General features: G+C 61.2%; 62 protein-coding genes and 1 pseudogene (1 of these 63 cut by a window edge). 25 read left to right on the top strand and 38 right to left on the bottom strand.

From position 1 onward, the window contains the following. From OKW26_RS02105 to OKW26_RS02140, 8 genes are all read right to left on the bottom strand, one after another. Positions 1 to 564: the beginning of an acyl-CoA dehydrogenase family protein gene (locus OKW26_RS02105; RefSeq protein ID WP_429352524.1), read on the bottom strand. 636 nt of this gene lie to the left of the window's left edge; 564 of the gene's 1,200 nt are visible here — the first part of the coding sequence; its start codon is at positions 562 to 564; the stop codon falls past the left edge of the window. 43 nt (positions 565 to 607) lie between these two features. Continuing rightward, complete coding sequence (locus OKW26_RS02110; RefSeq protein WP_429352525.1) at positions 608 to 1,750, bottom strand: CaiB/BaiF CoA transferase family protein; 1,143 nt, start codon at positions 1,748 to 1,750, stop codon at positions 608 to 610. A gap of 3 nt (positions 1,751 to 1,753) precedes the next feature. Further along, positions 1,754 to 2,608, bottom strand: a complete 855-nt coding sequence (locus tag OKW26_RS02115; RefSeq protein WP_184061961.1) for an SDR family oxidoreductase — start codon at positions 2,606 to 2,608, stop codon at positions 1,754 to 1,756. A 44-nt stretch (positions 2,609 to 2,652) separates the two neighbouring features. Beyond that, complete coding sequence (locus tag OKW26_RS02120) at positions 2,653 to 3,468, bottom strand: enoyl-CoA hydratase/isomerase family protein (protein WP_429352526.1); 816 nt, start codon at positions 3,466 to 3,468, stop codon at positions 2,653 to 2,655. A gap of 17 nt (positions 3,469 to 3,485) precedes the next feature. Then, entirely contained in the window at positions 3,486 to 4,292 is an 807-nt protein-coding gene (locus OKW26_RS02125; RefSeq protein ID WP_429352527.1) for an enoyl-CoA hydratase/isomerase family protein, read from the bottom strand. An 11-nt stretch (positions 4,293 to 4,303) separates the two neighbouring features. Further along, positions 4,304 to 5,104, bottom strand: coding sequence for an enoyl-CoA hydratase/isomerase family protein (locus OKW26_RS02130; protein ID WP_429352528.1), 801 nt, complete (start codon positions 5,102 to 5,104; stop codon positions 4,304 to 4,306). Positions 5,105 to 5,209: 105 nt separating this feature from the next. Then, on the bottom strand, positions 5,210 to 6,361 hold the full coding sequence (locus OKW26_RS02135; RefSeq protein WP_429352529.1) for a thiolase: 1,152 nt from the start codon (positions 6,359 to 6,361) through the stop codon (positions 5,210 to 5,212). A 59-nt stretch (positions 6,362 to 6,420) separates the two neighbouring features. After that, a complete protein-coding gene (locus OKW26_RS02140) occupies positions 6,421 to 6,786 on the bottom strand; it encodes a Zn-ribbon domain-containing OB-fold protein (RefSeq protein WP_184061966.1) in 366 nt (121 codons plus the stop codon). A gap of 387 nt (positions 6,787 to 7,173) precedes the next feature. On the opposite strand from OKW26_RS02140, the gene OKW26_RS02145 reads away from it, so the two are divergent. The 5 genes from OKW26_RS02145 to OKW26_RS02165 are packed head-to-tail and all read left to right on the top strand — an operon-like array spanning position 7,174 to position 11,742. Beyond that, the gene (locus OKW26_RS02145; RefSeq protein WP_429352530.1) at positions 7,174 to 8,337 is read left to right on the top strand and encodes an acyl-CoA dehydrogenase family protein; all 1,164 of its coding nucleotides are present in this window, start codon (positions 7,174 to 7,176) and stop codon (positions 8,335 to 8,337) included. A 49-nt stretch (positions 8,338 to 8,386) separates the two neighbouring features. Beyond that, on the top strand, positions 8,387 to 8,863 hold the full coding sequence (locus OKW26_RS02150) for a MaoC family dehydratase (RefSeq protein WP_090808761.1): 477 nt from the start codon (positions 8,387 to 8,389) through the stop codon (positions 8,861 to 8,863). Positions 8,864 to 8,865: 2 nt separating this feature from the next. Then, a complete protein-coding gene (locus tag OKW26_RS02155) occupies positions 8,866 to 10,119 on the top strand; it encodes a CaiB/BaiF CoA transferase family protein (RefSeq protein WP_429352531.1) in 1,254 nt (417 codons plus the stop codon). A gap of 38 nt (positions 10,120 to 10,157) precedes the next feature. Next, complete coding sequence (locus OKW26_RS02160) at positions 10,158 to 10,922, top strand: glucose 1-dehydrogenase (RefSeq protein ID WP_184061969.1); 765 nt, start codon at positions 10,158 to 10,160, stop codon at positions 10,920 to 10,922. A 43-nt stretch (positions 10,923 to 10,965) separates the two neighbouring features. Continuing rightward, positions 10,966 to 11,742 carry an enoyl-CoA hydratase-related protein gene (locus OKW26_RS02165; RefSeq protein WP_429352532.1) on the top strand — a complete coding sequence of 259 codons (777 nt, stop codon included), beginning with the start codon at positions 10,966 to 10,968 and terminating at the stop codon, positions 11,740 to 11,742. A gap of 68 nt (positions 11,743 to 11,810) precedes the next feature. On the opposite strand, the gene OKW26_RS02170 is transcribed toward OKW26_RS02165, so the two are convergent. Then, complete coding sequence (locus OKW26_RS02170) at positions 11,811 to 12,920, bottom strand: hypothetical protein (RefSeq protein ID WP_429352533.1); 1,110 nt, start codon at positions 12,918 to 12,920, stop codon at positions 11,811 to 11,813. A gap of 224 nt (positions 12,921 to 13,144) precedes the next feature. Here OKW26_RS02170 and OKW26_RS02175 point away from each other — a divergent pair, with 224 nt between their 5' ends. Further along, positions 13,145 to 14,080: a FadR/GntR family transcriptional regulator gene (locus OKW26_RS02175; protein WP_429352534.1), complete on the top strand. Its 936-nt coding sequence runs from the start codon at positions 13,145 to 13,147 to the stop codon at positions 14,078 to 14,080. Positions 14,081 to 14,147: 67 nt separating this feature from the next. On the opposite strand, the gene OKW26_RS02180 is transcribed toward OKW26_RS02175, so the two are convergent. The 7 genes from OKW26_RS02180 to OKW26_RS02210 form a co-directional block, all read right to left on the bottom strand. Continuing rightward, positions 14,148 to 14,615, bottom strand: a complete 468-nt coding sequence (locus tag OKW26_RS02180) for a hypothetical protein (protein ID WP_429352535.1) — start codon at positions 14,613 to 14,615, stop codon at positions 14,148 to 14,150. A gap of 21 nt (positions 14,616 to 14,636) precedes the next feature. Continuing rightward, entirely contained in the window at positions 14,637 to 15,416 is a 780-nt protein-coding gene (locus OKW26_RS02185; protein ID WP_429352536.1) for an SDR family NAD(P)-dependent oxidoreductase, read from the bottom strand. 55 nt (positions 15,417 to 15,471) lie between these two features. Beyond that, the gene (locus OKW26_RS02190; RefSeq protein WP_429352537.1) at positions 15,472 to 16,230 is read right to left on the bottom strand and encodes an enoyl-CoA hydratase/isomerase family protein; all 759 of its coding nucleotides are present in this window, start codon (positions 16,228 to 16,230) and stop codon (positions 15,472 to 15,474) included. Between the two features lie 114 nt (positions 16,231 to 16,344). Continuing rightward, positions 16,345 to 17,082 (bottom strand): enoyl-CoA hydratase, encoded by a 738-nt coding sequence (locus OKW26_RS02195; protein WP_429352538.1) that lies wholly within the window; start codon positions 17,080 to 17,082, stop codon positions 16,345 to 16,347. 19 nt (positions 17,083 to 17,101) lie between these two features. Then, positions 17,102 to 18,262 (bottom strand): acyl-CoA dehydrogenase family protein, encoded by a 1,161-nt coding sequence (locus tag OKW26_RS02200; protein ID WP_429352539.1) that lies wholly within the window; start codon positions 18,260 to 18,262, stop codon positions 17,102 to 17,104. 78 nt (positions 18,263 to 18,340) lie between these two features. Next, positions 18,341 to 19,552, bottom strand: a complete 1,212-nt coding sequence (locus OKW26_RS02205; RefSeq protein WP_429352540.1) for an acyl-CoA dehydrogenase family protein — start codon at positions 19,550 to 19,552, stop codon at positions 18,341 to 18,343. Positions 19,553 to 19,571: 19 nt separating this feature from the next. Continuing rightward, positions 19,572 to 21,503, bottom strand: a complete 1,932-nt coding sequence (locus OKW26_RS02210) for an AMP-binding protein (RefSeq protein WP_429352541.1) — start codon at positions 21,501 to 21,503, stop codon at positions 19,572 to 19,574. Positions 21,504 to 21,857: 354 nt separating this feature from the next. Here OKW26_RS02210 and bktB point away from each other — a divergent pair, with 354 nt between their 5' ends. After that, complete coding sequence (gene bktB / locus OKW26_RS02215) at positions 21,858 to 23,039, top strand: beta-ketothiolase BktB (RefSeq protein WP_429352542.1); 1,182 nt, start codon at positions 21,858 to 21,860, stop codon at positions 23,037 to 23,039. A 40-nt stretch (positions 23,040 to 23,079) separates the two neighbouring features. Then, positions 23,080 to 24,735: an MBL fold metallo-hydrolase gene (locus OKW26_RS02220; RefSeq protein ID WP_429352543.1), complete on the top strand. Its 1,656-nt coding sequence runs from the start codon at positions 23,080 to 23,082 to the stop codon at positions 24,733 to 24,735. Between the two features lie 87 nt (positions 24,736 to 24,822). On the opposite strand, the gene OKW26_RS02225 is transcribed toward OKW26_RS02220, so the two are convergent. Beyond that, on the bottom strand, positions 24,823 to 25,800 hold the full coding sequence (locus OKW26_RS02225) for an NAD(P)H-dependent flavin oxidoreductase (RefSeq protein ID WP_429352544.1): 978 nt from the start codon (positions 25,798 to 25,800) through the stop codon (positions 24,823 to 24,825). 193 nt (positions 25,801 to 25,993) lie between these two features. Between OKW26_RS02225 and folE the strand changes: the two genes are divergently transcribed. Continuing rightward, the gene (gene folE, locus OKW26_RS02230; protein WP_429352545.1) at positions 25,994 to 26,629 is read left to right on the top strand and encodes a GTP cyclohydrolase I FolE; all 636 of its coding nucleotides are present in this window, start codon (positions 25,994 to 25,996) and stop codon (positions 26,627 to 26,629) included. Between the two features lie 102 nt (positions 26,630 to 26,731). Here the strand turns inward: folE and OKW26_RS02235 are convergent, their stop codons facing one another. The 5 genes from OKW26_RS02235 to OKW26_RS02255 all read right to left on the bottom strand — a co-directional run bounded on the left by OKW26_RS02235 (position 26,732) and on the right by OKW26_RS02255 (position 30,028). Continuing rightward, positions 26,732 to 27,274, bottom strand: a complete 543-nt coding sequence (locus tag OKW26_RS02235; RefSeq protein ID WP_184032187.1) for a nuclear transport factor 2 family protein — start codon at positions 27,272 to 27,274, stop codon at positions 26,732 to 26,734. A gap of 11 nt (positions 27,275 to 27,285) precedes the next feature. Beyond that, the gene (locus tag OKW26_RS02240; RefSeq protein ID WP_187611727.1) at positions 27,286 to 27,600 is read right to left on the bottom strand and encodes a hypothetical protein; all 315 of its coding nucleotides are present in this window, start codon (positions 27,598 to 27,600) and stop codon (positions 27,286 to 27,288) included. Continuing rightward, complete coding sequence (locus tag OKW26_RS02245; protein WP_429352546.1) at positions 27,597 to 27,794, bottom strand: hypothetical protein; 198 nt, start codon at positions 27,792 to 27,794, stop codon at positions 27,597 to 27,599. Before OKW26_RS02245 ends, OKW26_RS02240 begins: the two co-directional genes overlap by 4 nt. 283 nt (positions 27,795 to 28,077) lie before the next feature. Continuing rightward, positions 28,078 to 28,863 (bottom strand): SDR family NAD(P)-dependent oxidoreductase, encoded by a 786-nt coding sequence (locus OKW26_RS02250; protein WP_018425546.1) that lies wholly within the window; start codon positions 28,861 to 28,863, stop codon positions 28,078 to 28,080. A gap of 151 nt (positions 28,864 to 29,014) precedes the next feature. Continuing rightward, the gene (locus OKW26_RS02255; RefSeq protein WP_429352547.1) at positions 29,015 to 30,028 is read right to left on the bottom strand and encodes a LysR family transcriptional regulator; all 1,014 of its coding nucleotides are present in this window, start codon (positions 30,026 to 30,028) and stop codon (positions 29,015 to 29,017) included. Between the two features lie 115 nt (positions 30,029 to 30,143). Here OKW26_RS02255 and OKW26_RS02260 point away from each other — a divergent pair, with 115 nt between their 5' ends. The 5 genes from OKW26_RS02260 to OKW26_RS02280 all read left to right on the top strand — a co-directional run bounded on the left by OKW26_RS02260 (position 30,144) and on the right by OKW26_RS02280 (position 35,251). Beyond that, positions 30,144 to 30,572 (top strand): carboxymuconolactone decarboxylase family protein, encoded by a 429-nt coding sequence (locus OKW26_RS02260; protein ID WP_429352548.1) that lies wholly within the window; start codon positions 30,144 to 30,146, stop codon positions 30,570 to 30,572. Then, positions 30,523 to 31,596 carry a phytanoyl-CoA dioxygenase family protein gene (locus OKW26_RS02265; protein ID WP_429352549.1) on the top strand — a complete coding sequence of 358 codons (1,074 nt, stop codon included), beginning with the start codon at positions 30,523 to 30,525 and terminating at the stop codon, positions 31,594 to 31,596. The genes OKW26_RS02260 and OKW26_RS02265 overlap by 50 nt, the downstream gene beginning before the upstream one ends. Before the next feature lie 263 nt (positions 31,597 to 31,859). Beyond that, complete coding sequence (locus OKW26_RS02270) at positions 31,860 to 32,777, top strand: NmrA/HSCARG family protein (protein ID WP_429352550.1); 918 nt, start codon at positions 31,860 to 31,862, stop codon at positions 32,775 to 32,777. 48 nt (positions 32,778 to 32,825) lie between these two features. After that, a complete protein-coding gene (locus tag OKW26_RS02275; protein WP_184032183.1) occupies positions 32,826 to 33,674 on the top strand; it encodes an alpha/beta fold hydrolase in 849 nt (282 codons plus the stop codon). Beyond that, positions 33,671 to 35,251, top strand: coding sequence for an AMP-binding protein (locus tag OKW26_RS02280; protein ID WP_429352551.1), 1,581 nt, complete (start codon positions 33,671 to 33,673; stop codon positions 35,249 to 35,251). Before OKW26_RS02275 ends, OKW26_RS02280 begins: the two co-directional genes overlap by 4 nt. An 18-nt stretch (positions 35,252 to 35,269) precedes the next feature. Here the strand turns inward: OKW26_RS02280 and OKW26_RS02285 are convergent, their stop codons facing one another. The 3 genes from OKW26_RS02285 to OKW26_RS02295 all read right to left on the bottom strand — a co-directional run bounded on the left by OKW26_RS02285 (position 35,270) and on the right by OKW26_RS02295 (position 37,899). Continuing rightward, the gene (locus OKW26_RS02285; RefSeq protein ID WP_429352552.1) at positions 35,270 to 36,145 is read right to left on the bottom strand and encodes an enoyl-CoA hydratase-related protein; all 876 of its coding nucleotides are present in this window, start codon (positions 36,143 to 36,145) and stop codon (positions 35,270 to 35,272) included. 43 nt (positions 36,146 to 36,188) lie between these two features. Further along, a complete protein-coding gene (locus OKW26_RS02290; RefSeq protein WP_260321270.1) occupies positions 36,189 to 36,422 on the bottom strand; it encodes a hypothetical protein in 234 nt (77 codons plus the stop codon). Positions 36,423 to 36,651: 229 nt separating this feature from the next. Then, on the bottom strand, positions 36,652 to 37,899 hold the full coding sequence (locus OKW26_RS02295; protein WP_429352553.1) for a phosphotransferase: 1,248 nt from the start codon (positions 37,897 to 37,899) through the stop codon (positions 36,652 to 36,654). Positions 37,900 to 38,136: 237 nt separating this feature from the next. Here OKW26_RS02295 and OKW26_RS02300 point away from each other — a divergent pair. The 3 genes and pseudogenes from OKW26_RS02300 to OKW26_RS02310 form a co-directional block, all read left to right on the top strand. Beyond that, positions 38,137 to 38,337: pseudogene (locus tag OKW26_RS02300) on the top strand (SDR family NAD(P)-dependent oxidoreductase); the annotation flags it as partial. Positions 38,338 to 38,456: 119 nt separating this feature from the next. Continuing rightward, entirely contained in the window at positions 38,457 to 39,260 is an 804-nt protein-coding gene (locus OKW26_RS02305) for an SDR family NAD(P)-dependent oxidoreductase (protein WP_429352554.1), read from the top strand. A 1,108-nt stretch (positions 39,261 to 40,368) separates the two neighbouring features. Continuing rightward, positions 40,369 to 41,553 (top strand): hypothetical protein, encoded by a 1,185-nt coding sequence (locus tag OKW26_RS02310; protein WP_429352555.1) that lies wholly within the window; start codon positions 40,369 to 40,371, stop codon positions 41,551 to 41,553. Positions 41,554 to 42,174: 621 nt separating this feature from the next. Here the strand turns inward: OKW26_RS02310 and OKW26_RS02315 are convergent. From OKW26_RS02315 to OKW26_RS02330, 4 genes are read right to left on the bottom strand one after another with little or no spacing between them, the layout of a single operon-like run. After that, complete coding sequence (locus tag OKW26_RS02315; protein ID WP_429352556.1) at positions 42,175 to 42,708, bottom strand: lysis system i-spanin subunit Rz; 534 nt, start codon at positions 42,706 to 42,708, stop codon at positions 42,175 to 42,177. After that, positions 42,705 to 43,010 carry a holin gene (locus OKW26_RS02320; RefSeq protein ID WP_429352557.1) on the bottom strand — a complete coding sequence of 102 codons (306 nt, stop codon included), beginning with the start codon at positions 43,008 to 43,010 and terminating at the stop codon, positions 42,705 to 42,707. The genes OKW26_RS02315 and OKW26_RS02320 overlap by 4 nt, the downstream gene beginning before the upstream one ends. Then, positions 43,010 to 43,762 carry a hypothetical protein gene (locus OKW26_RS02325; RefSeq protein ID WP_429352558.1) on the bottom strand — a complete coding sequence of 251 codons (753 nt, stop codon included), beginning with the start codon at positions 43,760 to 43,762 and terminating at the stop codon, positions 43,010 to 43,012. The genes OKW26_RS02320 and OKW26_RS02325 overlap by 1 nt, the downstream gene beginning before the upstream one ends. Continuing rightward, positions 43,753 to 44,508 carry a hypothetical protein gene (locus tag OKW26_RS02330; protein ID WP_429352559.1) on the bottom strand — a complete coding sequence of 252 codons (756 nt, stop codon included), beginning with the start codon at positions 44,506 to 44,508 and terminating at the stop codon, positions 43,753 to 43,755. The genes OKW26_RS02325 and OKW26_RS02330 overlap by 10 nt, the downstream gene beginning before the upstream one ends. 44 nt (positions 44,509 to 44,552) lie before the next feature. Here OKW26_RS02330 and OKW26_RS02335 point away from each other — a divergent pair, with 44 nt between their 5' ends. Further along, positions 44,553 to 44,870, top strand: coding sequence for a type II toxin-antitoxin system RelE/ParE family toxin (locus tag OKW26_RS02335; RefSeq protein WP_429352560.1), 318 nt, complete (start codon positions 44,553 to 44,555; stop codon positions 44,868 to 44,870). A 3-nt stretch (positions 44,871 to 44,873) separates the two neighbouring features. Beyond that, a complete protein-coding gene (locus OKW26_RS02340; protein ID WP_429352561.1) occupies positions 44,874 to 45,173 on the top strand; it encodes an addiction module antidote protein in 300 nt (99 codons plus the stop codon). Positions 45,174 to 45,346: 173 nt separating this feature from the next. Here OKW26_RS02340 and OKW26_RS02345 read toward each other — a convergent pair whose 3' ends face one another. The 7 genes from OKW26_RS02345 to OKW26_RS02375 all read right to left on the bottom strand — a co-directional run bounded on the left by OKW26_RS02345 (position 45,347) and on the right by OKW26_RS02375 (position 49,452). Then, entirely contained in the window at positions 45,347 to 46,720 is a 1,374-nt protein-coding gene (locus OKW26_RS02345; RefSeq protein WP_429352562.1) for a DNA cytosine methyltransferase, read from the bottom strand. Further along, entirely contained in the window at positions 46,717 to 47,484 is a 768-nt protein-coding gene (locus OKW26_RS02350) for a hypothetical protein (protein ID WP_429352563.1), read from the bottom strand. Before OKW26_RS02350 ends, OKW26_RS02345 begins: the two co-directional genes overlap by 4 nt. Then, positions 47,481 to 48,302, bottom strand: coding sequence for a ParB/RepB/Spo0J family partition protein (locus tag OKW26_RS02355; protein WP_429352564.1), 822 nt, complete (start codon positions 48,300 to 48,302; stop codon positions 47,481 to 47,483). Before OKW26_RS02355 ends, OKW26_RS02350 begins: the two co-directional genes overlap by 4 nt. Before the next feature lie 236 nt (positions 48,303 to 48,538). Beyond that, a complete protein-coding gene (locus OKW26_RS02360; RefSeq protein ID WP_429352565.1) occupies positions 48,539 to 48,769 on the bottom strand; it encodes a hypothetical protein in 231 nt (76 codons plus the stop codon). Continuing rightward, positions 48,769 to 49,008 (bottom strand): hypothetical protein, encoded by a 240-nt coding sequence (locus OKW26_RS02365; RefSeq protein WP_429352566.1) that lies wholly within the window; start codon positions 49,006 to 49,008, stop codon positions 48,769 to 48,771. Before OKW26_RS02365 ends, OKW26_RS02360 begins: the two co-directional genes overlap by 1 nt. Further along, the gene (locus OKW26_RS02370; RefSeq protein ID WP_429352567.1) at positions 49,001 to 49,231 is read right to left on the bottom strand and encodes a hypothetical protein; all 231 of its coding nucleotides are present in this window, start codon (positions 49,229 to 49,231) and stop codon (positions 49,001 to 49,003) included. The genes OKW26_RS02365 and OKW26_RS02370 overlap by 8 nt, the downstream gene beginning before the upstream one ends. Further along, a complete protein-coding gene (locus tag OKW26_RS02375) occupies positions 49,228 to 49,452 on the bottom strand; it encodes a hypothetical protein (protein WP_429352568.1) in 225 nt (74 codons plus the stop codon). The genes OKW26_RS02370 and OKW26_RS02375 overlap by 4 nt, the downstream gene beginning before the upstream one ends. A gap of 225 nt (positions 49,453 to 49,677) precedes the next feature. Here OKW26_RS02375 and OKW26_RS02380 point away from each other — a divergent pair, with 225 nt between their 5' ends. After that, positions 49,678 to 49,920 carry a hypothetical protein gene (locus OKW26_RS02380; RefSeq protein WP_090808588.1) on the top strand — a complete coding sequence of 81 codons (243 nt, stop codon included), beginning with the start codon at positions 49,678 to 49,680 and terminating at the stop codon, positions 49,918 to 49,920. A gap of 54 nt (positions 49,921 to 49,974) precedes the next feature. Here OKW26_RS02380 and OKW26_RS02385 read toward each other — a convergent pair whose 3' ends face one another. Beyond that, positions 49,975 to 50,361: a transcriptional regulator gene (locus tag OKW26_RS02385; protein WP_429352569.1), complete on the bottom strand. Its 387-nt coding sequence runs from the start codon at positions 50,359 to 50,361 to the stop codon at positions 49,975 to 49,977. A gap of 28 nt (positions 50,362 to 50,389) precedes the next feature. On the opposite strand from OKW26_RS02385, the gene OKW26_RS02390 reads away from it, so the two are divergent. Beyond that, a complete protein-coding gene (locus OKW26_RS02390; protein ID WP_429352570.1) occupies positions 50,390 to 50,833 on the top strand; it encodes a helix-turn-helix domain-containing protein in 444 nt (147 codons plus the stop codon). Between the two features lie 250 nt (positions 50,834 to 51,083). Beyond that, on the top strand, positions 51,084 to 51,410 hold the full coding sequence (locus OKW26_RS02395; RefSeq protein WP_429354163.1) for a DUF6693 family protein: 327 nt from the start codon (positions 51,084 to 51,086) through the stop codon (positions 51,408 to 51,410). A 25-nt stretch (positions 51,411 to 51,435) separates the two neighbouring features. On the opposite strand, the gene OKW26_RS02400 is transcribed toward OKW26_RS02395, so the two are convergent. After that, positions 51,436 to 52,404, bottom strand: a complete 969-nt coding sequence (locus OKW26_RS02400) for a LysR family transcriptional regulator (RefSeq protein ID WP_429352571.1) — start codon at positions 52,402 to 52,404, stop codon at positions 51,436 to 51,438. A gap of 767 nt (positions 52,405 to 53,171) precedes the next feature. Between OKW26_RS02400 and OKW26_RS02405 the strand changes: the two genes are divergently transcribed. From OKW26_RS02405 to OKW26_RS02415, 3 genes are all read left to right on the top strand, one after another. Then, a complete protein-coding gene (locus OKW26_RS02405) occupies positions 53,172 to 53,498 on the top strand; it encodes a hypothetical protein (RefSeq protein WP_429352572.1) in 327 nt (108 codons plus the stop codon). After that, positions 53,498 to 53,770: a hypothetical protein gene (locus OKW26_RS02410; RefSeq protein WP_429352573.1), complete on the top strand. Its 273-nt coding sequence runs from the start codon at positions 53,498 to 53,500 to the stop codon at positions 53,768 to 53,770. The genes OKW26_RS02405 and OKW26_RS02410 overlap by 1 nt, the downstream gene beginning before the upstream one ends. Positions 53,771 to 53,916: 146 nt before the next feature. Continuing rightward, positions 53,917 to 54,213, top strand: coding sequence for a hypothetical protein (locus OKW26_RS02415; RefSeq protein WP_429352574.1), 297 nt, complete (start codon positions 53,917 to 53,919; stop codon positions 54,211 to 54,213). The last annotated feature ends 61 nt before the right edge of the window (positions 54,214 to 54,274 follow it).

Consider the following 54,274-nt stretch of genomic DNA (forward strand, 5'->3'; position numbering starts at 1 on the left):
AAGGTACGTGATGCCCTGCTGCTTCTTGCCGCTCGAATCCGTGCGTACGAGACAGAACATCCAGTCCGCGTGATGCGCCGTCGAAGTCCAGAGCTTCTGGCCGTTGATGACATAGTGGTCCCCGTCGCGCACCGCCTGGGTTCGCAGCGCGGCCAGGTCCGAACCGGCTCCGGGCTCGGAGAATCCCTGGCAGAACCAGTATTCGAGGCTCGCGATGCGAGGCAGGAAATGGCGCTTTTGCTCCTCGCTGCCGAACGCGATCAAAACCGGACCGATCATGTTCACGTTGAATGACAGCGTCTCGGGCGCCGGGGCCATGTGCAGCTCTTCCTTGAAGATGTATTGCTGCACCGCGCTCCAGCCCGTCCCGCCCCACGCCTTGTCCCACGCCGGCGTCGCCCAGCCGCGCTCGTAGAGCATGCGTTGCCAGCGGCGCAGGTCGGCCGCCGAATAGCGCTGCCCCAAGGTAGCTTTGCGTCGGATGTCGGCCGGCAGCGCTTCCTTGAAGAAGGCTCTGACCTCATTGCGGAACGCCAGCTCTTCGTCGGTATATCGCAGATCCATGAGTGTCTCGTTTCGTCTTTATGGGTCGCCTGTCGGGTGCGGCTCAGGCCAGCGTTCCCGCTTCTTTCAACTCGCCAATGCGGCCCGGTTCGAGCCATGCCGCCAGCGCGGCGTCGATCGTGGTCGCGTCGGGCGCCTCGGGCGCCGTCGGCTTCGCGGGCACCGTGGCGGAGAAGCGCGGCGCCGGCGCGGGCTGCACGATGCCGTCCACTTCGATGAACGTGCCGCGCGCCTTCAGATGCGCATGCTCGGGTGCCTCGGTCCACGACAGAACCGGTGCGAAGCACGCGTCCGTGTGTTCGAGCAAGGTGGTCCATTGCTCGCGTGTGCGTCGCTTGAATTTCAGCGCGAACAGTGCGCGCGCGGCGGGCCAGTTGCTTGCGTCGAGCTGCGTACCCAGCGTTTGCGGATCGATGTCGAGCAGGCGGAGGAGTTCGAGATAGAACTTGTCCTCGATGGGGCCGACCGTAATCCACTTGCCGTCCGCGCATTCATAAACGTCGTAGAAGTGCGATCCCGAATCCGTGATATTCGTCCCGCGCCCGTCGCGCCAGATGCCGGCAGCCTGCATGCCGAAGAACGTGGTAGCAAGGTTGGCCGTGCCGTCGACGATCGCGGCATCCACGATCTGTCCCGCGCCGCCGTTGCGCGCATGCAGGATCGCCGCCAGGAGCCCCATTGCAAGGTACAGCGAACCGCCCGCATAGTCGCCGATCAGATTCAGCGGTATCGACGGTGGCTGATCGCGGCGGCCAATTGCGTTGAGGACGCCGGTGATCGCGATGTAGTTCAGGTCATGCCCGGCGTACTGCGCGAGCGGACCTTCCTGGCCCCAACCCGTGATGCGTCCGTAAGCGAGCTTCGGATTGCGTTCGAGGCAGGCCTGCGGGCCCAGCCCGAGTCGCTCGGTTACGCCGGGTCGGAAACCTTCTATCAGGGCATCGGCGCGCTCCACCAGCGTGAGCACGAGTTCGACGGCCTTCGGGTCTTTCAGGTCGAGCGCAATCGTCTTCCGGTTGCGCAGCAACAGGTTGTAGCGCAGCGGACGCTCGATACCGAGCTTGACCGGCTGGCGACGTTCGATGCGCAACACCGTCGCACCCAGATCGGCGAGCAGCATCGCCGCCATGGGCCCCGGGCCGATGCCGGCCAGCTCGATGATGCGAACTCCTGCAAGCGGACCCATGGTTCAACCCTTGCGAGCGTGGGCGCGCATGGCGTCCCATTGCTCGTCGGTCCAGTCCTGCATCGCACGGAAGGTCGGGCCGCCAACCCCCTGCATCCAGCGGCCGCCGTCGATCACGATCATGTCGCCGGTGATGTAGCCGGAGCCATTGGACGCCAGATAAGCGTAGAGATTGGCAAGTTCCGCGTGATCGCCGAAGCGCCGCAGCGGCACCGAGCGCTCCTGCGGTTCGACCTGCGAGCCCGGCGGGTACAACTGCTCCCATGCGCCCGGCGTCGGGAACAGTCCGGGCGCCACCGCGTTCAGGCGAATGCCCTTCGGGCCCCACTCGACCGCAAGGCTGCGGGTCATGGCGAGAATACCCGCCTTCGCGGCCGCGGACGGCACGGTAAAGGCCGAGCCGGTCATCGTGGGCGTCGATACGGTACTGATCACGTTGCCCGGGTGACCCGCGTCGATCCAGCGCTTGCCCGCCGCGATCGTGCAATAGAAGCTGCCGTGCAGCACGATGTCGAGCACCGCATCCACCGCGCGCGCCGACAGGCTTTCCGTGCGCGCGATGAAGTTGGCCGCCGCGTTGTTCAGCAATACGTCGAGCGGACCATCCCGCCAGATCGTCTCCATCATCGACTCGACGGACTCGGCGCTGCGCACGTCCGCCTGCACCGTCGTGACACGCGCGCCAGGCACGACGCCGCGAAACTCGTCGGCCGTCGCGTCCAGCACTTCCTTGCGGCGACCGCAGATGACGAGATCGGCGCCCAGTTCGAGGTAGCGCAGGCCGATACTCTTACCAAGGCCGGTGCCTCCCCCGGTGATGAGGATTCGTTTGTTCTTCAGCAGGTCAGGCGTAAACATATGCGTTGAACTTCCAGTAGGGACAGCAACGGAGAATGGCAGCGTCAGGCACCCGTGAAAACCGGCTTGCGTTTTTCCATGAAGGCCGTCACCGCCTCCGCGTGGTCGCTCGTTTGACGGGTCAGCGGATTGAGGTCAGTTTCGAGGCGGCATGCGTCTTCGATCGAATTGCCCGCATTGACGAGGCTCGCCTTCAGGAGCGCCAGCGTCACTGGCGGATAGTTCGCGAAGCGCGCCGCGGCCTCGATCGCCGCATCGAGCGCGCCGCCGCTCGCGACCACCTCGCTGACCAGGCCGATGCGGCGCGCCGTGGCCGCGTCGATGACATCGCCTTTCAGCATCAACTCACGCGCCTTGCTGCCGCCGACCTTTTGCGGCAGCGTCCATAGAATTCCCGTGTCGGGAAGCAGTCCGACCTTGCCGAACGCACATGAGTACTTCGCGGTATCGGCACCGACCACGACATCGCATGCAGCCGCCAGCGACAGCCCCGCTCCATAGCACGTGCCCTCCACCGCCGCGACGACCGGCTTCGTGCCCGTATAAATCAGCTTGAACAGACGCACGCCCACCGCGATGCGCTCACGAAGCGCCAGCAACCGTAGAGTGGTCGCGTGCATTTCGGACAGGTCGCCGCCCGCGCAAAAATGGCCGCCCGCGCCTGTCAGCACAATGGCGCGCGTTTGCGGATCGTCGTGCATCAGCCGGTGCAAGACCTCGGTCAGCGCAACGCGCATCCTCATGGAGAACGCGTTGCGGCGCTCGGGGTAGTTCATCGTGACAATGCTCACGTCGCCTTGACGGCGCACCTGCACGATCTCGTCGGCGCCCGCGGCTTTTTCCTTCTGCTCGATACTCATCGCATTGCTCCCCGCGCTCACTCACCCGTGAAGACCGGTTTGGTCTTTTCCATAAACGCCTTACAGGCAGCCTGATGGTCTTTCGACCGACGCAGGATGGGCTGATAGTCGATCTCGGCTCGCAGCGCGCCTTCCATGGTCGTCGCCGCGTTGGTCAGCGCGTCCTTCAGCAGCGCCACGCCGAGCGGCGGCAAGTCGGCAAGACCGCGCGCAACTTCAATTGCCTTTGCGCGCGCAGTACCCGGCCCGACGACTTCGTTGGCAAGGTGAATCGTTCCGGCCTTGTCGCCGTCGATTTCAGTGGCGAGCGAGAGCATCTCCCTCGCGCGAGCCATGCCGATGCGCTTCGGAAGCGTCCACAGAATGCCGGTGTCCGGAATCAGGCCGACGCGCAGAAACGCCGCGCAAAAGCGTGCATTCGACGCAGCCACGACATAGTCGGTCGCGACCGCGAGCGACAGCCCGGCGCCGAAGGCTACGCCTTCCACGGCCGCCACGACCGGCTTGGGTCCCGCCTGCATTTCACGCACTACCACGCACGACTCCGCCAGAATCTCGCGGCTTTGCAGGATCGTGCGCTGCGTCATCTCGGAGATGTCGGCGCCGGCGCAAAAGTGCTCGCCCGCGCCCGTCAGGACGATTGCCCGCGAGTCCGGATCGCCCACCATCAGCCGATGCATCGTGTCGCGCAACAACTGACGCATCCGACGTCCCATCGCGTTGCGGCGTCGGGGATTGTTTAGCGTCACGATCGCGACCGGTCCCTCGCGGGTCACCTCGATCAGCGACGTCGTATCGTTTTCTGCCGTTTCTTTTTCGCTCATGTTGGCTTCCTTCAGTCGGCCACGAACACCGGCTTGCGCTTTTCCATGAAGGCGCTCACGGCCTCCTGGTGTTCGCGGCTGCGGCGCAGGATGGGCTGCAGGTTGACTTCCGCTTCGATGGCGTCGTCGAGCGTACGGATGCCCGTCGCGAGCGCGGCCTTCAGGTGCGCGGTGGCCACCGAGGGCAGTTCCGCGTACTGTTGCGCCACCTTCGAGGCCGCGTTCAGCGCCTCGCCGGGCTCGACGACCTGATTGGCAAAACCGGTCTCGCCCGCTTCGACGCCGTTGAACTCACGAGCACTCAACATGAGCTCGCGTGCAAGGCCACCGCCCACGCGCTGCGACAACGACCAATAGAGCCCCGTATCGGGCAGCAGCCCGACCTTGACGAACGCGCTCGCATAGCGCGCGGCCGATGACGTGACGACATGATCGCAAGCGGCGGCGAGCGACAGACCAGCGCCAAACGCAAACCCTTCGACGGCGGCGACGATCGCTTTCGGGCCTTCCACCATCAGTCTGAAGATATCGAGCGGCAGTTCATTGCGCTGCCGATATTCGAGCACCTTGCGCGTCTGCATCTCCGAGATGTCCCCACCCGCGCAAAACGTATTGCCCGCGCCGGTCAGTACGATCGCACGGCAGGCTTCCTCATGATGCATCAGGCGATAAAGCCGCGCGTACAACGTCTCGCGCATCTTTAGCGAAAACGCGTTTCGCCGTTGGGGATAGTTCAATGTGACGATCGCGATTGCACCGTCTTGCCGGACCTGTACGATCTCTGCTGCATCGTTGCTGGTCTCTTCGCTCATCTGTCCGTCTCCTGTCGATCGGGGTTAGCGCTTTAGCGCTTACTCCGATCCCATGCAAAGCTGTTGACAGTGACCCTGGCGGGCGGCGTGTCTTACAGCGTGTCTTTACAGGGTTTCCTGCGTCCCGAGAATCACCGTGGCCTGGCTCGAAAGCACACCACCGTTACCGTGCGCGATCGCCAGTTTCGCACCGGGTATCTGGCGCTCACCAGCGCGGCCCGTCAATTGCCGCATCGATTCTTCCATCAGGAACAGCCCATACATGCCGGGGTGAACGCACGACAAACCCCCGCCGTTCGTATTGACCGCGAGCCGGCCGCCCGGCGCGATGCCGCCGTCTGAAACAAAGCGGCCGCCTTCGCCTTTAGGGCAAAAGCCGAGGTCTTCGAGAAACAGAATGGTGTTGATCGTGAAGGCGTCGTACAGCATCGCGACATCGATATCGTTCGCCTTCACGCCCGCCATTTGATACGCACGCCTGCCCGATTCCGCTGCGGCAGTCACCGTGAGATCCGGCATGCTCGCGATTTCGCGGTGCGAAGTGGCCGAGGCCGCGCCGAGCAGATACACCGGCTTGTCGGTGAGATCACGCGCTCGACCGGCGCGCACCATGACGATCGCTGCCGCGCCATCCGTCACGAGGCAGCAATCGCGCACGGAAAGCGGATCCGACACGAGGCGCGCGCCCATCACGTCGTCGATCGACATTGGCGTGCGCATATACGCATCCGGATTCAGTTGCGCCCACTTGCGGGCGGCGACGGCCACCTCGGCCAGATGCTCACGCTTCGTGCCGTACTGATGCATATGACGCGCCGCCGCAAGCGCATACGACGACACCGGATTCATCGGCTTATACGGGCTCTCCCACGGCGAAGGACGCGACGACTGCACGAGCTTGCCCGCCGCGCTGCGCTGATTGCTCCCATATGCAATCAAGGCAACATCGATCTGTCCCGTACACAACGCCATGGCCGCCGTGTGCGCGTAGATTTCGAACGCCGATCCGCCGCTTCGGTTGTTGTCGGTGAACTTCGGGTTAATACCGAGGTATTCGGCAAACGTGAGACCCGACAGCATGTCGTCCGGTGTGCACACGAAAAGGCCGTCTACATCGCCAGGCGTAAGTCCCACCTGGGCGAGCGCGTCAACGGACGCACGCGCAGCAAGGTCCAGCGACGACAAGCCAGGTGCTTCCCCCATCCCATAGGTGGCGCCCGCCACCAGTGCGGTACGCCCGCGCAAGTTGAATTCCATTCGATCTACCTTTCATCGGTGTGACCGGCTGTTCACGGCCGGCTGCGGGTTAGCGGGCGTCAGGCTGGTTCGAACACAAGCAATGCCGCTTCCCCTCGGTACACGATCTTCGCCTGCACCGGCATGCCGATGCGCACGGCTTCCGGCTCGATGCCCTCCACACAACTCAGCATGCGCACACCTTCTTCCAGATCGATCACTGCGACGTTGTAGCTGGGCGTGGGCGATTTCTGGCGCACCACGGTAGTGGAATAAACCGTCCCCTTCCCGCAGGCTTCGACCCACTCCAGATCGCGCATCCCGGTAACCGGCTCAGCCACCCGCGGGTAGAAGACATAGCGGCCGCTGCCGCGGCTGCGCTGGATCATCAAGCGGCCCTCGGCCAGGAATTTCTGATAATCGACTTCAGGACAAAGAGAGTCCATTCCCCTCTCCTCCAAATTGTTTTGCCATGGGCTCGCGCCGAATCGAGCCGTTCTGTCGGGCCAAAATTGAACAAATAACCGAACACTGTTCCAAATCTTAAACGCACTGGGAGCGCGCTGTCAACGGCGGGAAAGCCCTGCCGTGCCCCGCCGCGCAAGGCTGAAACTACATCCCGACCAAATTCCCGACGCACCTCGGACAAACCCGCGGGAGCCGGTTTCAGCGCTTGACGATCACCCGGCCCTTCGTTTAATTTATCGAACATCGTTCATAAACGTGAAGACTTCGAATGTGATCAGGAAGTGGTCGGCGGGGGCGACGTATCCCCACTCCGGAGACGAATCCGCGGGGCCGGCCCGAAAAAACCGTTAGCAAGAGAGCTCGAAGTGACATACGAACTAACAGACGACCAGCTTCAGATCCGCGACCTCATCCGTCGCGTCGCACGGGAGCGCGTGGCGCCGCGGGCCGACGAGATCGACCGTACGGCCGGGTATCCGCACGACATGTACGCACTGCTCAAGGAACTCGGCCTCTTCACGTTGCCGTTTCCTGAAGCGTATGGCGGCGCCGGCAGCGTGATGTCGGCCTGCATCGCCGTCGAGGAGTTCGGGCGGGTTTGCTACAACACGGGCTATCTGCTGGTCGTGCAATGGACACCGTTCGGAGCCATTCTTGAAGGCGGCACGGAAGAGCAGAAGGCCCGCCTGCTGCCGGGTCTCGCCTCCGGTGACTTACGCGGTGCTCTCTCCATTACCGAAGCACAAAGCGGCTCCGACGTTTCGGGCATTCGCACGACAGCGCGCCGCAAGAACGGCGGCTATGTGCTCAACGGCTCAAAGATCTGGTGCACGAATTCGCATATCGCCGACTTCATTCTCGTCGCCGCCAGGACGCTCGACGAGGAAGGACAGGCGCTCGGGATCAATCTTTTCATCGTCGATCGCAACACGCCGGGCCTGACGATCGGCAACGAAGAAGACAAGATGGGCGCGCGCGGCGTGGCGTCGTGCCCCCTTTACTTCGACGATGCCTCCATCCGCGCGGAAGACCGTCTCGGGCCGGAAGGCGGCCAGGGGTTCAAGGTGGCCATGGAGGCGCTCAACACGAGCCGTCCCATCGTGGCCGCGCGCGCGGTTGGCATCGCGCAGGGCGCGATCGATCACACCGTCAAATTCATTCAGGACCGCGTTGCATTCGGCCAGAGCATCAGCAACTTTCAGGGTGTGCGCTGGATGATCGCTGACATGGTCACCCAGACCGAGGCCGCGCGCCAACTCGTCTATCGCACGGCGTCGCTCGTCGATGCGGGCGTTAGCGGCCGTGAACTCGCCCCAATGGCGGCGATGGCGAAGATGTTCGCGTCGGATGTCGCCATGAAGGTCGCGACCGATGCCGTGCAGCTATTCGGCGCCGCAGGCATCTCCAACGAGTACCCGATCAACCGTTATTTCCGCGACGCGAAGGTGGTGCAGATCATCGAAGGCACCAACCAGATCCAACGCAACATCGTCGCGGACAGCGTGCTAGGCCGCATCAAGAAGAACTGACAACGACAGCTCAGCTAACAGCCGAGCCGACAACGACAGAGGACAGGCAATGGAAGAAATCGAAACGGTTGGTCTGGGAATTCACTGGGAGGACCTGCCCGTTGGACGCAAGTTCAAGACCGTGGGCCGCACGGTGACCGAAACGGATGTCGTGAACTTTGTTTCGGTGACAGGCATGCTGGAAGTTCTGTTCACCAACACCGAGTTTCTTCGCGAGCAGTCGGCCATCAAGGGGCGCGTCGCGCCGGGCGCGCTGGTCTTCACGCTGATGGAAGGGCTGCTCACGCAGGCCACCATGCAGGGCGTCGGCTTCGCGTTCCTCAACATGGAACTCGACATCAAAGGCCCGACCTATGTGGGCGACACGATTCACGTGGAGTGCGAGGTGATCGAATGCAGGCCTAGCAAGGGGCGCCCCGGACTTGGGCTGGTGCGCACCCGCAACCGCGTGATCAGGCAGGACGGCACGGAAGTGATGGTGTACACGCCGCTCAGACTCGTTAAAGGCAAGGAATACAAGGCCTGAGCATGGAAAATCCCCAACAACCCCTCGAACCGGCGACCGGCCCGTTAGCCGGTGTCCGCGTGATCGACCTGACCATCAACGTGCTCGGTCCGGTCGCCACGCAGCTACTCGGCGACATGGGCGCGGACGTCATCAAGATCGAACCGCCCGAAGGCGACCAGAACCGCAAGAACGGCCCTGGCCGCAATCCCGACATGGCAGTGTTCTATACGATCATGAACCGCAACAAGCGCAGCGTGATCCTGAACCTGAAGCAGGCCGAATGCCGCGAAGCGCTGCTCAAGCTCGTCGAGACCGCCGACGTCATCGTGCACAGCATGCGCCCGAGTGCCGCCGAGCGCCTCGGCATCGACTATGAAACCGTGCGGGCGCGCAACCCACGCATCGTGTACGCGTCGGGTGCCGGCTATCGAATCGACGGACCCTACAAGGACCGCCCCGCTTTCGACGACGTGATTCAGGGTGAAACCGGCATTGCCGCGATGAACCGCGACGCGGACGGCTCGCCGCGATACTTCCCCACCGTGATCGTCGACAAGTTCTGCGGCTACGTGCTGGCGTCGTCGATCGGCATGGCGCTCTATCACCGCGAGCGGACCGGTGTCGGCCAACTCGTCCACGTGCCGATGTTCGAAACGATGCTGCAATTCAATCTTTTCGAGCATCTCTGGGAAGGTGCGCTGGGCTCCAATGACGGAACCGGCCTGGGCTATCCGCGCATGTTCTCGCCGCACCGCCGGCCCTATGCGACAAAAGACGGGCATATCTGCCTGCTCGCCGTGAATAACGAGCAATGGCGCCGCGTGCTGTGCGCAATCGATGCAGCGCATCTGCTCGACGACCCGCGCTTCCACCACATGGCCGAGCGTATGCGCAACATCAGCGAGCTGTATCGCATCGTCGGCGACGCCATCCGCAACAAAACGACTGCGGAATGGAATGCGATCTTCGCCTCGGCGGACGTGCCGCACGGTCCCGTGCGCGACCTGAAAGACCTGATGCACGACGCGTACATCAAGGAGACCGGGTTCTTCCAGCGCTTCGAGCACCCGACCGAAGGCGACATGGTCATGACCTCGATACCGGTGCACTTCTCCGAGTCGCCCGGCAACGTTCGCTATCTGCCGCCGAATCTCGGCGAGCACAGCGTCCAGGTTCTGGTCGAAGCGGGATATAGCGCGGACGAAGCGAGCGCGCTCCTCGCCCTGGCCACAGGAAGGGGCGAAGCCGTATCGGAAGCGCTGAGCAAGGATTAACTGGCGCGACAGCGCCTCGCACATCACGGAGGGAATCAATGAAGGGGCTCAAGGAGAAGGTCGTCGTCGTCACTGGCGCGGCAGGTGGGATCGGTTCCGCCATCAGCAGACGATTCGGCGACGAAGGTTCGACCGTCGCGCTATTCGACCTGAACGAAGAAGGCGCCGTGCGTGTCGCGGCGGAAATCGAGGCGGCGGGCGGCAAGGCGCGAGCCTACCGCGTCGACATCACGGATCACGAAGGTGTGCATGCTGCGGTGGCGAGAGTCGAGGAAGAACTGGGACCGATCGAGGTTCTCGTGAACAACGCCGGCTGGGACATGGGTGCGTTCTTCCTGCAAACCGAGAAACCGTTCTGGGACAAAGTGGTGGCGATCAATCTGTACGGACCGCTGAACATGCACCATGCCGTGCTGCGACGGATGGCCGAACGTGGCCGTGGCCGCGTCGTCAACATCTCGTCGGATGCGGGACGCGTGGGCTCCTCGATGGAAGCGGTGTACTCGTTCTGCAAAGGCGGCCTCATCGCCTTCACGAAGACGATGGCACGCGAAATGGCCCGCCAGATGATTCCCGTCAACGTCGTTTGCCCCGGCCCGACCGCGACCCCGCTTCTCGACAACCTCGCGCAGGGCGAGAAAGGCGAGCGCATCAAGGCCGCCCTGGTGAAGGCCGTGCCGTTCGGCCGCATGGGCGAACCTGGCGACATCCCGGGCGTGGTGGCCTTTCTCGCGAGTGACGACGCCGCGTTCATCAGCGGTCAGGTCATCAGCGTGTCGGGCGGTCTGACGATGGCTGGATAAACGGCAGCGCGAACGCAATCAATCAACAACATTGGAATACGACATGGAATTCAAGGACATCGGCTATCAGGAGGCGGACGGGGTCGCGACGATCGCCATCAATCGCCCGAAGGTGTACAACGCATTCAGCGCCAACACCGTCGAGGAGCTCATCAAGGCCTTCGGCCTCGCGGGATGGAACAAGGATATCGGCGTCGTGGTGCTCACGGGCGCCGGCGACAAGGCGTTCTGCACGGGCGGCGACCAGTCCGGCGACGGCTACAACGGGCGCGGCACCGTCGGTCTGCCGATCGAGGAACTGCAAAGCATCATCCGCGACATTCCGAAGCCCGTGATCGCACGCGTGAACGGCTATGCAATCGGCGGCGGCAACGTGCTGGTGACGCTCTGCGATCTCGCCATCGCTGCCGAGACCGCGGTCTTCGGTCAGGTCGGCCCGAAGGTCGGGTCGGTCGATCCGGGCTTCGGCACCGCCTACCTCGCGCGCATCGTCGGCGAGAAGCGCGCGCGCGAAATCTGGTACCTGTGCCGCAAATACAGCGCGAAACAGGCGCTCGACTGGGGTCTCATCAACGCCGTCGTGCCCGCGGAACAACTCGACGCCGAAACGAAGAAGTGGTGCGACGAGATTCTGCAGATGAGCCCTACCGCTATTGCGCTCGCCAAGCGCTCGTTCAATATCGATACCGAGAACATCCGCGGCATCGGCGCGTTCGCGATGCAGGCGCTTGCGATGTACTACGACACCGACGAATCGAAGGAAGGCGGCAATGCGTTCCGCGAAAAGCGCAAGCCGGAGTTTCGCAAGTACGTGAAGTGACCGGCGCAAATGCCGGCAGGGCGACGCTCGGCTTCGGCGTCGCCCTTTGCGCATACGCGCGCCGAAGTTCAGTATTTGCGGAAGTTCACGCCGACACGCGTGCCAAGCCCCGGGAGCCGGTTGATGGGGCGGCTGCCATGCTCCGGGGCGGCTTCGCCCCATGCGAACCACACGTCAGGCTCGCGCGCATCGCCCACGCGCCGCCAGCGGCCGTCCACCTGCGGATTCTTGAGCGTCCCGAGACCGACCAGACGCCCGCGCGGATCGGGCATGAATTCCCACTCTTCGCCGAACGCTGAGTAACGGATGCCTTCCTGCCAATACCCATTCGCGCCGAAATCGATGGTGCCCGTCACGTCATAGGTAAAGCGCACCTCGCCTTTCTCGTTGCCGAGAATCGCGAAGCCGAACATGTCGTTACCGAGCGTGAAGTGCCCGAAGTCGATGCTGCCATCCTTATAACGCGTCGCCCACGTGTACCAGACGAGTTCCAGCTTCTCCTGCACCAGCGCATCTTTCGTCTTGTAGATCTCGCCGCCCTCGTACATATGGATCGGATCGAAGCCGATCATGCCGCGCACCTTCTTTCCGAGTATCGTCCCTTCCATCTCGAAGATGTTCGCGACGTAGTACATGCCCGCGTCGCGGCCCGGCAGATACCAGTGCATGCCGGGCCTGACGAGCTTGCCCTCGATATCCATGCCGTTCTCTTCGTACCAGCTGCAATCCTCGGGCGTCCAGGTGACGTGAAAGCGATTGCCGGGCGCCTGCGGGTGGCTTCGCCAGTGGATGCGCTCCTCTTCGAGCGTTCTTGCGAATCCATCGTTCGGCACCGATTCCTTGCCTACCGGATGCATATGCATGCCGTCGTCGTGGCCGAGCGTCGTGCACAGGTAGAAACGCCGCCGCGTGTCCTTCGCGTCCGTCCGCAGGCCAGCGGGAATCCGCCGCATCGGGCAATAGATCTCGCCATCCTCGTCGCGCAGCGTTCCCCACAGGTAGAGCGCTTCGGGCGGCATGCCGAAGTAGGCGCGGTTGGACAGCATGTCCTCGATGGTGGGCTCGAAGGCGCTGACAAGAGGCTGCCAGCCAAAGTCGCCGCGGCGCGGCATGGATAGTTTGGTGTCGCTCATGGTCGTTACACCCGTCACGATGGTGAAGTGGTTGGAGCGGCTCACTATAGGTATCCTCGCGCGCGGCTGAAAACCGGTCGATCCGCTCGTCTGGCCACGAGCACGCCCGGCGCGCGATCAGCACAGGGGCACAGGAGCTAACGTATTGATTTACCGGCTTTCTCTGCGGTCCGGAAACGCGCGCTGCCTGCGCGCACGAAAGCTTCGTTACATGTAACGATCATGTGCGATATATTGAACGACGTTCGCATTTAATACTGATCTCGGACATGCCAAAGTCGTCTGCCGAACGCGTCGCCGCTTATCGCACCCGCAAGAAGGCCGAAGGCATGGTGAGCCTGACACTGGTCGTCCCGGCAGCCGACGTCGCCCTCTTCAGCCAGTTCGCCGCGCAACGCCGCGAAAAGCTGCGCGACAACATGCATCCTGGCCAAGCCCCGCGCCAGCAGTGGCTCTCGATGCTGGCCGCGATGACGCCTGCGCTGCCCCAAACTGCCGAGTCGCGCCGCAAGCGCAATGCGATCGGCGCACCGATCACGCGCGCGCAGACGCTCTTCATGGCGCTGCTGAAACACATCATCGATCTGGGATGGCCGGCAGGACTACCGCTCGGCTCCGAGCAGGAATTGATGAAGGTCCATGGAGTAAGTCGCGCTGCGTTGCGCGGAGCGATCCGCTTGCTCGAGCACCACTGCATCGTGAGGGTGCAGCGCGGCACCGCAGGCGCCGTGATCGTCGCCCAGCCGGACCTGAGCGCGACGATGCAGGCAGTCAGCGTCTATCTGGAGTATGCGGGCATCGCGCCGCGCGATATCCTCGCGACGCGCCGCACGCTCGAACTGGCCGTCCTGGATCTCGTCATCGAACGGCTCGACCATGAAGGTGAGCGACGCGTGCTCGACCAGGTTCAGGCCGAGGCGCCACTCGACGGCCGTGCCGGCGCCGATGAGTTGCTGCGATTTCATTTCCTGCTCGCTGAACTTTGCGGCGATCCCGCACTGCGTCTCTTCGACGGCATCGTCCTGCAACTTGCCGATGCGCATTCCACGTTTCATCGGCGCAGCCGAACGGACCGCGACCGCGTCGTGGCGAGGATCAAGGAATACCATCGCGAGATCGCGCGCGCGATCATTGCCCGCGATAAAGAGCAGGCTCGCCGGCAAATGGCCGACTACATCGCGGGGATCAGGACGTGGCTGGAGTAGCGGCCGCGCTGCACTTGCCTGTCCGCCTCAACGATCACCGATCCCGATCCGTCGCCGTGCTAGCCATCTACGGCGTCAGCGTGCTCAGCCGGTTCGACGCCGCCACCGCGTCGTCGATCATCTCGTCGAAAATTGCCTCGACCTTCCTGACCGCGTCGGCAAACACCGCGGCATGCCCATAGTCGATCATGCCCTTGCGCGTGTCGCCGGTCACGTAAGCCTGGTGCGCGAGTGCGCCCATCACGTGAGGGCGGAACCGCTCGAACTCGCTCACCTGCGCGCGATCCAGTTCCATGACCGCCTCGGCGCTCTCGTTGCGCAGCACGCGATGATGATCGCGAATCGCAGACTTGACCACGACGCTTTCGCTGCCGTCGCCCGCCACCACCTTCGCCTTGAAGCCCATGCCGCCTGCGTTGACGACGGCCGCGACATACCGTGCGTCGGACACGCGCGGCCCAAGACCACCGCAAAGTATCGGGTGACGAATGCCGAGCAGATCGGTGATTCGCGTCCTGAACATCTGGGGGCGCACGATGTCCTTCCCTCCTGCAGGTCAGCGAAACGAGATCGTGTGGCCGCCATCCACCGCGATCGTCTGGCCGTTGATATAGCCGCCCGAACGCGATGCGAGCATCACGGCTAGCCCGGCGATCTCGTCGACCTCGCCGAAGCGCTGTGATGGATTGCGACCCCGGTACCATTCGACCATCGCCTCGTCCTCCCATTGCGATCGCGCCATCTCGGTCTTGAAGGTGCCAGGCGCGATGCAATTGGCAGTGACGCCCTTTGCGGCGAATTCCATCGCGAGGTTTCTCACGAGCTGCATGTCGGCGGCTTTGGTGAGCCCGTAGGTTCCCGTCACGGCATCGCCGAACAGGCCAACCACGGATGCCACCGAAATAAAGCGCCCATAGCCACGCTCGATCATGCCGGGCACAGTCATCTGCGCGAGCCAGATATTGCTCTGGACGTTGACCTGCATGAACTTGTTGAACGTTTCGTCTTGCAGATCGAGTGCCGAGCCTATCCACGGGTGAATCGCGGCATTGGCCATCACGATGTCGACTCTGCCCCACTCGCCGTTCGCCGCAGCCACGAGACCTTGCAACTCCGCTTTTCGGCCGATGTTGCAGGCAAACGGCAAGGCCACCCGAGTTCTGACCTGTTCGTTGATGGCTTGCGCGGCAGTTTCGCAGGCGTCGGCGTTACGGCCGGAAACGACGACTTTGGCGCCATGTTCCGCCATGCCGAGCGCACTGGCATAGCCGATGCCGCGACTCGATCCGGTGACGATTGCGACCTTGTCCGTGAGGTCAAAAAGCGATGAGGGCATACGTACTCCGCAGAAAAGGAGGCTTGTCGATGAAAGCAAGATTCACCGGGCAGGATCAGGCTTGCTTGCGTTTCTGCTGGGCGATGAACGCCGACACGATCTCGTGATGCTCGTCGCTGAGCGTCGCCTCCAGTTGGCGTGCGAGGGTCGTGTCGAGCATCTGGGCCGCACTGCGATGGAGATGCAGGTTCATCAGCTTCTTGGTTTCGCGCAGTGCGTGGCGCGGTTGCTTGAGCAGCTTTTGCGCAAGAGTCGTAGCCTCTTCCATCAGCTTGTCGGGTTCGACAACGCGATTGGCCAGACCGAAATCAACGGCTTGCTGCGCTGTGATGCGATCTCCAGTAAAGATCAGTTCTTTCGCCCGCAGCAGACTGGTATAGAGCGGCCACGACACGGAGATCCCATCTCCGACGACGAGACCAATGTTGATATGCGGCTCGGCGAGAAAAGACTTCTCCGACATCAGAACGATATCGCACAGCGTAGCCATCGTCGCGCCCCAACCGACGGCTGGCCCGTTGACGGCGGCAATCAGAGGAATCGGCACGTCGATGAAACCGTGGATCGTTTGCCGCGCGTTCTCTTGCACGCTGCGCGCAAAATCGGGGTCGTCGAGCGTCTTGACGAAGTGATTCATGTCTCCGCCGGCGCTGAACGCCCTTCCCGCACCGGTGAGAATCCCGACGCGCGCCTCGGGATCCGAGGCTAGCGCAGCAAACAGCTTGGGGTAACTGAAGAGCATCTCGGTGGTCGACGCGTTCAGATCGTCTGGTCGATTGAGCGTAATGATCCGCAGGCCGCCGTCGGCCGTCACCTGAATGTCGTCTGGAAGATCGTAGAGATTTGCCATGCGAGTCCCCTCAGGGCGAAATTGTTGATTGAGCCAGCGTCACGGCCCTCGCGTCGCGCGCTTCGCTCAGGCAAGCGATTATTTCCCCACCTGCCACGCCATGCCGCCGCTTTGCTTTCTTTGCGCCAATGCCGCCTTCTCGATCCGCAACGCCTCTTCCAGCGAAGCTAGCGCACCCTGATCGATCACGCGCTTGACCGTCGCGACGAGATCGGGGCGGCGGCTCGCAATCGTCTTCGCTAGTGACGCTGCCCGCTCCATCAGTTGCTCGTGGCTGACCACCTCGTTCACGAGGCCGATGCGCAACGCCGTGGCCGCGTCAATCGGATCGCTCGTCAAGCTGAACTGCTTCGCCCACCGCGGACCCACGATATACGGCAATCTCGCGGTCATGCCGCCCCCCGCGAGCGCGCCGATTTTCGTGTGCGTGTCGGCAAAGCGCGCACGCTCGGACGCAATGATGAAATCGCACCCCATTGCGAGTTCCAGCCCGCCTGTAACGGCAGCGCCGTTGACCGCCGCGATTACCGGCTTGGTGATGCGCGGCCACATATCGATCATGTCCGCGACCCGCGTGCGCGGCGCTTCGGGCGCGGAAAAATCATTCAGGTCGAGCCCAGCACAAAAGGCCGGATCGGCGCCCGTCACGATCAGGACGCGCAGGCTTTGGTCCGCTTCGAAACGATGCAATGCGTCGACCAGCGCTTCGGTCAATGCAAGGTTCAGTGCGTTGCGGGCCGCGGGCCGGTTCAGTGTCAACGTGAGAACCGTTCCGTCACTCTGCACGCCGAGCAGATCGGTTGCTTTCGCGTTCATGGCAATGCCTCGAAAGGGTTCACGCCGCCGCGAACATTGCCTCGTGCTGAATCTGGCGTGCGTAGCGATTCAGGTGATAGTCCGCGTTGCCGAACAATGCGTCGAGCACCAGATGACGGCGATAGTGATGGCCCACCTTGTATTCATCCGTGATGCCGTAGCCACCGTGCAACTGGATACCCTGTTGCGTGACGAACTTTGCGCCACGAGTGGTCTGTGCCTTGCAGCCCGAGATTTCGACGCTCCGGTTCTCCCTGTCCTCGCTGATAGAGAGCAACGCACGGTGCAGTGTTGCGCGCGCCTGCATCGCTTCGATCGCCATGTCGGCCATCCGGTGTTGCAGCGCCTGGAAGCTGCCAATCGCCACCCCGAACTGCTTGCGCGTTTTCAAGTACTCCGACGCGAGCTCGATAGCGTCTTCCATATCGCCCACCAGTTCGGCACAGATCGCAACGACCGCTTCGTCAACGGCGGCCTGCAGTCCTTCGAACGCTCGCCCAGCCTCACCCAGAACATTCGATTCCGCGACGATCACACCATCGAGCAGCAAGTCCGCAGATGGCGTGCCGTCGAGCAACGCGCAAGTCTTCAGCGTCACGCCTGCCTGCTTCGGATCGACGACGAAAACCCCGATGCCGTCCGTGGCATCGGCTGCACCCGCCGCGCGAGCGACGACGAGCAGACGGTCTGCAACGGGCGCTCCAACCACGAGCGTCTTATAGCCGTCCAGCCGCCACGACCCGTCCTCTGTCTTCTTCGCGGTGGCCGTCACGCAATGCACCTGACCCCGCGCTTCACGTTCACTTTGCGCGACCGCATAGACAGTCTCGCCCGAAACGATCTCGCCAAGTATCGCCTCGCGCTGCCCGTCTCGCCCGCAGCGCGTGACAAGCGACGCAGGAAACACACCACACATCACGTATGGCTCCAGCACCAGCGCGCGCCCGATCTGCTCGGCCACGATGGCGCTTTCGACTGACGAGAAACCGAGGCCGCCCAATTCATCCGGCACCGCGACACCGAGCCAACCCATTGCGCCGAACGTACGCCACGTCTCGCGCGAAAATCCGCCTCCTTGCGAAGCAAGATTGCGACGATGTTCGAACGTATAACTCTTTTGCAAGAAGCGTTGCGCGCTTTCCTGCAACATCCGCTGTTCGTCGCTCAACTCGAAGTCCATGCTGCACCCTCTTTATGCCGGCAATTGATGCGATCCCACGTCTCGGGGATCGAAGACCGTTCGTGACTCGATATGGCGTCAAAGATCGAACAGTGCTTTGGCGATGATGTTTCGCTGAATTTCGGCCGTCCCGCCATAGATCGAGCAAGCCCGCCGATAGAAGACCTCTGCCGCCAGGCCTGGCGCGTATTCAGGTCCGATGAACTGGGCCTCGCGCAGTTCTCGCTCTTCATTCGGATCGGGATAGAACACGGCGCCATAATCGCCGATCACCTCCAGCAGCATCTCCGTGAGCTTCTGATGAAGTTCGGATCCGCGCACTTTGAGCATGGATCCGATCGCCATACCGCCGCTGCGCTCGTCTATCCCTTGATGCAGGATTTTCTGCACCGCCATGTCGATCGCGCGAACCTCCAATTCGTGCTGCGCCAAACGTGCCGCAAACGTCGGATCCTGGATCAATGGCTTGCCGGCCATCCGTTCGCGCGAGGCGTAGTGCCGGATCTTGCGCAGATAGCGCTTGAGGGCAGGCGCTTCAGCGCCAAGAAACGCCCGCTCGTTAAAGAGCAGAAACTTGGTGTATCCCCACCCCTTGTTGACCTCGCCGATAAGGTTTTCAGCAGGCACACGCACGTTGTCGTAGAAGACTTCCGCCAGGTGATGGCAGCCATCGAGCGACGCGATCGGCCGCACGGTAACGCCCGGCGACGACATGTCGAGCAGCAGGAAGGAAATGCCCTTTTGTGGCTTCGCTTCGCTATCCGTGCGGACCAGCACGAAATTCCATTGACCGTAGGCGCCGAAGCTGGTCCAGATCTTCTGTCCATTGACGATGTAGTGGTCTCCATCGAGAACCGCCGTCGTACGTAGCGATGCAAGATCGGAACCCGAGCCCGGCTCTGAAAAACCCTGTACCCAGAACACTTCACCACGCTGAATAGGAGGAAGAAAGCGCCGCTTCTGCTCTTCGTTGCCAAACTCGCAAATCACGGGTCCGACGAGCGACACGCCCGCCTGATTCTGTATCGGTGCGCCTGCCAGATAGCATTCTTCCTCGAAGACGTAACGCTGCATCGCGGTCCACCCCGTGCCGCCGTCGGCAACCGGCCAATGCGGCACTGACCAGCCGTGCGTTTCGTGCAAGATGCGAGTCCAGCGCTGTGAATCGTCGTCACCTGCCAGAAAGCCCTGCTGCCCGCGAAAGGCCAGGTCGGCCGGCAAATGCTCGTTGAGGAACGCACGAACTTCTTTGCGGAACGCGATGTCCGCGGGATCTACGCGAAAATCCATGGTTTAGCTTCCAGCGTTTTCAGTACGTTGAACCGCGGCGCGCGCCTCGATCTGCACCCGCTGCTGCGCCAGCGTTGCCGACCAATGTGCGCGGCGTGGGCGGCACGCAATAAAGCTCGTCCACGACACCGCGCCGTCGCTCGAGCACATTGCGTTGGCTGATTGCGCTCTTTGCACTCAATTCGCCGTTATCGAGCGTCGGCTGCTCGCTTTCGAGCACGATGCGCGCAATGCGCGTAGAGCTGCCGCCAGGACGCGCGGCGAGCTGGTCGAGTCCGGTCTGGAAGAACGCGCGCACGCCGCGGCTGTTGATGATCTGGTCGGCGCCCGGCATCGGATCGTGAAGGTCGTCGCAAAGCGCACGGCACGCTTCGATGTCAGGGAAGACGAGCGCGCTCAGGTAGTCGCGGTCGTGCCCGGCAATCACGATATCCCGCGCATACGGGCCCCACACGTTCAGCGCGTACAGTCGCAACTCGGCGACGTTGACCCAGGTGCCCGAGGACAGCTTGAAATTTTCCGCGATCCGTCCGTCGAAGCGCAGTCCCAGTTCGAGGCGCTGCGGGTCGATGAACGTTGCTGCGTCACCGGAGCGGAAATAGCCTTCCTCGTCGAACGCGGCGGCGGTGCGCTCGGGATCTTTCCAATAGCCGGGCGTCACACAGTCGCCGAGGAAACGGATTTCCAGCTTCGCGCCGACCGGCGCCACCTTCACTTTGACGCCGGGCACGGGCAACCCCGCAATCGCTTCGCGTCGCGGATCCCAGGCCGCCGATAGCGGCGTTGGGCCTGCTTCCGTGCTGCCGATGCCCGACATGATGAGCACACGCTGGCCGATGGTACGCACCGCGAGCTCGTCGAGTTGAGCCCAGATGTATTTCGGCAGACTTGCGCCGCCGTAGTAGATGAGCGCGAGTTTGCTAAAGAATTTCTCGCGCAGTGCCTTGTCCGCCTGCAGATGCGGAATGAGCGAGGCCAACCCTTGCGGCGTATTGAGGTAGACCGCCGGCGCGATTTCACGCAATGCCTGCACCGTTGGGCCAATTTCCTCCGGCGTTGGCTTGCCTGGGTCCAGGTAGTAAGTCCCCCCGCCGTACAGCACCATGCCGAAGTTATGCGTGCCGCCAAAAGTGTGATGCCAAGGCAGCCAGTCGACGAGATCCGATGGCCCGTCCTGAAGAAACGCGAACACCTGGGCGACTTGCTGTCGATTGCTGCACAACATGCGCTGCGGGTAGATCACGCCTTTCGGTGCGCCTGTCGTTCCCGAAGTAAACATGATCTTGCCCACCGTATCCGGGCCGACTGCCTTGAACGCCTTGTCGACGTCGGCTGTAACCGGCGTCTTCAGCCACTGCGCGACGCGCGAACCGCCACGACCCTCCGGCAACGGACCGACGACGGCACATTCCACGTCGCCGAACACCTCACGCAATGCGCGGCCATACTGCGCGCCGTCCTCCGCGAAGACGAGGCCGGGCGTGCATACGGCCGCGAGTTGCCTGAGCTTCGAAAAGTCCTGTGATAACAGCGAATACGCGGGCGTCACCGGGATATAGGGAATCCCGACGTGCAATGCGGCGAGCGCGAAGAGCGCGTGTTCAAAGCTTCGATCGGAAAGAATCATCAACGGACGAGACGGCGACAATCCTCGATCGAGCAGCGCCTGCCCCAGCGCACGCGCACCGTCGAACGCCTGGCGGTAGGTCAGAGACTCCCATGACTTGCCGTCCGGCGTCCGCCGCGCAAGCAACGCGCGCTCGGGCGTGACGCTCGCCCAGTGTTCGAGCCGCTCCGTCAAGCGGACGGGATACGCCTGGAGCGGTTCCTGCAGTTCATACACCACGCTTCCGTCTGGCCTTCGCTCGACGATGGCATCCATGCTGCCGACGCGAATCGGGCGAAACGGCACATCCATCAGGGCATCGTGCGAAGCCGTACCTGCATCCATCTGAGTCGTCCTGTTGTTATCTGGCAAATCATGTCCCGCGAGCTCTTGCATCGCCTTCCGATACCTGGAAATGTTGCGGGCCAAGTTCAACCAATAATTGAACGTCGATCATCTTGCTGAACCAGAATAACGCGAAATCCCAGCCACGTCTATCCGTCGTCACCCACGAGGAAGGCCTGATAGCACACACGCAATCTGGCGCGAATGACGCGCGCAATGTCCGGCACGATCGCAGCTTTGCGCATCGCACAACAACGTGGACAGAAAACAAAAATTGCGCTAATTTCTGAACGCCATTCTCATTGTTAAACACGACACCGGATCGTAACCGATTACCGGAACCAAGGAGCCATCATGTCGGAAGAGGTTGTCGTCACCGCTGCCGTTCGCACCGCTATTGGAGACTTCGGTGGCGCGCTATCGAGCATTCCGCCCACGACGCTAGGCGCAACGGTCGTTCGCGCGCTGCTCGAGCGTTCGAATCTGCCGGGTGAAGAGGTGGGTCACGTGGTGTTCGGCAACGTGATCCATACCGAGCCTCGCGACATGTATCTCGCGCGCGTCGCCGCGATGGAAGGCGGCGTCAGCGCGGACGCACCGGCGCTGACGCTCAACAGGCTATGCGGCTCCGGCCTCCAGGCAATCATCTCCGCTGCGCAAGCCATCGCGCACGGCGACACGGAAATTGCGATCGGCGCTGGTGCAGAAAGCATGTCGCGCGCAGCATACGTTGCGAGCAGCGCGCGTTGGGGTTCGCGCATGGGCGACATCCGCCTGATCGACATGATGGTCGGCGCGTTGACCGATCCGTTCAGCGCTTGCCATATGGGCGTAACCGCAGAGAACGTCGCAAAGAAGTACGGCATTTCGCGCGACGACCAGGACCTGCTCGCCGTCGAATCGCACCGGCGCGCTGCACAATCTATTCATGACGGCAACTTCCGCGAGCAGATCGTGCCCGTAGCACTGCGCACGAAAAAGGGCGAAACCGTTTTTGACACCGATGAGCATGTGCGGTCGGGCACGACCATCGCCGATCTCGCCAAATTGCGCCCGGCGTTCCAGAAAGACGGTACGGTCACGGCCGGCAATGCGTCGGGCCTCAACGACGGCGCGGCTGCAGTCCTGCTGATGGCCCGTCGCAGCGCCGAACAACGCGGCCTTCGTCCGCTTGCGCGACTCGTCTCCTGGGCTCACGCGGGCGTCGATCCGCAATACATGGGCATCGGCCCGGTACCTGCGACACGCAAGGCCCTGCAGCGCGCGGGTTTGACCGTCGCAGATCTCGATGTGATCGAAGCGAACGAGGCGTTTGCCGCTCAAGCTTGCGCCGTGGCGAAGGAGCTGGAATTCGACAGCGCAAAGGTCAACCCGAACGGATCGGGCATCTCGCTCGGCCATCCGATCGGCGCAACCGGCGCCGTCATTGCGGTCAAGGCCATTCACGAGTTGCATCGTTGCGGTGGGCGCTATGCGCTCGTGACAATGTGCATCGGCGGAGGTCAAGGCATCGCGGCCATCTTCGAGCGCATTTAGGGCTTCGCACAGCGTTATCCATTCAACCAGAGGGACATACGTGGTACGCCCCGAACAACGACTCCACCCGCAACGGCAGCCGGTGGCGCCACGCCCCGCTGCGACGATGCTCTTGCTACGCGACGCGCAATACGAGGGTTCGCGCGCCATTGAAGTGCTGATGACACGACGTTCGGCGCAAGCGAGCTTCGCGCCGGGCGCGTTCGTCTTTCCTGGTGGCGCAATCGACCCGTCCGATGGACGAATCGCCGGCGGCGTACGACGGCGCCCCACGCAAGACGATACTCAAGCGATTCAGGCCGTGGCAGCCATTCGGGAAACATTCGAAGAGCTCGGTGTGCTGCTGGCATGGCGACACGACGGCGGTTTCGTCGACGATCACGATATTGCGAGGCTAGACCGGGCAACAGCGATCGAAGACCATTGCTCGCAGCACGGCCTCACACTTGCCGCGGATCGGGTCTATCCGTTTGCGCATTGGATCACCGATCGTGACCTGCCGCGGCGCTTTGACGTGCAGTTTTTCGTGGCGCGCATGCCCGTCGGTCAAACCGCTGTTGCGGACGGCGCCGAGCAGTTCGAACCGGTGTGGCTCCGTCCCGACGAGGCACTGGCGCGCCATGCTTCGGGCGGCTTCACGATGATCTTCCCGACCGTGCGAACACTCGAACGCCTTCGCTCGTTCAACTCGGTTGATGCACTGCTCACGGCGTGCAGGTCTGAAAGGTCGCTGTGGAGCAGTTGTCCGCGCGGTGGGCTGAGCTCAGGCAATGTCGTGCGCTGCATGGAAGGTGACCCCTCATACGGGGAACTGCGTCTCGTGTGCCCCGACGGTCAGGTGCTCCACTCTCTGGATTGGCGATCGACGCAAACCGCCCCGCTTCTGAGAAACGTGACGCGGTTGACCGCCAGCAACAGCGGCTTGATGACGGGCCCAGGCACGAATAGCTACATCGTCGGCACGGTGGCGACCGGCTTCATCGTGATCGATCCGGGGCCGGACGACCAGGCGCATCTTCAACGCATCTTCGCAGCTACGGGCGGCGCTATTCGCATGATCGTCTGCACGCACTCCCACGTGGACCACGCACCCGGGGCGAGGCCACTGCAGTCCATGTGTCCGCACAAGCCACCAGTCCTCGGTCGGTCGGCCGGGCCTGCCGACAGGGCAAGCCATCACTTCGTTCCGGATCGCGAATTGCTCGATGGCGATGTGCTGACACTTGCGCATGACGGCGAGACGCATCGATTGCTGGTCGTCTCGACACCGGGGCACGCAAGCAACCACGTGTGCCTGGTCCTTCTTGAAGACGGACTGCTATTCAGCGGCGATCACATTCTGAATGGCAGCACGACCATCATCGATCCTCCCGACGGCAACATGACGGCGTACCTTACGTCACTCGACCGGGTGAACGCGATCTGCACCGAACGTGACATCGACTTTATTCTGCCCGCCCATGGGTACGTGCTGGACCGACCGCATGACCAGATCGCCCGCCTCAAGGCACACCGTCTCGCCCGGGAAGCAAAGATCGCCGGCGCGGTAAAGGCACTGCCGACCGGTTCGATCGACGACTGGCTGCGTCTTGCTTATACCGATGTTCCCGAAAGGCTCTGGCCAGCGGCATCCCGGTCGCTGCTGGCGCATCTCGAACGACTCGACGAACAACGTCGTCCGACTTCGCAGGCCTGATTGCGATCGTAATACATGCATCGGCTGCCACGCCCGCTAAAACCGGGGGCGCGGGCAGCCTTGTTCGACGGCCGTCTTGTTGCGGACTCAGCTCGCTTCTACAAGCGCGGCCAGCCGGCCATGAATGAGTGCGCGCGCCTCGCCGACCATCCGACTCACGAGTTCCGCGCAGGTGGGAATGTCCTCGATAAGCCCGATTGCGAGGCCAGCCGGAAACGTTCCGTCTTCGGTGTCACCCGTCTCGTACACTCGCTTACCGCGCTCACCGCTCACCAGCGGCTTGAGATCCGCAAACGTCACACCCTCTTTTTGCTCGAGTTCCAACACCTGCTCCGCTACCGAATTCCTGAAGATGCGCGACGTGTTCTTCAGCGTGCGGAAGATCAACGCCGTATTGCGCTCGTCATGCTCTACGAGCCTGCGCTTGACGTTCTCGTGAATCGGCGCCTCCCGCGTTGCCATGAAGCGCGTACCCATATTGATCCCATCCGCGCCGAGCGCGAGCGCGGCGACCATGCCGCGCGCATCGGCAATGCCGCCTGACGCAAGCATCGGAATATGCAGTTTCGCGGCCGCGGCCGGCAACAGGATCAGATTGGGCACGTCGTCCTCGCCCGGATGTCCGGCGCACTCGAATCCGTCCACGCTCACGGCGTCGCAGCCCAACGCCTCCGCTTTCAGCGCGTGACGCACCGACGTGCACTTGTGGATGACCTTGATTCCCGCAGCCTTGAATGCGGGCATATATGGCTCGGGATTGCGTCCCGCCGTCTCGACGATCTTCACACCGTTCTCCACGACCGCTTGCACGTACTCGTCGTACGGCACTGGCTTGATCGTCGGCAGAATGGTCAGGTTGACGGCGAACGGCTGATCCGTCATTGAGCGAACCCGAGCGATCTCGTTGCGCAGCGCCTCGGGCGTGGGCTGCGTCAGAGCGGTGATGGTGCCGAGCGCACCGGCGTTCGAGACGGCGGCGGCAAGTTCAGCGCGCCCCACCCACATCATGCCCCCTTGAACAATGGGGTATCGAATCCCAAGCAGCTCTGTAATGCGCGTTTTCATGTGCTGATCCCTGTGTAAGTGCAACCTGATCTTTCGACCGGCAATGGTCGAACGCCGCGTGTAAGATGCGCCGGTAGTTTGTATTTACGAACACCGTGCAATTATATACACTTCCTCCACATCGCCGACACTCGTGTGCCGCACTCGCGGACGCCGATGCGATTGCACCAGGCATGAATGATCAGGAGAGTTGATGAATAAACGAGACAATCAGATTGGCGCTGAGGAAGTGTCGATTCGCCCTACGCCGGACGAGGCGGAAGAAGCCGTGCGCACGCTGATCCGATGGGCCGGTGACGATCCCGAAAGGGAAGGTCTCATTCAAACACCTGCACGGGTCGCGCGCGCATACCGCGAGTTCTTCTCGGGCTATGACTCCGACCCGATGCAGATTCTCGCCACCACGTTTTCCGAAGTGGATGGCTACGACGAGATGGTGGTGCTAAAGGACATCCGTTTCGAGAGCTACTGCGAACACCATGTGGTGCCTATCATCGGACGTGCGCACGTTGCCTACTTGCCCGAGCATCGCGTGGTCGGCATCTCCAAACTCGCGCGCCTCGTCGATGTCTATGCCAAGCGCCTACAGATTCAGGAGAAGATGACCGTTCAGATCGCCGATGCGCTGAACACGGTGCTTCAACCGAAGGGAGTCGCTGTCATTCTCGAAGCCGCGCATCAGTGCATGAGTACGCGAGGCGTGCACAAGCCCGGCGCATCGCTGGTGACGAGCCGAATGCTGGGCGCATTCCGTGACGATCCTTCCACCCGCCGCGAGTTTCTGTCGATTGTCGGTCACAGCACGATTGCGCCATTACCCAATAGCTGAAAGCCAACGTCGGCTTGCTGCCGACGTTGGCTTTCATGGCAAATCGATGCTGGGATCCGTGGTGCCGTGGTGGCAAGCGTCGTTGCAGGCTTGCGTCTGGCCTTAAACCTCGCTGGGTTGGCGCGTCTTTAAAGGCCGTTCGTAAGAGACGTCTTCACGATTTCGTGCACTGACGCCATTGCCCATCAGGATTTCACGCCACGCAGTGGGCACTTCCGCAGGGGTCAGTTCGTTGATCGCTTCGGAGATGCAGACACGGGCGGCAATCGCCCACACGCCATCACGCTTTTCGAAGCGGTCGATATAGCGCCCCACCGCTAGCGTGTCTGGCTTGACGCGATTTTCTCCGAAGAAAAGCCAGTACGTCTCCCCGTGCGCCTCGTCGCCCTGCAATTCGACGCTGTGATTGAACACCATATGGTGGTGCGACAACTGATGCTCGGTATGGTACGCAAAGGCCCAGTCAACGAATTCCTCTGCATCCCCGACGAATGCACCGTGGTCGTCGATTGCGTCCGGATGGTACGCCGACAGCGTCAACTTCCGGTCCATGCGATCGACCCCGCGGCAATAGCGGTGTACGCATTCGAGTATGTCCTGCTTATCCAACAGTGCTTCGACGCGCGCGCTCAGTTCTTCATTCATGGCTTCTACCGTTAGATAGTCATGGCGACAAAAAAGACGACCGCACCGATCACGGCGCCAATGAAGCAACAACCCTCGCCTGTCGACAAATCGGCTTCCTGCGCTCGCGCACGGCTCGCAATCGCACATCCGATGATGCCCGCCAATGCCGTCGCCCCGAGCACCGCAAACATCATCACGACGTCGAAGAGTGCGGACCGGCCTAGCTCTTCCATGCGCACATCGCGTTGCAGCAGCCAGACCGCCGCCGCCGAAATCGACAGGAGAATGAGTGGGAGCCATACTCTACGCGCTTCCCGAGCGCTCTCGCGAGTCAGCGTTTTCATCGCGCCCGGCCCTCCGTCCGCAGCTTGCCCAGAGCACGAGGCGCCACCACGCCCAACACGCGCGCCGCCCAATTCGATTGTTTTGCGCGAGCCGATTCGTCCGACGACGGAGCGCCCTTTTCAGCGCGCTGGCGACGATAGTCGTACGTATAGTCTGCAAGAGGACCACGTAAATCGCTGTCGAGAAAGTACATCGCATGTCTCCGATCAGGCTTATGCTCTCGGGCGCTTGCATGGCGCCTCTTGATGGACATCCTATGCCATGGAATATGGTTATGCAACACGTCGTTCAATTAATGGCGTCGGTGTTTTCACTACCCGACAAGGCACAGACCGACGCGCATGCGCGAGCGCCCGCTGCACACACATGGACGTGTGTGCGAACGGGTCGGCAATCAATCGGGGAAAGGGAATGGCAGCGCCAAGCCGCGTTCTCGACGCAGCTTGGCGATTCGAAAATGACACGCAGACGAGTGATCAGGAGACCTGGAAGCCGCCGTCGACAGCGAGAAGCTGACCGGTGACGTAGTCCGATGCCGGCGACGCGAAAAACAACACTGCCCTGGCGATATCGGAGGCGACGCCGATGCGGCCCAGCGGCATGCGACCAGGTTGGGTGATCGGCCCGTGAGCCTGATGAACCTTCGTCGATGCGGCCGCGCCCTCGGTTGCCACGCCGCCGGGCAGCACTGCGTTCACGCGAATTCCGTCTGCTGCGAATTCGAGCGCTGCCACCTTGGTGAGGTTGTTCACGCCCGCCTTCGACGCGCCGTAGTCACCGTTGTCGAAAATCACCGGCTGCAGCGAAGCCACCGACGAAATATTGATAATGGAACCGCCGTTTTTGGCACCTTGCATTCGCTTGATCGCTTCGCGCATGCAGAGGAAGGTGCCGCGCAAGTTGATGCCGAGCACCTTGTCCCACTTTTCTACCGACGTCTCGACGAATTGCGTCTTCGGATAGATGCCCGCGTTGTTCACGAGAATGTCGAGGCGCCCAAGTTTGGCCTGCACCGTTTCGTACATCGCAAGAATCGACGATTCATCGCCGATGTCCACTTTGATCGCGATAGCCTTGCCAGACGCACTTTCGATTTGCCTGGCCGTCTGCTGCGCCGCTTCCTCATTCAGGTCCGCCGCGACCACCGCCGCGCCGGCCGACGCCAGCAGCAAAGCCGTCTCGCGGCCGATGCCTGAGCCTGCCCCTGTTACCACCGCCACTTTCTGATCGAGATTGAAAAGACTCGCCACATTCGTGCTCATTGCTCCTCCTTTGGCTCGCCGCGCGAGCGGGTTATTTTCTGAACGTCATTCGCAAAGATAAACACACCACTTTGGCGTGTCAAGATGAACGAGAAGCGGATGACGAAAGGAGCAGCATGGACGAAGCTGTCGAGCAGTGCGATTGCGCGTATCACCCCGCCGCCGGCGACGCGATATCGCGCATGATGTCGAGCATCGAACGGTGGTAGGGCTTGTGAGGTCTATCGGCCCACACCAGCGACACCTCAGTTTCGCCTGAAGCCGGAACATCCTCGATGTCGACGAAGGCGACACCCTCCACGGGCAGGTATCGCGCCGAGTCCAGCATCAGACCGATGCCCAGTTCATGAGACACGAGGTTGAGCATCGTGTATGGATGGCGCGCTTGCTGGGTCACCCGCGGCGACAGCCCCGCCTCGCGGCGCGCTGTCTCGAACGCAGCGAACAGCGGCTGCGACATCTGCTGAGGGAACATGATGAGCGGGTATCGCGCGAGATCCGCGATACGAATTGAAGGCTGCGCCGCCACGGGCCACTTCGCCGGAACCGCGGCCACCACACGCAGACGCTCGATGACCACGCTTTCCAAACCGGAGACGTCCGCCGAACTGGTGACTACCACGCCCAGGTCGATGCTGCCGTTTTTCACGCTGGCGACGGTCAAAGCACTGCCGCGCTCGATCAACCGGACGTCTACGCCCGGCCATTGCTTGCGAAGCCCCTGAATGGCTAGCGGCATGATTCGCAGCGCACACATCGGCACGAACGCTACGCTCAGACTCGCGAGTTCGTCGGCGGCTTGCCGCACGCGCCGCTCGGCCAGCTCCGCTTGCGCGATCAGTGGCTTCGCTTCCGCGAGCAACGCGGCTCCGGCGGCTGTGAGCGAAACGCCTCGCGGTGTACGTTCGAGCAGCTTGATACCGAGCTGCTCCTCCAGCCGCATGATCGACTGGCTGAGCGGCGGCTGCGCCATGCCCAGGCGCGCAGCCGCACGGCCAAAGTGCTGGGTCTCCGCAACCGCAACGAAGTGTCTGAGATGCCGCAATTCCATGACGTGATATGGCTTTGATATCGGGTGTCCCCAGCATATCGCCTTTGTCCCGTTGCGGTGCACTACGGACGAACCCTGGTCATATCGGGTGCGCACTATCTTGACGTCCAGCACCGTTCAACATACATTTTAGAATGTCGTTCTACAATGCGAACCATGACCAAGACGGCTCGGGTGAGTCGCATCCGCTATCAATAGCCGCGCCGCCGCGGTTAAACAGGAGACACAAGTGAAGAGCCTCGAAGAAAAACTTGCCTATGGTTTAAAGGTATTCGGCGAAATCATGGGTGAAGACAAAGCAGCCGGCTTACAGGCCGCAAGCGAGTCCACCGGCTTTGGATCCGACATTTCACGCCTTGCCATCAACTACGCGTTCGCGGATGTCTGGGGCGACGACAAACTCGAGCGCAAGCAGCGCAGCCTCGTCACGCTGGGCATTCTCATCGCGAGCCGGCAGACGCTCGAACTGAAGAACCACGTCCGCATTGCCGTGCGCAACGGTCTGAGCGCACGCGAACTCGAAGGGGTGCTGATTCAGGCGCTTCCGTATGCCGGGTTCCCAGCCGTCGCCTCCGCGACCACGGCCGTTCTGGAGACACTGCGGGAACTTGGCATCGACACCACGACCCGCACTTCGGAAGAACGCGGATTGCTGTGAGCCGACATCAGAGCGCCCCCGCGACCAAAGGAGACAATTTATGAGCACACCAGGCGTGGATATCGTGCCGACGATGCGCGAATTCAACGTTTCCAATGACCTGCTCGGCAATCACGCCGAGTTGCAAGAACGCTGGAACGAAGACGGCTACCTGTTCTTTCGCGACGTTCTCGACCACGAGCCGCTGAAGCGCATGCGCGGTCTGCTTGTTGATCACCTCGACAGCAACGGCTTCGTGGACCGCAACGACCGAGACGTGCGATGGACTGGCAAAGACCGCGAAAATTTCAGCTTTTTTCCCGTGAAGGCGATGAACGAGCAGCGTGCGGCACGCACCGTGATGGAAGACCCCGCGGTTCGTGCATTCTTTCAGCGGCTCTTCGGCGTACCGCTTTATTGGGTACCTTTCACCGAATACCGCACCTCGCCGCCCGCTATCGACAAAAGCCGCACACGGTTCGACTTCATTCATGAAGATGCTATCTACAGTGACCGCCTCGATTTCATCATCTGCTGGATTCCGCTCAGCGATATCGATGCGCAAGTCGGCGGACTGGCCGTCGCGGAAGGATTGCATAAGCTTGCGTGCCTGCACAGGAAGGACGGCGACAAGATCGTTCCTATCGATCTCGCGAGCGTGCCAGAAGACGCATGGCGCCGCACGAACTACCGCTTGGGCGACGTCCTGTTGATGAGCCGACGCACGCCGCACTCTGGTCTCAGCAATCATTCGGACCGTTTTCGTCTGTCACTCGACACGCGCATCCTGCCGCACGGCGGAAGTTTCCCGTTTGAGCCCCGGCTGCCCTATGTGGGCACGCTGACGTCGATCGCATCGGACCAGATCGTCGTGCGCGACGCGCATGGTGAACATGTGTTGCGACTCAACGACACGAGTTATCTGCGCGGCCTCCAGGGCAATCGCCTGCGCGGAGACGAAATTGCCGGGGTTTATCAGCCGGGATCCGAGGTGATCGTTGCACATGAAGCCGGCCTCGTTCAAACGCTGCGCCCGCAGCATTGATCGTCGTGTCAGGCGCAAAGACGAAGCTTCGTCTTTGCGCCTCGCGCCATTCGCCTTGCCCTTTGGCCTGGCAATTCTGAAGCATCGATCACGGGCAGCCTTTGCTCGCGGTTTTATGAACATCGTGCTAATATCGGAACGAATGCTTGTGAGCACCAGGCCGCGAGCCTGCAATGACTGTCACAGGGTTAGCGGCATCGCGCGCAAGCCGCCCAGGCGTGACACGCCTGGCCAACGTCTAACGTTCGACCTCGGGACAAGTCATGATCGATTCATCCGCCGCGGTACTCGTCATCGGCGCCACTGGCGTACAAGGAGGCGCCGCGGCTCGCCATCTTCTTGCGGCTGGACGCAAGGTACGCTTCCTGACACGAAATCCAGACTCGCCGGCTGCGCGGGCACTCGTCGAAATGAATGCGCAGGCGCTACGGGGAGATCTGGACGAGCGCGACTTGCTCGCAAAAGCGATGGAGGGCGTCGGTTCCGTCTTCTCCGTTCTCCTGCCTGATTTTGATCGCAGCGACAGGGAACGCCGCCAGGGTTTTGCGCTCGTCAACGCAGCGCGCAACGCGGAGGTCCCGCAGTTCGTTCACACCTCCGTGGCGCAGGCCGGCAATCATGAGACGTTTCCTGGCTGGAGCGAGAAACGTTGGAACCGAAAATACTGGACGGACAAATGGGACGTGGAAGAGGCCGTTCGCGCCGCGGGTTTCGAATCGTGGACGGTCTTGCAACCGGCATTCATGATGGACAATCTCGCTGAGCCGAAAGCGGGCGCGATGTTTCCGCACCTGCGCGAAGGCTTGCTGCTCAGCGCGTTGCTACCCGACGCACGACTCGACTGGATTGCCGCCGACGACGTGGGCGCGCTCGCGGCCAGCGCGCTAAACGATCCGCAACGCTGGCACGGTGAGACCGTGCCGCTGGCGTCGGAAAAGCTCACGATGTCTGAAGTTGCGAATCGCCTGAACAACGTTCTGGGCGCACAGATCAACGTTTCGCACGTGTCACCGGATGAAGCTCGAGCAAAGGGTCTCGCACCCGGATGGGTGAATGCACAGGAATGGATCAACGCGGTCGGGTACCGCGTCGATATCGATTCGCTTTCCAAACGTGGTGTCCAGCTCACCCCGATGGTGGACTGGATCGATGCGAATCGACAGCACATCGTACTCGCATAGCTGGTCGGTGGACCGCGTGTGCAAGCCTCAGGTAATGGAAAATCCGCAATGAATGATCGTGTCCCCTCATGGTTCGATCACGCCATGGCCCAGCCGCGTCGATCTCACTTCACCGAAGGCGGCGGGGTGACTGTCCATTATGTCTCCTGGAACGCCGCAGACACCGGTAAGCCGCCACTTGTCTTCGCACACGGTTTTCTCGGGCACACGCACTGGTGGGACTTCATTGCGCCCTTCTTCACCGATCGCTTTCGCGTCTTTGCTCTGGATTTCCGCGGCATGGGCGACAGCGCCTACAGGCAGGAATACAGCGCCGACGTTTTCGTGCGCGACCTCGTCGCTGTCGTGGATGCAATCGGCTCTGGACCGTGTGTCGCGGTGGGCCACAGTTTCGGCGGATCGCGTCTACTCCAGGCGTGCGCGACCTTTCCCGATCGTCTCTCGCATGCAGTCGTGCTCGATTCGTATTTCATGCTACGCGGCGAAACCTTGCCTGCAGTGGAACGACGCCCGCCGCCCCGTCCCTATCCGGACTGGCATACTGCACTCAGTCGCTTTCGACTCATCCCGGAACAAGATTGCGAGCCGTGGCTGCTCGAGCATCTCGCGCGGACATCACTTCGTCAAACCGCCGACGGCTGGGTATGGCGCTTCGACCCGAAGTTGCGGAATCTCCAGCCGGTCGAAGGCGAAGAAGACCTGCTGACCCGCATCGCGGTTCCCGTCAGCTACGTGCATGCCGAGTGCAGCAGCGTGGTCAGCGCCGATCGCGCGCGCCGCATCGTAGCTGCGATCCCCGGCGCGAAGGGTCCGATCACGATGCCACGCGCAGGCCATCACATGATGCTTGACCAGCCACTTGCGCTGGTGAGCCTCTTGCGAGCCTTGCTAGCATGAATTCCATTCTGCGCGAATCGAAAACTGCGCCGTGGTCGAGCGGTTTGCCTCTTGCGGGCCTGATTGCGCGCGCCGTCGAAAAGCACGGCGCGACGTCGCTCCATTTTCATACCCAAGCCGGTGCCTACACTTGCACCACCGAGTCGCTGCTGCACGACGCGAAAGAGATTGGCAAGTCCCTCACAGCCATCGGTCTGCGTCGAGGCGATGTGATCGCGATACAGCTTCCCACACAGCGCGAGACTGCGCTTCTGTATCTGGCTGCACTGGAGATCGGTGCGGTACTCGTGCCGATCGTACACATCTACGGTCCCGCCGAAGTCGGCTTCATCCTTCGACAATCCCGCGCCCGCGTTCTGTGCGTGCCCGATTTCTGGTCCCGAACCGACTACCTGGAGCGTGTCGCCGCGCTCGGCGACACGCCCGACCTCGAGCGCGTGATCGTCGTTGGCGATCGGGCGCCCTCGAACGGCATCACGTTTGGCGCGCTGCAACGACTCGCCGCGACAACGCATGAACAACGCCCTGCTGACCCGCCAACGTCGGAAGACATCTGCCTGCTGCTGTACACGTCAGGAACGACAGCTTCGCCCAAAGGCGTGCAGCACTCTCATCGCACAGTAGGCGCAGAGTGGCAGATTCCGTTCATCGACGGGCCTGGGCCGTATCTCACGCCCTTCCCTGCTGGCCATATTGCAGGCTTCAATTTCCTGTTGCGTCCATTCATTACAGGCACCGAGATGGTGTTCATGGACCGATGGGACGCCTCGCTTGCCGCGCGACTGGTCGATCAGTATCGCGTGCGCCTCTCGGGCGGCACACCGTTTCATCTCCAGGGGCTCCTCGAAGCCGCCCGCCGCGACGGGCGCAGCCTGGCGTCCCTCGCTTCTTACGGTCTCGGCGGCACGGGTGTCACGCCCGAGCACGTCGCCATGGCCGATCGGGCCGGCTTCGCGGGAACCCGCGCGTACGGGCTGACCGAGCATTCGACAGTGAGTGTCGGCTGGGCCGATTCGCCTTTTGATATCCGGGCCTGCACGGACGGTCGCATTCAACCCGGCTCGCAGGTGCGCGTTGTCGACGAGTTGGACAGCGACCTGCCTGCCGGACGCGACGGCGAGATTCTGATCAAGGGACCGGAGCTGTTTGTCGGCTACACCGACCCGGCGCTCAATGCGACCGCGTTCACTCACGACGGATGGTTCCGGACCGGCGATATCGGCCGTCTCGACGCAAACGGCTGCCTGACCATCACGGACCGAAAGAAGGACATCGTGATTCGCGGAGGAGAAAATATATCGTCGCTCGAAGTAGAGCGAGTACTTGCCACTCACCCGGCCGTGCGCGATGTCGCCGTCGTGGCGCAGCCAGACGCACGATATGGAGAAAGAGTCTGTGCGGTCGTCGTCTTGCACGAACGCACGTCGCTCGACCTGATCGCAGTCCAGACCCACTTTGCCGGCGCGGGCGTGGCGAAGCAAAAGACGCCCGAGCAACTTTGCATCGTTGCAGAGCTGCCGCGCACGCCTTCGGGAAAGGTGCGAAAAGGCGATCTGCGCAAGCAACTTTCCGCGTAGTAGCAAATCAGCTGGTGCTTATCGAGCGGAGCCGTCCCGGCGCGACTTGAAAAACCGATCTCGTTGCATTGACGCTTGATCGGACGAAACGAGCCGATCGTGGATCGCACGCGCTGCGGCCATGCCGGCATCGAAATCGGGCGACTCGGCTGCCGCGGCGATGGCATCCAGACACTGGCTTTCTACTGCATCGCTACAGCTGAGGCGTGAGCGCGCTTCAGCGACAATGGAAACCGGATCGCCATCAGGCAATGGCAACCGGCGAATCAATGGCAACGATGTACCGCCTATCTTCTCACGCGCAAGCTCGATCGCAAGGCGCGACATTTCATGCTCATCGCCATCGACGATCCGGTCAAATAACGCGGTGCCCCGGAAGGTTCCTGCGCGCACGATTTGAGCACCAAGAATGAATTCGATCGACTTCGCGAAGCCCAGCACACGCGGCAAGCGCTGCGTGCCGGACAAAGGGATCACGCCGAGCTTGCATTCGGGCAGACCGATCTGCGCATTGTCCGCGACCACACGGTAGTGGCACACCAACGCGGTTTCCAGACCACCGCCAATGGCAAACCCGTGGATAGCGGCTACAACCGGCTTGTCGCTCGCCTCGATCACCGCATGAACGTGCAGCGACAATGCTGGCCAAGCTGTGGCAGCGGAAGTGCCGAACTCGCGAATATCACCTCCCGCGGAAAAGCCGCGTCCACTGCCATTGAGTACGATCGCGCGAACCCGCGCGTCGCACCGGGCCGCTTCAAACGCGGCAACGAGTCCGCGACGGATTCCGAGACCTAATCCGTTGACTGGCGGATGGCTCATCGTGACGATAGCGATTTCGTCTTCTACACGATACTCGACGTCGGCGAAGCGATGCGGCTTGCAATGCGTCATCGGTTATCCGCTGTGGCGTTTGACGATGGCGGGCACTGTGCGCCTAACGGTTGTTAGCAAGCCAGCTCGGCATATCCGCCGGCCACGGAGCGGCATACAGCGCGTGCACACCCATCGCGCTCGTGTAGGCCAGATTCAGTATGTTGCAAAACGCGATGAAAGCCAGCACCCGAAGCGCCGTGCGCACCGCTGGATGGCAACCGACACGATCGACACCTCGCTCGATGGCCGTATATCCGTCTTCGTCGACGTTCAGCAGAAGGAAGGCCGACGCCACGAAAGCAGATGGAAACAGCGTAGGTGCGGATTTGTGCAAAAGCGAAAAGCGCACCGAGCCCTGCCCACGCATACACGCTGGGCCAGGTTGTGCTGCGTCGAGCGACCATTTCCGACATGCTTTGCCTCCTTTACTATTCCCCGCCATTCACATTTTTGAATATCGATCGTAAAAATGTACTCCCGCGGAAGTGGCGACGTCAAGTGCGTGTCGCTCAACGCCTGGTGGGTTATCGGCCCATGAGGTCATGAATCTCGTGATCGAGTGCCGCCATCGCGAACCGAGGCGCGACTGCACAATTGTTGACTTCGACCTGCCACTCCACCGGATTCACGAGCCAGAAGAACAGCCCATAGACGATGTGGCGCCGGTAGGCATCTAGCGCGCTTTCAAATGACGGCGGGTTGTTGACGCCGTGAAAGGCGAGCCGCTCAAGATAGTATTCGAGCAACGCGCGCTCCCATCTCGGCCGATCCGCGATATCCAGAGCCGATATCAGGAAGTACGTGACGTCATGAGCCCACGGTCCGCGTCGATATGACTGCCAGTCGAGAAAGCCGGGCGTTCCGTCGCGGTCGAAATACAGGTTTCCGAGGTGAACATCGCCATGGAGAAACGTCATCGGCCCGATGCGGTCGAAAGCGCGCAGATCGAGGAGCGCCCGCTCCATCCAGTCACGATCGTGAAACCGCTTTGGCACGGCGGCCCCGCGCGGCAACTGTGTATAGCTGGCGAACACCTCGGGTTTCAACTGACCCCAGTGATAGGTGCCGGACTCGCCATCGGGCAGCGGGTCTTGCGACGCGAGCCACGCCAGTTCGCCATCGCTTTCGAGCGCAGGCGATTGCCAGAACTGCGCGTGCCACCGCGCTTGCGCGTCCAGGTTTGCCGCCGCCTGCGCAAACGTCAGCGTCCGCTGCACGCGACAGAATTCCACTTCCCGTGAACGTAGATCCTCGAGGATCACGATCGACTGCCCGCTTCGACTGTCGGTCTCTGCATAGAAGCAGGCAGGCACATTTGCACGCAAGCAGGGATGGACTTCCTTGAAGAACTTCGCCTCGTATTCGTATATGTAGGCGTTCAGGTTCCGGTACTCGGGAACGAAACCGCCCTTGACGATCAGAGACTCCGGCAAGCGAAGCTCGCGCCCTGTTGCGTTGTAAGCAAGACGCACCCTGACTTTGGTAGCCGTGCCGTACATCACCTCGTCGATGGCCAGTGATTCGACGGCTACCCCTTCATGGCTGCGCGCGAGCGCCGACGTCAGCCACGAAGAGGTGATGTCCTCAACCTGCAAAGGAAGCGTGCCGGTATCTGGCTGCGGTCGGTGCGATTCCATCTGGGCGGGGCTTCTTTTCGCAACACTCATCTTGGCGCCTTCCTGTGAAGTTGTATGTGCGTTCGTGCCGACGTCATCATTGCCGGAGCGACGTTCTCTACGCGCATGTTGCGCGGCACGCCTGAAGACCCGCAACGAGGGAAATCCCGGCTGGTATTATCGTGGCGTTTTTAGAACGATGTGCGTATTTTCGCTCACCGTTTCGACGAGGCCCGCTAGCACCGCGCTGAGTCGCTTCATTCCTGCCGTTCGTTAGAGCGCGGGATTAGTGAAACCAGTTCACTCTAATTGTTCCCCACGGTAACCATTGCGCGTCGGACGTTGTCGCTAGAATTCGTAAAAAACGACACGCAGCCCCCTGGAGATAACTCGATGACCACATCCTTGCTTGAGCGGCCATTCGGCATCAGCGGAAAAATCGCTGTCGTGACTGACAAGGGATGCAATTCCAGCATCGATATCGCCCCTGTACTGGCCGAGGCTGGCGCACGGGTCGTAGTCGCCGATCACAGCGCAGCGCACATGCAATCGGTCGTCGACAAGATCGTTTCGGCGGGCGGCGAAGCAATCGCTATCGAGGCAGACGTGGAACGTGAAGCCTCCGTGATTGCGTTGTTCAATCAGGTCAGCGCAGCCAGACTGAAGCGAACCGAACAGCGCGACCTTCATCGACACTCAAAACGGAGCATTCCATGTTTAGTGAAACACAGATCGGCGCGCACCTCGCGCAGAGGTTCAATCTCACGGGCAAGACCGCCGTTGTTACCGGCTCTGCGCAAGGTCTCGGTCGCGAGACTGCGCGACTGCTCGCCGAGGCCGGCGCCAAGGTCGTGATTGCCGACTTGAACCCCGATGCCGCGTCTGCAACAGCGTCGGATATCAATGCGGACGGCGGCATTGCGATGCCATGCCAAGTCGACGTGGCCGACGAAGCATCCGTCAAGGCACTATTCGCAGCCGTCGATACGAAGTTTGGCGGTGTCGACATTCTGATCAACAACGCGGCGCACCGTTCGAAGGCCGAATTCTTTGAAATGTCCGTCGAACAATGGGACCAGATGCAAGACGTCACGCTGCGGGGGACGTTCCTGTGTTGCCGAGAGGCTATCACGCGCATGAAGGCGAACGGCGGCGGCTCGATCGTCAACATCTCCTCCGTTGGCGCGCTTCGACCCACGCTGTGGGGCGTCAACGCCCATTACGACGCCGCGAAGGCCGGCGTGGACAGCATCACGCGATCACTGGCCAGCGAGTTCGCGGCCGACGGAATCCGCGTCAATTCAATCCTTCCAGGCGGCATGGCCAGCGAGGGCGGCAAGAACATCAGCGCGACGTTCAAGATTCGAGGCCCGATCGTAGGCGCAGGACGGATTCCGATGGGACGAATGGCCGCCCCGATCGAGGTTGCACAGAGCGTATTCTTTCTCGCAAGCCCTGCCGCAAGCTATGTCACCGGGCAGATCATCGCAGCGGACGGCGGCTTCACGATCAGCTAGGCGGACTCCACGACCATGTTCGCTCGCGATGATCATCACCGATATCCTTGCGCGGACCGCGCCGATTCGCGCGCCACCCACGCCCCGGGGCGTGACATGAAGACAACTGTTCCTGAACGTGCGACCCGATGGCAACGCGGCCCACGAGCGCACGTTTGCGCCTGTCACCTTGCGCAGACTCACACACATCTGCTTCGTCTGCCCGATTGCGCGACTGCACCTAAAAGGTACCGGAACACCCGGGAAGCCATGACTGGCGGAAGGCAGCCGGAGTCGAACCGACCCGAGAGCGTCTGACGCCCTCAACTGGGTTTGAAGACCAAACACTACTGACTATAAATCAAGGGGTTAGATGATTTACAGTTCCGCAAACAGCTTAAAACGGGTGCCCCGAAAGCCAATCCCAGCAAGGACCCGTTCTGAATTGCGGAAATGGTTTAGGGTTCGGCGCGATTAAGGAAAAGGGCGGCAGCAAAGCCGCCCGAAGGCGGTTGCTCACTGCGCCGGCGCAACCGGAATCCGGGATATACTGTGTTTTTATACAGCATATTGGCGTGACTCAATTTCGATATCCCGACGCTGTGACCGACCGCCCCTGCCGTCTTTGCGAACATTGGGGCGGCGACGTTGCGGGCGGATCACATGCCCTATGCCTGTGGAACGAGCAGAAGCAGGTGCAAGCACAGCCAGAGCGCGGATGCGTGCATTGGGTGCGGGCCACCGGAGCGGATGACGGCGACGAAGAAAGAGAGCCGCACACCGCTAAACCGAAGAAGTTTTGACCTGAATGTGACCGGCGGTGTCAGAACGTCCGTCTCGGTTCGACCATTTTCTGCCCTTCGGCTGGGTGCTCAGCCAGACATACTAAGATCGATTCCGCCCCGCTATCAGCCGCTCGTGTCTGGAGCCTGATCAGAGTCTCTCGGCCGTCGTTCGTGAAAAGTACGGATCCCGAGTCGACGCAGAGACGCCGAAGGGCGGCGCTCCCCTATAGAATGACGGCGAAATGGGCCGTTTGCCGGGCTCTTCTGCCCTTGGCCCTCGCGAGAACAGGAACGACCGTCTTCGATCCGAAGAAGCGGATGTTCATCATAAAACTGGACAATCTATGTTTGAACACGTTGTCTTGCGCAGGGCTGAAGGCGGGTCGCCAGTGACCGCCGGCCAAGTCGCGGAAGCGCTGCTCTACTATCAAAAAGTGCAGCTTGTGATCGATCGTGGGACGTTGTTCCAACTGGTCAAGCAGGTCGGAATTAAGTGCCTTAGACAACTGTTGCAACGTCCGGAACTATCAAGCGTCTATTGTGAGGAGACCCTTGGTACACACAGCACGTCGGTGGGCGTAACGCAGTTTTACAACTACGTAGCGGTCTCGTTCACAGGTGACCAGAACAAGAGGCTTAATTCGCCCGAGGAACGCTTGGCGTTCGAACTCGAACGTCAAGGAATTCCCCGAAAGGCGGCTAGGGAGTTTTCTAAGTGGTCTTCTCTTCACATTCCAAATCGTACGTACTCGGGAAACCATTTTCTGAAGGGAGGGATTGTTACCGCCGCGAGGCGCGATCTTTCCGATGCCGAGTTTGTACGCGAAGCCATCCAGCAGGCTATCGCGGCGTTGACCCCGGGATATCGATCAAACGAGGATTTGCAGTTCGACCTCTTGGACACAGAACAAGGTTATTGTGCGTTTTCAAATATTGACTTTAGCGCCATCAACTCGCATCGTGCGAAGATGACACCGCCGATGGAGGCGATCACAGTCGCGCATCTTTTAACTAACATTTTGGAAGCGCGCGCAGACTTGGCAATGGCGTCGCACTATGCCGGCGATTTTGTAACATCCAGCGTCGCGTCGTCGATTATCCGCGTGCGGTACGCCGAGTTGCTGCGGCGTTCTCAGTTGAACTCAGAATCCCGTCAACAGTTTGTCGATGTTCTGCTTCCCAACGCCCCCAGCTTATGTGAAGCGATCGACTCGGGAGAGCGCTCGATCGAAGACTTTTTCCGCTTGTTGGACAAGGGCGATCGATTCAGGAACTGGCTCGGGGCGGCAAACCCCGATGAGAATTTGGTCCACGCCTACATCCGCGACATCGCAGCCGAACCCTGGACTCAGGGCATCGCCGTCAAAAGTATTCGATATGCGTTGACCACCGCGCTCGGGCTCGCAGGGCTGGGCATCGGGGTGGTGTCAGGAATCGCGGACACTTTTGTGATCGATAAACTCTTGTCCGGGTGGCGACCAAATCATTTCGTTGACAAAAATCTCTTGCCTTTCGTGCGTGGACACTGAAGTACGAACTTAGTGATGTCTGATCGGTCGCCGCAGAGCGGCCGCTGTTCTGACAAACAGGTCCACGCGTTCCCGATCGTTCGATCGCCGATGGTGGTGCAGTCTCTTTTCGAAGCTCCCGAGGTTCGCCCCCGCCGTTATCGCGAGCGTAAGCGCTGACATATACCCAATGCGGGCTGTGGTTGATGATTCTTGGATACGGAGCGTCGTTGACGTATTCCATCTGGTCGAACGCCTCCAAACCGCCGTCCATCGGACTCTCGATGACACTAACGAGATCCAAGATGCCCTGATCTTGTTCCGCGCACCACAGGATGGAGTAGACGCGGCCTCCCCGATTGTCCACCCGAAATTGGTATTCCTGGATGAGGCCGTCTGGCTCGAGCGTTCTTCTAACCGTCGCAAGCTTCGGCGTGTTCGACCTGTTCTCGAAATTGAACGTGGCCTTGTCAAACCACATGAATACGTCATCGACCGGTCCCTGCCTGCACCAACCGGGCGCGATCCCATCTATTGGCGGGCCTTCCTCGTTGTAGTTGCATTCCACGTTGCATTTTCGGGAAAGACCCATGTTCGTCTCCCAACTGTCGCTCCAGCATAGGGAGCAGAACTTTCTTTTCGCTAGTGGATCCCGCACACGCGCAGTGCTTCGCGCGCGTAGTCCTGCAACGCTGTCAGTTTCCGGATTGTCCTGTCGCCGTCCCCGGTGATGCCGAGAATAGCGTCAGCAGTCGATCCGTCAAGTTCGGCTGTTCCGGTTCCATCAGTTCCGCCGGCGGCGGCGCCAGCACCGGGCACGCCACTGCCACCGGCTGAAGCGGTGCAACTGGCAGTTGCGACGCGCAGCCGGACATCGCCAGCGCGCACATCGGCGCGTAGAGCATCGATCGTCTTTTGAGCATTCGTTTGTTCCGTTCGATAGATTAGTTCGACCGCGGCGACGGCCGATGCCGCACGCACGGTTTCTGCGAGCGCGGCGTCGGCCGCCGAGGCGGCCATATCGGAAATCGCTCTCAGTTCAGCCTCGTGTTGCTGCTGTGCGTTCGCAAGATCAGTCCCTGCGCTGGCAATCTGCCCGCCGAGCCGCCATTGCTGCGCGATGCCGGCAATACCGCAGCCGAGCACAAAACCCGCGATAAGTGCTTTCCAGTTCATCTGCTCCCCTCGTCGCGATCGCCGGGAAGCTTTCCGATGTACTTGTGCACAACGGCCTCAAGCACTACTTGCCCGCAAATGCCTAGCGCCGAAGCGATGCCGACCAGGCCCGTCGCCGGAAGATCCGGAAAAACAGTCAGCGCGGCCCCGGCGCTCATGGACAGGCCCGCACCGATAATGATCCGCCCGGCCACAACCCGCACCTCGAAGCGTTCGCCGCTCAACAGCCACTTGGCGAAACCGATCACAGCCCCCACACCGAACAGCGTCAAGAGCTCCTTTTCGTGCTCGTTCAGTTGCATCACGTCTCCCCTGCATTCCGATCGGGACCGACGGCGCCGACCGCCTGCCGATGGAACTCCGGCCATGACTCCGGTCGGGGCTTGCCTGGCCGCCACGTCCGTAGATAGACCGCCCACGCGCCAGCCGCATCATCGGCCGCCGGCAGCTTCGGCGGGTCCGTGAAGAGGAGCAGCCGCGCGACACCAGCGGCAAGCACATCGTCGTGCTCGAGCGCCCCGTAGATCGCGGCCGGATCGAACGCGACATGACGTGCCTCGCACAGCACGTTCAGCCAGTAGCGGCTCGCATCGTGCAGGTAGACGCCCCACACGCCGCCGCGCGACTTCGCCGTGCCCTGCTCGAACTGCCAGAAGCCACGGGCTGGACCACCGTTCATCTGTCGGCGAGCCTCGAAGTGACTCTCCTGCAGCCCGATTGCCATCAGCATGACGCGAGCGGGCCGCGAGTCCATCGCAGATGGCAGGATGGCGAGCGCGGGTGCAATGGCATCCCTGATAACTTCGTCTATCGACACTGCTACCTGTACGCGGATCGTTCCGTCTGCGTTGAAGCCAGCGACCGAAACGTGATCACGCAGGTCGTCAGGAATTTCGATGTCAGCCCAGATGTAGCCGCGGCCCAATTCGCCCCTCAGATGCGACTCGCGAACCGGGCCGTACAACCGCGTGACCGTGAACCATCCACCGTGAAACATCGATGCCCGGTTCCCGCGCACGCTGCGAGTCGACTTCAGCGCCAGATTCACAAACACCTGCGGTCGATCGTCAGCGTCTTGCCACGCTGCCGTTCCAGTTCGATCAACAACTCGGTGAACTCGAGTTCGGGGTTCGGCTTTTCGTTTTTCGAATCAGCAGCAGCGGCAGCAGAGTTGTCCACAGCATCGCTCGCGCGCGTTGCTGTTGCTGTAGTCTCTGCTGTAGTCACCCATTCGTTAACGGAATGGACTTTTCCCTCTCCCCGGACAGGGGTTTGGCCGGTTGGCGGAGGCGGGTTTTCCCAGTTCGGGGGATGGACTTTCCCCGTTCCGCGAACTGGACTTTCCCCATTTCCCGGAATGGACTTTTCCTGTTCCCCGGAATGGACTTTTCCCATTTCGGGGACTGGGCTTTCACCAGTTGGGGAAACGGGCTTTTTCGACTTCGGCGAACTCGCCTTACGCGCCTTCTTCGCCACCGGCCCCGCCTCAAGCAGACGTTCAAGCGCGTCCTCATCGATGCGGAAGTAGATCTTGTGTTCGATGCGCTTCTCGGTCTCGACCAGCACGCCTGTCGCACGCAAAGAAGCGCGCGCCGAGCGCTGTTCCTCGTAGGAGAGGCCTGTCTCGTCCTCCAACTCGGCAGAGGATTTGTGCACGCCGAATTCGCTCATTGCCTTGTCCTGCCAGTAGAAGATCTGGCAGAAAAGCACCGCAGCGTTCACCCCGCCAAAATAGCGGGAGAGGAACGGGTAATAGGCGATCGGCCGCCCCAGTTCGCGCAGTACGTCAGAAACCCTCATCTTCGCGCCGCCTGTTGTGAACTGTGGTTGACATAACGTGAACCATGGATTACACTCTCTCCATGCTGAATATTCGAACAACCGAAGTTTTCGACGCTTGGTTTGATGGTCTGAAAGACCGGATTGCAAAGCGCCGCATTCAGGCCCGCATTGACCGGCTGGCGATGGGCAACCCTGGCGACACGAATTCGGCGGGCGCACCGGTCACAGAAATGCGCATCGATCACGGGCCTGGATACCGGGTCTATTACGTGCAGCGCGGTGCGGTGTTGGTGATCCTGCTGTGTGGTGGCGACAAATCGACCCAGTCCGCAGATATCAAAGCCGCGCACAGGATGCTGCCGAACCTTGATACGGAGTGAATGATGGAAAAGATCAAAACCCGGCCGTGGGATTCGGCCGAACACCTGAGGACCGAAGACGACATGGCCGAATATTTCGAGGCCTGTTTGCTCGAAGGCGGTGATGACCCGACATTTATCGCGCATGCACTGGGCGTTATTGCCCGCGCACGAGGTATGGCGCAAGTCGCGCGCGACACGGGCCTGACGCGCGAGGGACTGTACAAGGCGCTGTCGAGCGACGGCAATCCGAGCTTCGGGACAATCCTGAAAGTCATCAAGGCGCTGGGGCTGCAACTGCACGGCTCGAGATCTCATGTTTAAGGGACGCCTGCGCCGTGTGTTGATGCTGAGGCGGCGCACTACACTGGACAGCCGGCGGCTGGATCGAGCAGCCGTGGAACAACGCGGGCCCATCGCCCCTGTTGCGCAATCTGCTGGTCGCAAAACACCGCCAGAGTCGAGCCGCCGATAGTCCGTGCAGGGTCCGTTCTCATTCATACGGCCACCTTCGCCGAGCTCGCCGTCGAAACAGCACACAGATGCTCGACAGCCTGAATGCGCTCCCCAATCCACCGCATCGCGTTGACGGCCATGCTGTTACCGAGCGCCTTGTAACGCGGGCCGTCAGCAGCTGGTTTGCCGTTGAATGGGATTGCGGTGTATCCGTCGGGGAAGCCCTGCAGGCGTTCGCATTCGAGCGGTGTGAGACGGCGTACGGCGCTGTCGTACTGCACAACGCCCGGATCACCGTTACGCGTGGTCTGCGGCATCGCCAATTCGGTCGCATATAGCGGATCGCTACCCATGCAAATCGAAATCGCGCCGACCCCAATGCCACCGCGGCCACCGTTCGGCGTCAACACCGCATAGGCTGTGCCGTCCTGCCGGTATTCGAGATCATGGCCGCCGGCGCGACCGCGGACCGCGAGCGTGTACGGCTGCACCACGGCAGCATGCCCGCCACCATTCCGATGCGAGGTGGTGTGTCCCATGCTCCGCAGCGTCGGAGCAACGTCGCCCACCATGAAGCCGTTCCGGCCCGATGTCTTGCAGTCGAATGCGATGGGAATGATCGGCGTTCCGCGCCCAGTGCCATCCTCACTTGCATCGAAGCCCTCGCCGCGCAGCGCATGCGCGACCACCAGCGTTTCAGATTCTGCGTCGATGCGCTGATTGCTCGTCGTCAACGCACGAGCCACGCGCGGGGTTAGCCGGCTGTCTGCCACATCGTTTTCGTCACTACCTCCAAGGCTAGCCGCAAGGGTTCCGGCAACTTCTTGCCCCGCTTTTCGGCGCGGCGGAGGATGCCCGCGCAGGCTTTCGCGCTCAAAAAGTACCGCCGCAGGTGGTCGCCAGTCTCCAAGATATCCGACAACGAACACACGCCGCCGTCGTTGAGGGACGGCGCGAGCGTGTGATTCCACTCGGACGTACTGAGCGTCAAGAACGCGGTAGGCGAACCCATACCCGAGTTCTGCCAGCCCCCCGAGCAGGGTTCCAAACGCCCGCCCTTCGCCGGTCGACAAGACACCGGGGACGTTCTCCCATACCAGCCAGCGGGGCCGATATCGCCGAGCAATGGCAAGATAGGTGAGCATGAGGTTGCCACGCGGATCGTCCAGTCCCTTTCGAAGTCCGGCGACACTGAACGACTGGCAGGGAGTTCCGCCGACGAGAAGATTGATAGTTGCATCGGGCCAGTTCCTGAACTTGGTCATGTCGCCGAGGTTCGGCACGTGCGGATAGTGATGCGCGAGCACGGCGCACGGGAATGGTTCGATCTCGCTGTGCCACGCCGCCCGCCAGCCGAGCGGATGCCACGCGACGGAAGCCGCAGCGATGCCGGTGCAAACGTCGGCGTAGATCACAGGGCCTCCAGCGACAACGCAGTCTGGATCGGCGCGTGCTCACGTTGCCAGCAAATGAGAGACGGGTGCGCCTCAATACGCTCGCGCATGACCTGAGCTCGTGCTTCTTTCGACGCGGGCGTATATGAGCCGCGCCAACGCGAGTCGATGCCGACGTTGCGCCCGATATTCGTCGAGTCGGCCGAGGCGAACGGGAAGCGCGTGAACACATCGACGTCAAGCATCCGCAGGCCATGCAACTTGCACACCGGCCGGCCATCCCGATCACAAACGACGTCCATCGCTTCGGCCATGCGCGTCCACCATGCGTCAGTGCCGATCGTCGCGTACTGCCCTGAACTGCCAAGACAAACACGTGGCCAAGCGAGTGCAAGCCGCTCGAGCCGCTCGAGCCGCTCGAGCGATTCGTGCAGATGCCAGACCGGCGCACCGGTCCATGGCGCACGGAAGCGCCACGGCCATTCAGCGATCAACGCGTCATTCGCTGCTTCATCGCCGTCGATCACATCGGGAATCACTGCGAAGTCGAATGGCGGATAGCGATGCAGTTCCGCGACCCATGCGTAATAGCGCGACCAATCCCTAACCGGCCGACCCGCGCACCATGCGCTAAAAGCGCCGTTGTCAACGGCGAACGACTGCGCTACGTCGAGCACAAGCCCCAGTTGCTCCGGATATTCGAACGAAACGAACGCATGCCCGGAACCCACGGCGCGCAGTGCGGCCGTGTTCGGGGTGATCGGAAGGCCGTGATAGTGAATCACGATTCGCCTCCAGTCGCGGTTTCGGACGACAGACCGAGCACCCACCGCAGCGCTTCAGCGCGCGCGCCCTGAGCCGACTCGAGTTCCTTCTCGATCTTCGCGCGCGTCTTCATGCGCGGCTTGCCGTCGCCCATCACGGCCCGCTGTTTGCGCGAGCGTTCATGCCCATTTACGCCGTCGCCGGCCGCGATCAGCTCGGCAACCTTCGCTCGCTGTTCGTCGGGCGTCAGTTTCGTCAGTTGCTTCGCATGGGTAACGTTCACCTTCCCAGCCTCGACAGCATCCTGAACGGCAGCGCAGCATTCGAGCAGTTCGAGCGACGCGCGCACGGTCTGCGGACCGACGCCGAACAGAATTCCGATATCGGCCTCGGAACGACCGAGCGATAGTTGCCGCGCCATCTTTTCGGCCCGCGTTATCGGGCTTTCCTGTTGCCGAATGGCGTTTTCGCTTGCCGTGGCGGCCGACAACACAAGCGCGCGGTCACGCGCCGCCACCTTCCGCACGATCGCCGGCACGAGCTTCGGTTCCTCGCCTCGGTCGCGCAAACGCCGGTTCGCCTCGCGGCAGTTTTTTACGCGCTGCCGGCCCATGACGACCTCGACGACGCCCGTCTCAGGATTCTTGTTGACCTCGATCGCCTGCAGCACACCTTGGTACATGATGTTGCGCACCATGTTCTCGTCGAGCGGCAAATACACGCGCGAGTCGAAAAGCGGATGCGCCGGATCTTCCACGAGCGTCAGCACCTCGGGATCGAAATAGAGGACGTTGCTTTTTCCGGCTGCGCCATATGCGTCGATGCTGTTTTTCGCCATTCTCGTTGCTCTCAATCGGTTGACCAAAGGCCGCCGGAAGGTCGGTGTTGGCGAGGGTCTGCCTCGCTTCCGGCGGTGGTCTCTGGCACTGCTCGCGTATGGGGGCCGTCACGGAAGCCGGGCGCAATCCCTCGCATTGCTATTGCACGCGTCCCTTCCGTAAGCCGCGCGCGCCATGACTTGACGGCCTGTCAACTACACAGGCTCGCCCCCTCTTGTGTTTCCAATTTCGATTTTCATGTCGGCCGGCTCAACCAATGCGCGTAAAAGCCGCGCGACCACACCAATGTGTACACGACCGATACCGCGAAAAATCCCCAAAGGTGGGCTTGCCATGACGCAAAAAGCCATGCCGGCTGACCAAGCAACCCGAACACGCTCGCGTATTTCCGATGCGACAAGCGCCCGTCCTGCGACAGATAGACGGCCACGACGCCGAAAATGAATATGCCGATCTGGTCGATCATCACGCAGCCTCCCTCCACTGCTGCACCCGCAAAGCCGTCGCGTATGCCTCGTCAGGGTCGATGTAGAGCAACCATCCGAGGGGCAATTGATACTCGACCGCAGTCACCCAGCCACGCGACCAGTAGCGCGCGAGTTCGGGGAACGCCTCCGGGGAAAAAGGGCTTTCCTCAAATGAGGCGCCACAGCGCTGCGCACGGCGGACGGCCCGAAATGCGGCAACTTCGAATGCGTCACGCATCGTCGCGCCCCTGAATGTCTGTCCCGCTTTTGCCCAAAATGTCCCGACGTTCAACCTCCATTACTGTCGGGTGCATCAGGCCGTAGGCACTACGCAGGACGTGGTAACCAAGATATTCGGGCGTCGGCATACCACGGTTCGCCGCATCGATGGCAAGATCGCGCGCCTCGTCGGCGGGCAGCACAACCGTCGCCTTAGCCTTGCCTGGGTTGGGTTTCGTCATGACGGCACCCGCGTCCCAATCCGGGACATTTCGTCGCTGACGTCAGCGAGCTTCGCGGGCAAACTTCCAATCACGCCGAATGCGGCCTGCTCCAGCAGGCGAACCGCTGCAGCGTTATCGCTGCTGTATCCGTACAGCTTGCGCTGGATGCGGATGGCATCGATCAGTTCGTCAGAGACCCGCAACCGCAGATCGTTAACGTTTTCGTTCTTCAGTGACATGACATTCAGTTCAGCTCCACCATCGGTTCAAGACAACATAACGCCGGGACTCGGCGATCGAATTAAGGCGTACTTACTGCAATGGCAAAATCGAGGACTCGCAACGGTTCCACAACCGCCCTCAACCACAACAGGAGTACGCACAGGCGAGGGTTCCGGCTCTCGCCAGCAAAATCAGCAGCTCTCACACAAACCTCATTTACTTTCATCACTGAAGGAACCCTCATGAACGAAAAAACCACACTGGTCACCGCCGAACAACTCGGTCTTATCGTCGAAAACTTTTCCGGGGCTATCGCAGCGTTAGTCGACGCACTCGACGAAAAAGGCTTGCTAACCAGGCAAGAGGCATCCGACGCATTGAATGAACGCGCTCTACGGATGCGGATTGACCAGGGAATCCCTCAGAAAGACCTATGGCTTTTAGAGCATATGGCCACCGGTCTCGTGGCAAACAAGCGCCCCTGAAAGCCGCTTCTGCCAGCAGCTGCCGAACATCTGGTCTGAAACGATCGTTAGACATCACACCTCCTCTGGTGCTGGGATGGGTTGCCCCAGTTCGCCTCTTGCCGCCTCACGAGCAGTAAGAGGTATGGGGGGAGATCCAGGAGCGCCGATTAGATCATCCCAATAACGGTGCCAGTCGTCAGGTCGGAGACGCGTTCGACTTACGCCGAATTTCTCCTCAATTGCCTTGCAATGCGCTGCCGCCACGGGGCGATTCCGTTCCGGCAGATCGCTCGTCCACTGGGAGACCATCTGGGGCGAAACGCCGAGTACCTTCGCAAGATTGCTCGGACCTTTTGCATTTACAACGGCCTCGCGGATAGCCGCCAAGGCCTGGGAGTTGATAGCGTTCATGCAAGCAATAGTAAAGCAACACTTCCTTTTCATCAAGCATTGCTGCATACACTAAAGCGATGATTTAATCCAATATATGAAGTCAACGAACGACACCGCCGATCTAGCACGCCGGGTCCGGCAGGCACTCGCCGAAGCGCGCCTCACGTCTGCTGAGGTTGCGGTCGCCTGCGGCGTTACTCCGCAAGCAGTGAACGGATGGAAAAAGACTGGAAGAATCGGCAAGGAACAGTTGCCGAAATTGGTCGAACTGACCGGCCGCCCGCTTAGCTGGTGGCTCGGAAGCGATGAGCAGGATCAGCAATCAGCGACGAACAGCGTCGTTGAACGGTTGACGCGGATCGTGGGAGGGCGAAGCCCGGCAGATGTTGAACGAATCGTCGATGCGATAGAAATCCTGCTGGACGCACCTCGCGCCTTTGAGGTAAAGGCGGGCGGCAGCGTCGCAGACGAAACAGAACCTGAGGTCGTCATCCAGCCGCCACCGCGCCGACGTCGCAAACAAGCAGCAAACGAGTAAGCCAGCCGCGCGAGCGGCTATTTTTACGGCAAATCGATAGTTTTTTACAATTAGTAGGTTTTTTTGAGATGTAGTGCCTATCTAAGGGAGGTGATCAACGGCTCGAACGTAATGCAGACGCGTTCTTTGTTTCGCAGTCCAAACGACGTGGCAATACTCCCGGCGCATTGACTTGAGCGCCGAGTTACCTTTTAACAACTAGCTGCCGCTAAAAATTAGCCGGTACTCGCAAGGAAGAATCATGCAAGCAATGCAACTTAAATCAGAATTGACCGTTGGAGATATTATCGGGCACGCGATCATATGGATCGTTCTGACCGTGGTGTCTTTTGGTTTCGCGCTTTTCGTCTTCCCCTACTACATGGCCCGATTCATTATCAGCCGAACCATCGTAGTTGATCGGCAGGGTGCGCGGATTGGTCGGCTCAACTGCACGATTGACCTTGCGAGCATAATCGGCAATATCGTGATATGGGCAATCATCAGCATCCTCACCCTTGGCCTCGGCTACTTGATATTCATGTACAAGATTTACGCCCATTGCATGAACCACACCGATATTACTGCGAACGGGTAGGCCTGCCGCGCAAGCGGCTACGGCCCTAGATCAGCAGATCGACCAATCGAAGCATCTGCCTGGTTTCTCGCGATCCGTTTTGTCTGCTGTCACGGATCGAGTCGATCAGGCATTCGATAAAGCCAGCCGCCGCAGGGTCCAGTGGACGTCCAGCCAGCGTGGCAATGCCAAACGTCTGCTCGTCCATTTCTTCTTTCACCGGGATCACGCACAGATTGTGGCGCCTCGCGCAAAGTTCGATCGCCGGCCACGAGAATATGCTCAGCATGTCCGTCTGCTGCAGCAGTTCGATGGCGATCGGAAGAGAGTGAACGTAATGTATTGCATCAGGATCCGGCAAGCCGTGCCGCAGGAAGATATTGGCAGAATAGCTCTCGCGCCCCGGAGCTCGGTTCAGTATCCACTCCTGATTGCGAAGTTCCGCGAGCGAGCGCCTGTCCGCGCAAGGATGATCCTGCCTGGCCACGACTCCAGCTCTGGTGGTAAAGAGAGGCCGGAAATCGAACTCCGCCCCAACTCCATCTGGCGCCGCCCGGCAAACAAGAACGGTGATACTGCCGTTGCGCAGTCGGGGAACCCCGAGAGCAAGATACCCTTCAGCGATCTCCAACTGGGTACCCGGGAACCTCTTTCGATGGCGCGAGAGCGTATCCGGCAGAAAGGCTGTCGCCATCCATGCCGGCATGGCAAACGAAAGTCGCCCAGGCCGCTGCTCATACATCGTCCGGAGATCCTCAAGTGCAAGTGCCCCCTGTCCAAGGATTGCACGCGCGTGTTTCAGCATGGTCTGGCCACGGGCGGTCAGCACTATCCCGCTCCCAACTCGCTGGATCAGTTGCATATGTAAGCACGTCTCCAGTTGATGAATGTACCTGGCGATTGTTGACTTCGGTACGCCGAGCATTTGTGCTGCAGCGCGGATGCTGCCTGCATCCGCGATAGCGACCAGCGCACGAAAGAACTCCAACCGCGCGCCATCCAGATCGTTAACCATGGTTAACCCGGACGTTTCGTTAACAATTTTCGTGCCTGAAATCTGACGCGTCGTTTTTACGTCGGGTAATCGCCCGCTAAGGCCCGTCCGCATTGGGTTTGCGCAGGTGTCCCGTAAACTGGGCCATGTCCCACTTTTCGGTCCCTTTCCCGGCAGTTCGCGAACCGGTACGGTATGGCCTGCTCAACACGATCCCCAGGCGCATGGTCCGAAGGCCTGAGCAAGAGGGTTGTCCAGATGACGATTCCATCAAAAGGCGGAACGCCGTTAGCATTATGCGACGCTGATAACGACGCGTTTCGCCCTTTTGCGGGAGCGCCGCTGTGAACGTCATTTCGTTCACGCCGTACTTGGAGCACCGTCGGCAGGGGTGTCACGTTGTTCCGCATGACCGGCCGTGCACTCGGACAATGGCGGGGCCGCGGTGACCATCTTATATTTCCCTGGATGCGACCCCGGTGGTCAAGAATCAGCGCGGAGCCGACATGCGGAATCGCCTTCGCCGCCCAGGAATGATTGCGACGCACTCGGTCGCATTGTTATCGAATTCGGACACGATGGCCGTCACCGCATCTACCGCATCGGGCGGTATCGCGCGAATGAAGCATTGACGCGCTACGCGTTAGTTGAGGCGCTCTCCTACTACGTCAAGCGCGATCCGGACCTGCCCGAGTAAAGCGTTGCTTTTGCAAAAAACAATTAATGCTTGTCATGCATGAAGCGTTGCTTTATTCTTCATCCATCGCCACCCAACCGATGGAGCAAGGATGCACCACCTTCCACCCTCTGCACCGCTGGCATCGCATCCCGCGAAAAAAATCGTCGACGAACATCTGGCAGTCGTCCGGTCGATCACCGTCGCCGACATCGCGGCGGCGCTGCAAACACAGCCCGAGGCGACGCAACAGCGCTGCTTGACCGCATTGATCGACGGTGAACCGTTCGACGCGGGACTCGTGCTGCTGCACGCCTTTAACCAGGCAATCGAGGCCCGGGCGTTACGCGCTCGTGACGCAGCAACGACGACCGCGGAGCCGGAGTCAACCGAGGTCGCGCCGGATCACCGCACATTCATCACTGCGGGGGTGCAGTAATGTCCGTGCTCGCCAAAGACCTGCTTGTGCTGCGGGCGTTGCCGGAACCGCACGGCGCGCCGACCGAACATCTCAAACGCGAACGCGCTGCCGGGCTGATCGGCGAAGGCGTCGACGCCAAGCCAGAGGCTGCCCGCCCGCGGCGCGACGCAGCAGCTGAAGCCGACCAGTACGCACGGCGCACGACGAAGCGCCCGCTGCTCTGCTTCGCGTTCCTCGCTGCGTCGCCGCTCGTCGCCGAGGGCCTTTGCCGGGTGCTGGGTGCGTGGTGATGTGCGCATTCCTCAAATACTGCGCGACATCAGCGCTGGCTCTTGCGATCGTGGTTCTGTTGTGCGCGCTCGTTCAGCAGTGGGATGAACGCGGTACCGCTGTCTGCCAGGCAACCCGCTGCATCTGATCCCGTAAAGGCTCACCGATGATATCCGCGCTCAAGCCCTTAGGAATCCTCTCCGACCTCGATGAGGCTGCGGTGCTGGAAATGCTCGAGCGCAAATTTCACGAACAGGGATGCAGCGGCCGGTTTTGCGACGCGAAGCCGCAGGTACTGACCACCCTTTTCGCGGCCGTACGTGCGGATCTGGCGCCAAGCCGCAGGGCCCGTGAAGCGCGGGAGGCGCGTGAAACGCAAAAGCGCGTCTCGCGCGCGCTGCCCGAGCCGCGAAACATCGGGCAGCACAGAAAGTGCCTCGCCGCCGGTGAGCGCAACGATTAACCACCAAACCCCACGGGGATCATCAAATGTCCGTAAGACCCATCACAGACACGCTGCGCCA

The organism is Paraburkholderia sp. 32 (assembly GCF_050435345.1).
GTDB classification, from domain to species: domain Bacteria; phylum Pseudomonadota; class Gammaproteobacteria; order Burkholderiales; family Burkholderiaceae; genus Paraburkholderia; species Paraburkholderia tuberum.

What these genes read in the sequence shown, in the direction of transcription:
- OKW26_RS02110 (WP_429352525.1), bottom strand. Translation starts at nt 1,750, where the DNA reads ATGGGTCCGCTTGCAGGAGTTCGCATCATCGAGCTGGCCGGCATCGGC.
- OKW26_RS02115 (WP_184061961.1), bottom strand. Translation starts at nt 2,608, where the DNA reads ATGTTTACGCCTGACCTGCTGAAGAACAAACGAATCCTCATCACCGGG.
- OKW26_RS02120 (WP_429352526.1), bottom strand. Translation starts at nt 3,468, where the DNA reads ATGAGTATCGAGCAGAAGGAAAAAGCCGCGGGCGCCGACGAGATCGTG.
- OKW26_RS02125 (WP_429352527.1), bottom strand. Translation starts at nt 4,292, where the DNA reads ATGAGCGAAAAAGAAACGGCAGAAAACGATACGACGTCGCTGATCGAG.
- OKW26_RS02130 (WP_429352528.1), bottom strand. Translation starts at nt 5,104, where the DNA reads ATGAGCGAAGAGACCAGCAACGATGCAGCAGAGATCGTACAGGTCCGG.
- OKW26_RS02135 (WP_429352529.1), bottom strand. Translation starts at nt 6,361, where the DNA reads ATGGAATTCAACTTGCGCGGGCGTACCGCACTGGTGGCGGGCGCCACC.
- OKW26_RS02140 (WP_184061966.1), bottom strand. Translation starts at nt 6,786, where the DNA reads ATGGACTCTCTTTGTCCTGAAGTCGATTATCAGAAATTCCTGGCCGAG.
- OKW26_RS02150 (WP_090808761.1), top strand. Translation starts at nt 8,387, where the DNA reads ATGGAAGAAATCGAAACGGTTGGTCTGGGAATTCACTGGGAGGACCTG.
- OKW26_RS02155 (WP_429352531.1), top strand. Translation starts at nt 8,866, where the DNA reads ATGGAAAATCCCCAACAACCCCTCGAACCGGCGACCGGCCCGTTAGCC.
- OKW26_RS02160 (WP_184061969.1), top strand. Translation starts at nt 10,158, where the DNA reads ATGAAGGGGCTCAAGGAGAAGGTCGTCGTCGTCACTGGCGCGGCAGGT.
- OKW26_RS02165 (WP_429352532.1), top strand. Translation starts at nt 10,966, where the DNA reads ATGGAATTCAAGGACATCGGCTATCAGGAGGCGGACGGGGTCGCGACG.
- OKW26_RS02175 (WP_429352534.1), top strand. Translation starts at nt 13,145, where the DNA reads ATGCCAAAGTCGTCTGCCGAACGCGTCGCCGCTTATCGCACCCGCAAG.
- OKW26_RS02185 (WP_429352536.1), bottom strand. Translation starts at nt 15,416, where the DNA reads ATGCCCTCATCGCTTTTTGACCTCACGGACAAGGTCGCAATCGTCACC.
- OKW26_RS02195 (WP_429352538.1), bottom strand. Translation starts at nt 17,082, where the DNA reads ATGAACGCGAAAGCAACCGATCTGCTCGGCGTGCAGAGTGACGGAACG.
- OKW26_RS02200 (WP_429352539.1), bottom strand. Translation starts at nt 18,262, where the DNA reads ATGGACTTCGAGTTGAGCGACGAACAGCGGATGTTGCAGGAAAGCGCG.
- OKW26_RS02205 (WP_429352540.1), bottom strand. Translation starts at nt 19,552, where the DNA reads ATGGATTTTCGCGTAGATCCCGCGGACATCGCGTTCCGCAAAGAAGTT.
- OKW26_RS02210 (WP_429352541.1), bottom strand. Translation starts at nt 21,503, where the DNA reads ATGGATGCAGGTACGGCTTCGCACGATGCCCTGATGGATGTGCCGTTT.
- bktB (WP_429352542.1), top strand. Translation starts at nt 21,858, where the DNA reads ATGTCGGAAGAGGTTGTCGTCACCGCTGCCGTTCGCACCGCTATTGGA.
- OKW26_RS02225 (WP_429352544.1), bottom strand. Translation starts at nt 25,800, where the DNA reads ATGAAAACGCGCATTACAGAGCTGCTTGGGATTCGATACCCCATTGTT.
- folE (WP_429352545.1), top strand. Translation starts at nt 25,994, where the DNA reads ATGAATAAACGAGACAATCAGATTGGCGCTGAGGAAGTGTCGATTCGC.
- OKW26_RS02235 (WP_184032187.1), bottom strand. Translation starts at nt 27,274, where the DNA reads ATGAATGAAGAACTGAGCGCGCGCGTCGAAGCACTGTTGGATAAGCAG.
- OKW26_RS02240 (WP_187611727.1), bottom strand. Translation starts at nt 27,600, where the DNA reads ATGAAAACGCTGACTCGCGAGAGCGCTCGGGAAGCGCGTAGAGTATGG.
- OKW26_RS02245 (WP_429352546.1), bottom strand. Translation starts at nt 27,794, where the DNA reads ATGTACTTTCTCGACAGCGATTTACGTGGTCCTCTTGCAGACTATACG.
- OKW26_RS02250 (WP_018425546.1), bottom strand. Translation starts at nt 28,863, where the DNA reads ATGAGCACGAATGTGGCGAGTCTTTTCAATCTCGATCAGAAAGTGGCG.
- OKW26_RS02270 (WP_429352550.1), top strand. Translation starts at nt 31,860, where the DNA reads ATGATCGATTCATCCGCCGCGGTACTCGTCATCGGCGCCACTGGCGTA.
- OKW26_RS02275 (WP_184032183.1), top strand. Translation starts at nt 32,826, where the DNA reads ATGAATGATCGTGTCCCCTCATGGTTCGATCACGCCATGGCCCAGCCG.
- OKW26_RS02280 (WP_429352551.1), top strand. Translation starts at nt 33,671, where the DNA reads ATGAATTCCATTCTGCGCGAATCGAAAACTGCGCCGTGGTCGAGCGGT.
- OKW26_RS02285 (WP_429352552.1), bottom strand. Translation starts at nt 36,145, where the DNA reads ATGACGCATTGCAAGCCGCATCGCTTCGCCGACGTCGAGTATCGTGTA.
- OKW26_RS02305 (WP_429352554.1), top strand. Translation starts at nt 38,457, where the DNA reads ATGTTTAGTGAAACACAGATCGGCGCGCACCTCGCGCAGAGGTTCAAT.
- OKW26_RS02310 (WP_429352555.1), top strand. Translation starts at nt 40,369, where the DNA reads ATGTTTGAACACGTTGTCTTGCGCAGGGCTGAAGGCGGGTCGCCAGTG.
- OKW26_RS02315 (WP_429352556.1), bottom strand. Translation starts at nt 42,708, where the DNA reads ATGAACTGGAAAGCACTTATCGCGGGTTTTGTGCTCGGCTGCGGTATT.
- OKW26_RS02320 (WP_429352557.1), bottom strand. Translation starts at nt 43,010, where the DNA reads ATGCAACTGAACGAGCACGAAAAGGAGCTCTTGACGCTGTTCGGTGTG.
- OKW26_RS02330 (WP_429352559.1), bottom strand. Translation starts at nt 44,508, where the DNA reads ATGAGGGTTTCTGACGTACTGCGCGAACTGGGGCGGCCGATCGCCTAT.
- OKW26_RS02335 (WP_429352560.1), top strand. Translation starts at nt 44,553, where the DNA reads ATGGATTACACTCTCTCCATGCTGAATATTCGAACAACCGAAGTTTTC.
- OKW26_RS02340 (WP_429352561.1), top strand. Translation starts at nt 44,874, where the DNA reads ATGGAAAAGATCAAAACCCGGCCGTGGGATTCGGCCGAACACCTGAGG.
- OKW26_RS02355 (WP_429352564.1), bottom strand. Translation starts at nt 48,302, where the DNA reads ATGGCGAAAAACAGCATCGACGCATATGGCGCAGCCGGAAAAAGCAAC.
- OKW26_RS02360 (WP_429352565.1), bottom strand. Translation starts at nt 48,769, where the DNA reads ATGATCGACCAGATCGGCATATTCATTTTCGGCGTCGTGGCCGTCTAT.
- OKW26_RS02365 (WP_429352566.1), bottom strand. Translation starts at nt 49,008, where the DNA reads ATGCGTGACGCATTCGAAGTTGCCGCATTTCGGGCCGTCCGCCGTGCG.
- OKW26_RS02370 (WP_429352567.1), bottom strand. Translation starts at nt 49,231, where the DNA reads ATGACGAAACCCAACCCAGGCAAGGCTAAGGCGACGGTTGTGCTGCCC.
- OKW26_RS02375 (WP_429352568.1), bottom strand. Translation starts at nt 49,452, where the DNA reads ATGTCACTGAAGAACGAAAACGTTAACGATCTGCGGTTGCGGGTCTCT.
- OKW26_RS02380 (WP_090808588.1), top strand. Translation starts at nt 49,678, where the DNA reads ATGAACGAAAAAACCACACTGGTCACCGCCGAACAACTCGGTCTTATC.
- OKW26_RS02385 (WP_429352569.1), bottom strand. Translation starts at nt 50,361, where the DNA reads ATGCAGCAATGCTTGATGAAAAGGAAGTGTTGCTTTACTATTGCTTGC.
- OKW26_RS02390 (WP_429352570.1), top strand. Translation starts at nt 50,390, where the DNA reads ATGAAGTCAACGAACGACACCGCCGATCTAGCACGCCGGGTCCGGCAG.
- OKW26_RS02395 (WP_429354163.1), top strand. Translation starts at nt 51,084, where the DNA reads ATGCAACTTAAATCAGAATTGACCGTTGGAGATATTATCGGGCACGCG.
- OKW26_RS02400 (WP_429352571.1), bottom strand. Translation starts at nt 52,404, where the DNA reads ATGGTTAACGATCTGGATGGCGCGCGGTTGGAGTTCTTTCGTGCGCTG.
- OKW26_RS02405 (WP_429352572.1), top strand. Translation starts at nt 53,172, where the DNA reads ATGCACCACCTTCCACCCTCTGCACCGCTGGCATCGCATCCCGCGAAA.
- OKW26_RS02410 (WP_429352573.1), top strand. Translation starts at nt 53,498, where the DNA reads ATGTCCGTGCTCGCCAAAGACCTGCTTGTGCTGCGGGCGTTGCCGGAA.
- OKW26_RS02415 (WP_429352574.1), top strand. Translation starts at nt 53,917, where the DNA reads ATGATATCCGCGCTCAAGCCCTTAGGAATCCTCTCCGACCTCGATGAG.